The sequence below is a fragment of the Thermobacillus xylanilyticus genome, assembly GCF_907165215.1.
Lineage (GTDB): Bacteria > Bacillota > Bacilli > Paenibacillales > Paenibacillaceae > Thermobacillus > Thermobacillus xylanilyticus.
On record NZ_CAJRAY010000048.1, the window covers coordinates 1 to 56,778 of the forward strand.

Sequence of the window (56,778 nt, forward strand, 5' to 3'; positions counted from 1 at the left end):
TTTGGGGTTCGCGTTCCAAGCATCTTAAATGACTGCCCACGCTAGCTTGACACTGACTAAGACCGGTTTCGGGTTGACGAGGACTTCAGGATTCGGTATAGTGAAGATATTCTCCGCGCAGCCGGAGGGCTGGCGCGGACGAAGACGAGACGAGCAGAGCATTGGATGAGATGAGACGAGACGAGGGCGAACTTGCGGCCGCTGCGCATGCAGCAGGTCTTTGTGCGGCATGTCCCGGGGACTGCCCGGTTGGCTGCTGTCATATCGTCTGTCAACGCATTCCAGGCTCCTGCCGTCGGCAGGAGCTTTTTTGATGCCCGCCGTGTCCGTCAGGCTCGCGCACAGCTCTGCCGGCGGAATCGGTGCAGCCGATTGCTCTGCATGAGGAGGAGTAAGCATGTCCCGCGAACTTCAGGAAGTCATCCGCCTGGCGTCAACGTACAATCTCATTCCGATCGTCCGCAGCGTCATGGCCGACACGGAGACGCCGATCCGGCTGTTCCAGCATTTCGCAGGCGAAAAGCGCGCGTTTCTGCTGGAGAGCGTGGAAGGCGGCATCAAATGGGCGCGCTATTCGTACATCGGCACCGATCCGTTCATGGTCATCCGCGGCAAAAACGGCCGCATGACGATCGAGAAGAACGGAAAGATCGAAGTTCACGAGGGCAAGCCGCTCGAACTGCTCAAGGCGCACCTCCGTACGTACCGAAGTCCGGCGTTGCCCGAACTGCCGTCGTTCACCGGCGGAGCGATCGGATTTTTCGGCTATGATCTGCTTCAATATTACGAACGGCTGCCCGCGCACCAGGTCGACGATCTGCAAATGGACGACCTTCAGTTCATGTTCTGCGACCAGCTCATCGTGTTCGATCATTTCAAGCAGCAGATTCAGATCGTTGCGAACGTGCATGTGCAGGACGGTGCGACCGACCGGGACATCGAGGCGGCGTACAAAGAGACAAACCGGAAGATCGACGCGCTCATCGAACGGCTGCGGCAGCCGCTGCCGAAGCCGATTCTGGCCGGTGTGACGCCGCCGGAGAGTCCCGAGCTCGGCGAGATCCGCTCCAATGTGACGAAAGAGGCGTTCATGGCGAACGTGGAGCGGGCGAAGGAATACATCCGGGCGGGCGACATTTTCCAGGTCGTGCTGTCCCAGCGGTTCAGCATCGAAACCGACGTCGATCCGCTGCACGTCTACCGGGTGCTGCGCACGATGAACCCGTCGCCGTATCTGTACTATCTGAAGCTGGACGACGAGACCATCGTCGGCGCGTCGCCGGAAGCGCTGGTGAAGGTGGATGGCCGCAAGGTCGAGACGCGGCCGATCGCCGGCACGCGGCCGCGCGGCAAGACGCCGGAAGAAGATCTGGCGCTTGAGCGCGAACTGCTCGCCGACGAGAAGGAGCGGGCGGAGCATCTGATGCTGGTCGACCTCGGCCGCAACGACATCGGCCGCGTCGCCGAATTCGGCACGGTCAAGGTTGACGCGTATATGGAGATCGAGCGGTATTCGCATGTCATGCACATCGTCTCGAATGTGTCCGGCATGCTTAGGGAAGATAAAGATTTCTTCGACGCGTTCGTCTCCTGCATGCCGGCGGGCACCGTCTCCGGCGCGCCGAAGCTCAGGGCGATGGAGATCATCGCCGAGCTCGAGCGCGAAGCGCGGGGCGCCTACGCGGGAGCGATCGGTTATCTCGGCTTCGCGGGCAGCCTGAACACGTGCATCACGATCCGGACGATCGTGTTCAAGCACGGCAAAGCATATGTGCAGGCCGGCGCCGGCATCGTCTGGGACTCGGTGCCGGAGAACGAATACCAGGAGACGGTGAACAAGGCGATGGCGCTGCTGAAGGCGATCCGCACGGCGGAAGCCGCGTTCCCGGCGAAGGGACCGGCCGGGGCGGTTGCGGTTGCGCCGAATCTCGATTACGCGTGATGACGGGCATGGAAGGGAGAGGTTGAACATGGAACAGGCGGTTACGGGAATGACGATGCAGGAGGCGCTCGCGCATCTGATCGCGGGCAACGATCTGACGCGCGAGCAGGCGGAAGACGTGATGAACCGGATCATGGACGGCGAAGCGACCCCGGCCCAGATCGCGGGCGTGCTGACGGCGCTCCGGATGAAAGGCGAGACGGTTGACGAGATCGCCGGTTTTGCGAAAATTATGCGTGAGAAATCGAACCGGGTGCAGACGGCCCAGGACGGGCTGCTCGACACGTGCGGCACCGGCGGGTCGGGCATCCACAAGTTCAATGTGTCGACGTCGTCCGCGATCATCGCGGCGGCGGCAGGCGTTCGCGTGGCGAAGCACGGCAACCGGGCGATGTCCGGCAAAGCGGGCAGCGCCGACGTGCTGGAAGCGCTCGGCGTCAACATTCGTCTGACGCCCGAACAGGCGGCGGAATGTCTGGCCGAGACGGGCATCTGTTTCATGTTCGCGCAGTTGTTCCACCCGTCCATGAAACATGCGGCGGGACCGCGCCGGGAGCTCGGCGTCCGTACAATCTTCAACATGCTCGGCCCGCTGACGAACCCGGCGGGCGCAGACCGGCAGCTGCTCGGGCTGTACGATCGGACGAAGACGGAGACGATCGCCGAAGTGCTGCGTCAGCTCGGGATCAGGCGGGCGCTCGTCGTCGGCAGTTTCGAAGGACTGGACGAGATCAGCATTTCGCAGGATACGCAGGTGTCGGAGCTGAAGGACGGCGTAATCCGGACTTACGTGCTGACGCCGGAAGCGCTCGGCCTCATGCGCCGCCCGCTCAGCGAAGTCGTCGGCGGCTCGCCGGAGGAGAATGCGGCGATCGTCCGCCGCATCTTCGCGGGCGAGGAGCGCGGCGCCTATCGGGACATCGTGCTGGCGAACGCCGGAGCCTGCATCTACCTCGGCGGCAAAGCGGAGACGCTCCAGGCGGGCGTCGAAACGGCCGCTGCCGTCATCGACTCGGGCGCGGCCGAGTCGAAGCTGCACGAACTGATCCGGAAGACGGGGGAATTCGCACATGTATCTTGATCGCATCGTCGCCGTGAAGCGCGGCGAGGTTGAGGAATTGAAGGCGCAGCTGAATCCGGCCGAAGCGGAGCGTCGCATCGCGGCGCTGCCGCCTTGCCGCGGCTTCAGGCGCGCGCTTGCGGAAGGCCGGCGGCGGGAAATCGGCCTGATCGCGGAAGTGAAGAAAGCATCGCCGTCGAAGGGGCTGATCCGCGAAGATTTCCATCCGGTCGGGCTCGCCCGCAGCTACGAGGCGGCGGGCGCGGATTGTCTGTCCGTTCTGACGGACCGCCAATTCTTCCAGGGGGCGAACGACTATCTGACCCGGATCCGCGATTCCGTCAGCCTGCCGCTGCTGCGCAAAGATTTCACCATCGATCCGCTGCAGATCTACGAAGCGCGGCTGATCGGCGCGGACGCCATCCTGCTCATCGCGGCGATCCTGACGCCGGACGAGCTCAAGACTTATTACCGGCTTGCGAAGGACCTCGGCATGGATGCGCTGGTGGAAGTTCACGACCGGCGGGAGATGGAAACGGTACTGGACCTCGGCATCGCGGAGCTCGTCGGCATCAACAACCGCGATCTGCGCACGTTCGTGACGGATCTGAAGACGACGGAAGAGCTGGCCCGGCTCGTGCCGGATGACGCGACGCTCGTCAGCGAGAGCGGCATTTCGTCGCCGGACGACATCCGGCGGGTGCGGGAAGCGGGGGCGCGCGCCGTGCTGATCGGCGAGCATTTCATGCGCCAGCCGGATGTCGGCGAAGCGGTCCTCGCGCTGATGGAGCCGATCGCGCGATGAGCACGCGGATCAAAATCTGCGGACTTCGGGACGCGGAGACGATCCGCGCCATGGACGGTCTGCCGATCCACGAGATCGGCTTCGTGTTCGCGAAGAGCCGGCGCCAGGTCACGGCGGAAGCGGCGGCGGAACTGATCCGCGCGGCGCGTTCGCTGCGCTGCGCGGATGGCATGCCGCCGCGGACGGTCGGCGTCTTCGTCGACCCCGAGCCGGAGGCGCTGCGCGATGTGCTGCGGGCGGCGCCGCTCGACATCGTGCAGCTCCACGGCTCGGAGACGCCGGAATATTGCCGGCGGATCCGCTCGGAGCTCGGCGTCCGCGTATGGAAAGTGTTCGCCATCCGCGGCGGAGACGCCCCCGCGGCCGAGCGGATCGCGCCCTACGCGGGCGCCATCGACGCCGCCTTGATCGACACCGCCGGCGGCGGCACCGGGTCGGTGTTCGACTGGCGGCTCGTCACCGATTACAAGACGGCGGCCCGGGCCATCGGGGTGCCGCTCTACGTCGCGGGCGGTCTGAACGAGTACAATGTCAGGGAATTGGTCGACGCCCACGAACCGGACGGCGTCGACGTGTCAAGCGGCGTCGAGACGGACGGCGTGAAAGACCCGGTCAAAATACGAAGCTTTGTCGGAAGGGTGGCAGAAGGATGAATCAGGTGCCGGACCAGCACGGCCGCTTCGGCCGTTTCGGCGGCCGCTATGTGCCGGAGACATTGATGAACGCGTTGTTCGAGCTCGAAGACGCGTATTTGAAATTTTCGAAAGATCCCGTGTTTCTAGCCGAACTGGACGGGCTGCTCAGGCAATATTCGGGCAGGCCGACGCCGCTCTACTACGCCGGCCGGCTGACGGAGCGCCTCGGCGGAGCGAAGATCTATCTGAAACGCGAAGACCTGAACCATACGGGAGCGCACAAAATCAACAACGCGCTCGGGCAGGGGCTGCTCGCGAAGCGGATGGGCAAGACGAAGATCATCGCCGAGACGGGCGCCGGCCAGCACGGCGTGGCGTCGGCGACGGTCGCCGCGCTGCTCGGCCTCGAGTGCAAGGTGTTCATGGGCGAAGAAGACATGAAGCGGCAGGAGCTGAACGTCTTCCGGATGCGCCTGCTCGGGGCGGAAGTGGTGCCGGTCACGAGCGGCACGCGGACGCTGAAGGACGCGTGCAACGAGACGCTGCGCTACTGGGTCAGCCATGTCGAAGATACCTATTATATTCTTGGCTCCGCGACCGGTCCGCATCCGTACCCGATGATGGTGCGCGACTTCCAGCGCGTGATCGGTGTCGAGGCGCGGGAGCAGATTCTCGCGGCGGAAGGCCGGCTGCCGGATGTTATCGTGGCGGCCGTCGGCGGCGGCAGCAATGCCATCGGCATTTTCCATCCGTTCCTGGAGGATTGGGACGTGAAGCTGATCGGCGTGGAAGCGGGCGGACGCGGCATTGATACGGACGAGCATGCGGCGACGTTGACGAAGGGCCGTCAGGGCGTGTTCCAGGGCTCACTCAGCTACGTCCTGCAGGATGAATACGGCCAGGTGCTGCCGGCGCATTCGATCTCGGCCGGCCTCGACTATCCCGGAATCGGTCCGGAACATTCATATTTGAAAGATTCCGGACGGGCCGAGTACGTGCCGATTACCGACGCCGAAGCGCTTGAAGCGCTGCAGGTGCTGTCGGCTTCGGAAGGCATCATTCCCGCGCTCGAATCGGCGCATGCGGTCGCGCAAGCCATCAAGCTGGCGCCGACGCTTCCGAAGGACGCGATCGTGGTCGTCAATCTGTCCGGCCGGGGAGACAAGGACGTGGAATCGATCATGTCGTATCTGGAGGGGGAAAACCGGTGAACCGCATTGACGCGACATTCGAGAGACTGCGCCGGGAAGGGAAGTCGGCGCTCATTCCGTTCTTGACGATCGGCGACCCGGATCTGGCCGCATCCGCGGAACTGATCGCCGCGTGCGCGGCGGCCGGGGCGGACATGATCGAGCTCGGCGTGCCGTATTCCGATCCGCTCGCGGACGGCCCGGTCATTCAGCGGGCATCCGAGCGCGCGCTGCAAAACCGCGTGACGCTGGAGGACGTCGTCCGCACCGCCGCGGAAGCGCGCAGGCTGGGGGCGGATATACCTTATATTTTGTTTTCCTATTATAATCCGGTGCTCCAGTACGGGCTCGACCGCTTCTTCAAGCTGCTTGAAGAACATGACATCAGCGGACTTATCGTGCCGGACCTGCCGCTGGAGGAAGACGGGGAATTGCGCGACCGGGCGGAAGCGGCGGGCATCCACCTCATACCGCTTGTCGCGCCGACGTCTCACGAGCGGATTGCCCGGATCACCGCCAGGGCACGCGGATTCGTCTACTGCGTCTCTTCGCTCGGCGTAACGGGCATGCGGTCCGAATTTCATGCATCCATTGACGATTTTCTCGCCTCCGTGCGGAGCGCTTCGCCGGTGCCGATCTGCGTCGGGTTCGGCATTTCGAACCGGGAACAGGTGCTCAGGTTCGAAGGGAAGACGGACGGCGTCATCGTCGGCAGCGCGATCGTGCGCAAGATTGAAGAGGCGCTGCCGCTCCTTGGAGATTCCGGGAAGCGGGCCGAGGGCGTGCGGCAGGTGGAACAATTCATCCGTTCCCTGCGCGTGTGATCACTTGCCGATTGCCGGCGGATGTGCGACAATTTGTTCTATGACAAGCGTGCGAAACGGCCGGGCCGGGAGTCGTGGCGAAGCACCGATTCGGCGGAACAGTGCCGGCCGTTTTGAATAACCCCGATGATGAGGTGAACCGCTGTGCAGCCCAAAAGCAATATCGTTCATCTGCCGGTCTATCAGCCGGGCAAGCCGATTGAAGAAGTGAAGCGGGAGCTCGGCCTGACGGAAGTGATCAAGCTTGCGTCGAACGAGAACCCGTTCGGTTGTTCCGAGGCGGCGAAACAAGCCATCATGAATGAATTGGCCAACACAAGCCTGTATCCCGACGGCGCTGCCGTCGCCCTGACGGAGGCGCTGGCCGGGCATCTCGGCGTCGGCAAGGATCAGATCATCTTCGGGGCGGGTTCGGACGAAGTGATCCTGATGATCGCCCGCGCGTTCCTCGTGCCGGGCGACGAGACGATCATGGCCGACGAGACGTTCCCGCAATACAGGCACAACGTGGAGATCGAAGGCGCAAAGATCATCGAAGTGCCGCTGAAGGACGGCCGTCACGACCTGCCCGCCATGCTGGAGAAGGTGACGGACAAGACGAAGATCGTCTGGATCTGCAATCCGAACAATCCGACGGGCACCATTGTGACGAAGGACGAGTTGGATGCGTTCATGGCGAAGGTGCCGGCGCATGTGCTCGTCGTGCTGGACGAAGCGTACTGCGAATATATCGACGATCCGGCTTATCCGAACGGTATCGAATATGTGAAGCGTTATCCGAACGTGATTTCGCTCCGCACGTTCTCGAAGATTTACGGACTCGCTTCGCTCCGGATCGGATACGGCATCGGCACGCCGGAAATTATCCGTTACATCAATCAGGTGCGCGAACCGTTCAATACGACGCGCTACGCCCAGGCCGCGGCGAAGGCCGCCCTCGAAGACACGGCGTTCATCGCGGAATGCAGGCGGCGGAACGCCGAAGGGCTCGCCTATCTGAAGGCCGAGTTCGACCGGCTCGATCTGCGCTATTTCGAACCATACGGCAACTTCGTCATGTTCGATACGGGCATACCGTCGCAGAAGGTATTCGATGCGCTGCTCCGCAAAGGAATCATTTCGCGCGCGCGCTGGACGCATTACCCGACGCATATCCGCATCACGGTGGGCAGCGCTGAACAGAACCGCAAGTTCATCGAGGCGTTGGAACAAGTGTTGCAGGAATTGGCGGTGCAAATCTGACTCCATGACCAAGATCGCGATTTTCGGCGTCGGACTCATCGGCGGTTCGCTTGCGCTTTGCTTCAAGGGGAAACCCGGCCTGCACGTCATCGGGCATTCCCATCGTCAATCCTCGATTGAACGTTACCTCGCCCGAGGCGTCGTCGATGCGGCGACGACGTCGATGGAAGAGGCGGCGGCTGACGCGGATTTCATTTTTCTGTGCGTGCCGGTCGGCAACCTGGAAGACTATCTCCGCCGGCTGGCCGCCATGAAGCTGAAACCCGGCTGCATCATCACGGATGTCGGCAGCACGAAATCGTCGGTCGCCGCCTGCGCGCGATCGCTGGATTTCGGCGACGCGGTGTTCATCGGCGGTCATCCGATGGCGGGCAAGGAGAAATCCGGCGTCGAAGCGGCTACCTCGCTGCTGTTCGAGAACGCCTATTACGTGTTGACGCCGGAGCCCGACACGCCGCAGGAAGCGGTCGACCGGCTGGCCGGTCTGATCCGCCATACGAAAGCCAACATCGTGTTCGTCGATCCCGACCAGCACGACACGATTGTCGGCGCGATCAGCCATCTGCCGCATGTCATTGCCGTGCAGCTCGTGAATCAGATCCGGGCGTACAATGAAACCAATCCGCTGTATTCCGCGCTGGCCGCCGGCGGGTTCCGCGACATTACGCGGATCGCATCGAGTGATCCCGTCATCTGGCGCGATATTCTCATCAACAATCGCAGCGTTTTGATCCGGCTGCTGAAAGAGTGGCAGGAGGGCGTGAGCGGATTTATCGAAATGCTGGAGCGGATGGATGAACGGATGGTGGAGGAAGCGTTCCGTACGGCCGGCGAGTTCCGCAGCAGTCTGCCGGAACGGCGCCGGGGCGTCATCGACCCGCTGTACGAATGTTACATCGACGTGCCGGACCATCCGGGCATCATCGGCAAAATCGCGACGGAGCTCGGCAACGAGCGGATCAACATCAGCAACCTGCAAATCATCGAGAGCCGGGAGGACGTGCCGGGCATCTTGCGGCTGTCGTTCCGGACACAGCCGGATTTCGACCGCGCGGTTCAACTGCTCGCCTCGATGGGATTCGAAGTCAACATGTAAGCGCAAGGCCGAGTCGGAACCGGGCGGGGTTCCCGCGCTCGGCTTGCCGGCCGCCTGTAGGACGCAAAAATGTTGTAAACGCATACTTGACATTTTGAAAACGGATACATATACTGAAGATACAGTATGGTTTCTCTCCACTCCTATCCAAATTCTTGCACCCATCGTGCAGCCACCCGGAAGGGTGGTCTTTTTTTTGTTTAAAAAATCCTCATCTATGCCACCAATCGCTTGTTTCAATCGTCTATAACATTGCGTCATGCTGCGGCCGGAAAAAACTTGAACTCCCCAAATCACAAATCTGTGATACAATGTCTGTATGTGCTCTGTAAAATACTGGGGTCCCCGTGCGGCCCGGTACATAATGCAGGATTTCACCATTCCGACTCGAATTGATCTAGTCAAGGCCGAGTGCTTCCTGCGCCGGAGGCGCGGACATCGGCCGGCGGGAAATCGCCATATTGCAAAAGCCTGGCGAAATGATGCGGCCGGGCGGCGCAACTTTTGCCTTCCGGATCGGTACAATGTAGTGACGGATCCGGGAGGGCGATCACCGCAGCCCAAGGAGGGGCACAGCCCATGACCGACTCCCAATTGATCCGTGAAATCAAGGACGGCAACGTCCAGGCATATTCGGAATTGATGCGGCGTTATCAACGCAAAATACTGGCCTTCATCTACCATATGCTGAAAGGCGCGGGGCTCGACCTGATGGCCGAGGATCTGTGCTCGGAGACGTTCTACAAAGCATATCGCAGTCTGCATTCCTTCCGCGAAGGCGACGCATCGTTCTCCACCTGGCTCTATACGATCGCACGCAATACGGTGCTGAGCGAACTGCGCAAGCAGAGAGGCGGCAATGTCTCGCTCGACGAATCCGGCGTCGTGCCGCTTGCGCCGCCTGAGGCGGCGCCGGAACAGCGCCTGCTGCAGCGGGAGCGGATGAACCTCGTACGCGAAGCGATCAACCGATTGCCGGAGAAACAGCGTTCGGCGCTGATCTTGCGCGAGTACGACCAGCTGGACTATCAGGAGATTGCAACGATTCTCGGACAGTCCGTCAGCGCGGTCAAATCGCTGTTGTTCCGCGCCCGGGCCAGTGTGAAATCGCAGCTGGAGCCGTATTTTGATTCGTCTTACGTGGAATACGAGGAGATGAAAGCACGATGAATTGCGAGCAAGCGCAGCAATGGTTCGGTCTCGTCTGGGACCTGCCGGAAGACGATCCGGATCGTTTGAGATTTGAGGCCCATCTTGCGGATTGCGACAGCTGCGCGGAAGAATTCCGGATCTGGGAAGAGAGCGAATCGATGCTCCGCCGGCTGCAGATTGCGGACGCCGAACAGGATCCGGATGAACGCATCAACCGCGCCGTCATGGAGCGGATATACCAGGAAGACTTCTGGCTGCTGCCGGTCAAGGACCGGACGTACCGTTGGTCCGAATCGTTCCGCCGCGGCGTGGCGGCCGCGATGGCTTGCTGCTTCGCCATGTTCGTCAGCGCCTTCATCTATATGGCGATCGGTGCTCCCGAGAAGGATGCAGCCGATGCGCAAATTGCCAGGCTTACAGGGATGATCGATACGATCAGCTCGGTGGACGGCGCAGAACCGATCAGCATCGAGTTCTATCAGGATGTGCCCGTTGCAAGCATCAGCGGTCCGGTCGTGCTGACTGTCGTGCCGACTTATCCGCAGTACTGGATCGCGCTGTCGATACTCGGCATGATCATGACGCTGCTGACGATCAACTGGTTCACGCGCACGAGGCATTGACGGCGATCGCTTATCGGGAGGTATGTCGTTGATCATCGGACTCATTCGGCATGGCGAGACGGAATGGAATGCCGTCGGCCGCATTCAGGGCCAGACCGATATTTCGCTGAACGAAGCGGGCATCCGGCAAGCGCGTGCGCTTGCGGCCCGGCTGAAGGCGGAAGATCGGGTATGGGACGCGGTCGTCTCGAGCGATCTCAAGCGCGCAAGGGAGACAGCGCGCATATTGGCCGATGCGCTCGGCATTCCGCTTCTGCCGCCCGACCCGAGAATAAGGGAACGATCCTTCGGGCTCGCCGAGGGAACGACCGAAGAGGAGCGGCTTCGGCGTTGGGGAGCGGATTGGCGTTCCCGGGACGTCGGACAGGAAAGCGATGACAGCGTTCAGAAGCGCGGGCTGGCGTTCATAGCCGACTGGCAGGCCCGCAGCCCGGAAATCCGGCTGCTGGTCGTATCCCACGGCAGCATCCTCGCCGTTTTGCTCCGGGCATTATGCAGCGATCTGGAAGATCGGCGCATCGGCAACATGTCGCTTTCCATCCTTGAATCGGCCGGCTCGGACTGGCGGGTACTTCTGCACAACTGTTCGAAACATCTGGATACGTTGGAAACACGGAGCTGACCCGGAGCAAGTTCGGGGCGGCTCTTTTTTTGCGCGTTCGGGCGAATATCCTGCAAAATCACGGTAATGGCGGGCGGCTTGCATCACGTTTTATTTTTTTTCGTTCTTCCCATAATGGGAATAGACCCAAGGAACGGAGGGGATGGCATGCTGCTGGCCGAAATGTTGGGCTATGCGGACATCGCGCAGCTGATGCGGATCGCGGAAATGTACCGCCTGGAATGCGACGGGCATTCGAAGCATGAGCTGATGCAGACGATTATGGCTGCCGCCCTGGAGAAGAATCGGTTTGAGGCGCTGCTCGACGGGCTGTCCCTCGAGGACGAACGGTTCCTCCACTCGCTGCTCTTCGATGACCGCGATGCGTTCAGCCTGGAAGAATTGCTCGCGCGCGTGCGCAGCAGCCGGTTCGATGCGGAGGCCAAACCGGGTTCGCCCGAGGAGGTGGCGGCCGTGCGGCTCGAATTCGATCCGGTCGTCCCATCCCCGGAAAGGCGGACGAAGCGGAAGCGGAAATCGGCGGCGCCAAAGGACGAACCCGCGCAAGGCGGCGGCTCATCCGCATCCGGATTGCGCGAGACGATCTCGCGATTCAAACAATACGGTTGGCTGTTCAACGGCACGAACGGCACGAACCGTTATCTGTTTCGCGTACCGGAAGATTTGAAGGAGCGGTTCCGCGATGTGCTGGCGGAGCGTCTGGCCAGGCGGCTTGTCTATGCGGGGGAGCCGCTCGCGTATCGTGACGAGCAGGAGCTCATGGCGGACGACGTGCTCGTCTTGCTGGATTATGCTGCGCGCCACGTGGTGCCGCTGACCCAGGACGGCGTGATGTACAAGCGGAATCTGCTCCAGCTGCTCGAAGCGCTGGCCGTCCGTGAAGAACCGCCGGCCCGGGGGAGCTGGCGTTTCGGCTATGGCAGACGGTTCAAAGACTATCCGGACCGGCTGGCCCTTCTGTACGATTACTGCCACTACAAAGGGTATCTGTCTGAGAAAGACGGCCAGCTTCGGCTGACCGAAGCCGGCGCAAGCAGACTGGCGAGCCGCGCAATCGAAGAACCCGAGGAACTGTACCGGTTCTGGGTCCGGCTCTACCGCGCGGCGATTCCGAATCTGCCCGCGATCGTCCGGCTCATCGAGCGGCTGGCGGACCGCTGGGTGACGGCAGACTCGCTGCGCGGCGCGCTTCAGCCTTTTGTCCGGCCGTTCTACTACGATGATCCGGCGTCCGTGCTCGACAAGCGCATTTTCGCGATGATGGTGCATCTGGGATTGCTCAGAATCGGGGAAGACGAGAACGGCCGCACGGTGCTCAGGCTGACGAGAGCCGGCAAGCAGGCGATAGGCGGTTCCGGAACCCGGGACTTCGAACCGATCCTGTCCGGCAGATAGCCGGATGGGTAACGGTACATTCAGCCGGCACGGGGACATTCGTCCGCTACAGGGCGGCCGCTCATGAATATGCTTGAGTAAGACGTCGGCAGGAAGGACAGACATCCGGTGGAACGATCACCGCTATTCCAGGAGGTGTGTCCTGTGGACAGAATGAAATCTTATGAGGCGATGCTTTCGCTGGCTGCGGAAATGGTGCTGGACGAAGCGCTGCGCATCTATCGCAAGGAAAGAATTTATGCCGAGATCGACAAAGCGCTGGACAACGGCGATGTGGACGGATTCCGCAGGCTTGCGGAGGAGCTGCGAACGATCTGAACGATGGCCCGCCCCTTGGCCAGGGGGCGGGTTTTTTTGCTGCTGTCGGTTTTCGGCCGGCAGCGGGATATGGTAAGATGTCCGGGAAGAACAACCTGTCTGAAATCGGAGGATCATGAAGCTCATGAAATTCAGTGAATTCAGCGGCGAACGATGGGCGGAATTGCAGCTTTATTTCGACACCGGCATCCTGCCGGTCACCGGCCTGACGGGCAGCGAATCGCCGGATGAAGCGGAGGCGGCTTTGACGCGGCTGCGCGATCTGCTCGACCTCGTCGAAATGCCGTTCAAGGGCCGGACCGTCACCTATCCCGCGCTGCACTATGCGGCGGAAGGGGCGCAGACGATCGAACGGGTTGCCTCCGGTCTCAAGGCTGGCGGTTTTCGACACGTCATCATTGTCTCGTTGAACCGTTCCTATCAGGCGGACTTGCCTTCGGTTGATCTGTGGATCGTCCCGGAGCCGGACGGGTCGCTGCCGGCAGCGCGGGCTGTGTCGGAAGCCGTCCAGGCGATGTGGCGGAACAGGCGGGAAGAGCCTGACCGCAGCGCTGAATAGAATGTCCGGGGCAAGGGAAAAATGTGCTGGGATGCGGCAATTGTGACAAATCTTCAACAAAATTCAGAACGATTTTAGGCGCTGTTTCATTTTCATTTCCGCGTTCTTGACGCTCAATAGGGCCTGGGATATTATTAGTTATGGTTTGGTTCGTCATGGTAGTTGTCGGCATGACAAGACCCGCATAACGATTGGCAAAGGGGGTAGAGCAGGAGATGAGCAACCACGAGCAGCATGAGCAGTCACACTCGTCCGTGATGAGAAAAACGATGTCCCGGCGCCAATTTTTGTCGTATACGCTCGGCGGTGCGGGCGCATTCATGGCAGGCGGTGTCGTGCTGCCGATGATCCGCTTTGCGGTCGACCCGATTCTTCAGAAGAAGACGGGCGGCACGTTCGTCAAAGTTGCCGAAGAAAGCGCGATTACGAGTGAACCGAAGGAATTCAAGTACCAGATCCACCAGGTTGACGGTTGGTACGAGAGCGATCCCGAGCGTTCCGCATGGATCGCGCGCGACCAGAACGGCACCATTTTCGCGTTGTCGCCGGTTTGCAAGCATCTCGGGTGCACGGTCAACTGGAACAGCCAGAACGACAATCAATATTTCTGCCCGTGCCACGAGGCGAAGTATTCGATTGACGGCAAGAACCTGAGAGTGGCTCCGGCGCCGCTTGACGAATACGAAGTGGAAGTGAGAGATGGCTGGGTGTACCTCGGACCGGTCAAACCGAACTCGCGAGTCTGATTAGGAGGCGTAATATCCGATGTTTAAAGCAATCTACAACTGGATTGACGAGCGTCTGGACATCACGCCGATGTGGAGAGACGTCGCGGATCACGAGGTCCCCGAACATGTCAACCCGGCGCATCACTTCTCCGCCTTCGTATATTGTTTCGGCGGTCTGACGTTTTTCATTACGGTCATCCAGATTCTGTCCGGCATGTTCCTGACGATGTACTATGTGCCGGATATCATCAACGCTTACGCGAGCGTCGACTATCTGCAGCATAAAGTTGCGTTCGGCGCAATCGTGCGCGGCATGCACCACTGGGGCGCGAGCCTGGTCATCGTCATGATGTTCCTGCATACGCTCCGCGTCTTCTTCACCGGCGCATACAAGGCGCCGCGCGAAATGAACTGGGTTGTCGGCATGCTCATCTTCTTCGTCATGCTCGGCCTCGGATTCACCGGCTACCTGCTGCCGTGGGACAACAAGGCTTACTTCGCGACGAAGGTCGGCATCCAGATTGCGGAATCGGTTCCGTACATCGGACCGTACATTGCGGAACTGCTGCAAGGCGGCGATGTCGTCGGAGCGCAGACGCTGACGCGTTTCTTCGCGATCCACGTCTTCTTCCTGCCCGGCGCGCTGCTCGCATTGCTGGCGGCTCACTTCATCATGATCCGCAGACAAGGCATCTCCGGACCACTATAATTGAAGGGAGTTTTCACCGATGGCCCATAACTCCAAGGACAGCCAGGAGAAAGTGGTATACGTCGGCGACTCCCGGGTCCGCAAGTCCGGGAGAATGCCGAACATACCGCCCGATTATTCGGCGTTTCCAGGCAAGTCGGAAGCGTTCATTCCGAATTTCCTGCTGAAAGAATGGATGGTCGGCGTCGTCGTGCTGGTCGGGTTCCTCGTCCTGACGATTTCCCATCCGGCGCCGCTCGGTTATCCGGCGGACCCGACCAATACGTCGTTCATACCGATGCCGGACTGGTATTTCCTGTTCTTGTACCAGTTCCTGAAGTATCCGTATGTGTCCGGCGATTACGTCGTGCTCGGAACGGTCGGCGTCCCGCTCATCATGTTCGGCGCCCTGCTGTGCGCGCCGTTCCTCGATCGGGGCAAGGAGCGCCGCTTCTACCGCCGTCCGATCGCTTCGACGCTGATGTTCCTGTCGCTGATTTCCTGCGTCTACCTGACCTATGTGGCATGGGATCACTATCAGCATCAGCTTGAAGTGAACGGCATTGTGCCGGAGCATATCAAGCGTGAAGAGGAAGCGCGCCTTGCGGCTGAGCGCGGGGAAGAGCGTCCGAATCCCGTCAAACGCGAGGACAAGAAGATCGCCGTCGTTGACGCGAACGATCCGATCACGTCGGTCATTCAGCAGAACTGCCTCTCCTGTCACGGCACGGACTACCAGGGTCAAAGCTCGATTCCGCCTCTGGCCGGCGTCGGCGACAAGTATTCGAAGGAAGAGCTGGCCGAGATCGTGACGAACGGCAAAGGCACCATGATGCCCCCGTTCGGCGGTCAACTCAGCGCTGAAGAGATCGATCAGATCGCAGAATGGCTGGCGAAACAGAAGAAAGCGGAATAAGACAGCAATCTGAATGCCGCGGCCGATCTGAGGCTTCAGGCTGCGGAAGCATCAGCGAACCTGACCGCCATCCGGCGGTCAGGTTTAGTTTTTGCGTCAAGAATGGACGGACAAGGAGGGCCGCACATGTCGCTCACATGGTTCACCAGCCGTGCGTTTCTGCTCGACCGCCGGCTGCTCTGGCTGCTGTTCATCTGCAACGCGCTCGGCACGGCGTATGGCTATGTCTGGTACGGGGAGCAGCTGCGCTGGACGCTCGATCACCATCCGTTATGGCGCATCGTGTTCGTCCCGGACAGTCCGACGGCAAGCCTGTTCTTCACGATTTGGCTGCTGCTCATCCTGATGCGTCCGGGCAAGGAAAGCGGCGTTTACCGGATCTTCCGAATCACGGTGGAAGCGCTTGCCGTCCTGACGCTGGTAAAGTACGGCGTCTGGGCGGTCGTCATGAACGCCGCGCAAGGGTTGCAGGGCGACCCGCTCGACTGGCAGAACTGGATGCTCATCGCATCGCATGCGGCGATGGCTGTCGAAGGGCTGCTCTATGCGCGGTTCATGCGGTTCGGCAAGTTGGCGGCGCTGCTTGCCCTCGGATGGATGCTGCTGAACGATACGATGGATTACGGCGTCGGCATCTATCCCTGGCTGCCGTCGGTGTTGGAAGACGATCTGACGGCTATTGCCGGATTCACCTTCGTGTTGTCGGTCGTCAGCTACTTTCTGACACTGATTGTGCTGCAATTCCGATCTTCCGGCGAAACCGGAGCTGGCGATCGCCGGTGAGCAGCAGATTCGGGCTGCGGTTCTGAACCGGGCAATCCGCTCATAGACTGATGTCTAGGAGGGATTGTCCATGTCCGTTCGCCTGAAGATACTGCTGGCGCTCATGCTTCTGCTGACCGCCGGCGGATTGCCATTGTCTGCGGATGCGCCGGCGGCGGCTGAAGACCGTTTGGACCGTCTCGAGGTTCTGACCCACAGTTTCTACCTCGCGTCCCTGGACGGTAATCGCCAACTGTCCTACGCCTATTTGTTGAAAATAGAAGAAACAGCTGCATCGGCCGAACTGCGCGCGATCGGTGAACCGGCCGGGTGGAGACGGATTGATGATTCGCTCGGCGCGGCACGCAAAGCGCTTGCCCGCGGCCGCAACCCGGACGGGTGGCGGGCGGAGGCATCCCGGCTGCTGCTCGCCGTCGACGCACTGACGCCCGGCCGCGAATCGCTGTGGCTCGAGTACGGGCGGCTCATCGGCGACGATCTCGACCGGATGCGCCGCGGCTGGCAGCGCGGCGGGACAGAGGGAGCCGCCGCGGCCGCCGTTTCGCTTCAGCTCCTGAAGGAGCGGGTCGAGCGTCTGGAGGCGGCGGCAGCTGTCGCCCGGCCGCAGCCGTCCGTTCAGCTGCTGCAGGAGCGGATCCGGTATGCGGAGAGGTTGCTGGCGGCTGCAGCGAAAGGGGAAGCGAACCGGGTCTGGATCGAGGAAGCGTTCGACGGCATCGAACAGGCTGCTGCGGATTTGTTCGGTTCGAAGGAAGTGTTGTCGCCGGCGCGAGCCGATGATCCGTCGCCGGCATGGATTGCGGCCATGACCGCCATCCTGTGTGCCGCTCTCGGGTACGCAGGGTACCGCAAGTACCGTCATGACCGATGGGGCATATCGTCTGTCAAGCGCCCGCTGTAGCCGCGGGCGCTTCGTCATCTTTCGCGGAAACCTTCGCCGACGACATCGTGCGCATCGCTGATCGCGAAGAACGCCTTCGGGTCGATCTCGTGTACAATCTCGCGCAGCGCCCGGGCTTCGGATCGGCCGACAATGCAGTAGACGACCTGCTTGGACGCGCCCGAATAGCCGCCGGTCGCCTGCAGAATCGTCACGCTCCGGTCGAGCTTGCGGGTAACGGCGTCGGCGATCGCCTGGCCTTTGTCCGTCACGATCGTGAACGCTTTGCCGACATAAGCCCCTTCCTGCACGAAATCGATGACTCTTGCGGCGATGAAGACGACGACCAGCGTGTAGAGCACGCGCTCGACGGGCACGAAGAACAGGGATGAGCCGATGACGGCGGCATCGATGCCGAGTATGGTCCGGCCCATGCTCCAGCCGTATTTTCGCACCAGAATGCGGGCGGCGATGTCCATGCCGCCGGTCGTCGCGCCGAACCGGAAGACGATGCCGAGACCGGCGCCAAGGGTCACGCCGGCATAGAGCGCGGCCAGAATCAGATCGCGCCCGCTTGCGAGCGGGACGATGAGCCGGGCATCGACCGCGCGTTCCATCAGCCACAGCGAGCAGGTCAGACAGAGCGTGCCATAAAGCGTCATCGTCATCGATTTCCAGCCGAGCAGTCTCCATCCCGCAAGAAACAGCGGCACGTTCAGGAGCAGTGTCGTGAAGGAAAGCGGCAGGCCGAATATGTAATAGAGCAGCAGTCCGACACCGGTAACGCCGCCTTCCATCAACGTGTTCGGCAGGACGAAGTAATGCAGGCCGAACGCATAGATCGCCGTTCCCGCCGCAACGGGGACGAGGACGCGCAGTCCGCCGGCTGCCCGTCGGGACATCCGTTTCAACCTCCTCGATATCGGGCTTCAACGCATCGAAGCCCGGGAAGGTGCAAGGATTGTGTTCCCCTGTGCTTTGCGCTAACATAAGGAAAGAATCGTCGGATAAGCAAAACGGCCGGCGCCGTGTCCGCGGGCGGACACAACCGTTCGGCGTAAAAGGATAAGTCGATATTAAGCTTATCAATTTTTATCTTTCATGGAAAGGATCGTGCTTAGTGTTGGGCAAAACACTCGCCGACATGCAGCGTGAAGTCGATGCATATATTTCACAGTTCAAGGAAGGCTACTTCAGTCCGCTCGCCTTGATGGCCCGGCTGACGGAAGAAGCCGGGGAACTGGCGCGTGAAGTGAACCATCACTACGGGCCCAAGCCGAAGAAGCCCGACGAGCCGGACAGTTCCATCGAGATGGAACTCGGGGACCTGCTTTTCATTCTCATTTGCTTTGCCAATTCGCTGGGGATCGATCTGACGGAAGCGCATGACAAGGTGATGGCGAAATTCTCGACGCGCGACAAGGACCGCTGGACGCGCATCGAGCAGCCGGCCGAATAGTGCGGCGGCTTGCCCGCCCATACCCGGCGCTTGCCTTGTGCATATGCTGATCGATAAGCATATGTGCGAGGGGGCGTGGAGGATGGCCGGGGAAGAGCATATCAGACAGGCTTATGCTTCGATCTTGTCGGGCGACTACGAACAGGCGATCCGGTCGTTCGAGCAGGCCATCGCTGCCGAGCCCGGCAATCCTGCATATCACCACAAATGCTCGATTACCTGCATGCGCAGCGCCCTGTGGACGAAGGCGCTCCGGCACGCGGAGGAAGCGGTCAGGCTGGCGCCGGATCAGACGGATTACCGCTACCATCTCGCTTCGGTTCAGGCGCGAATTGCGGCCGAGGAAGCCAAAAATGAGCTGGCGGCAGCCGATCCCGACTATGCATCCGTCATCGGCCGGCTGAAGCTTGCGCTGGAATTGGATCCGTTGCTCGATGAAGCCTGGCTGCTCATGGCGGCGGCATACGGGGCGCTCGGACGGTTCGATGAAGCGGCTCAGGCGGCAAGGGAAGCGCTCAGGCTGAATCCCGCGCATGGAGAAGCCAAGCGGCTGTTTGCCGACTATCGCCGGCGTCATCGGAGAAAGCAAAAACGCACGCTGCATTGAACTAATTCATTACTCAAGTGGGAACAGGAGTTGGAAGGCATGACGGACAAGATTCGCGTCGCGGTTGCGGGCGCAAGCGGCAAAATGGGACGTGAAGTCGTCAAAATGGTGCTGGAAGAACCGGCTTTTGAACTGGCGGCCGCCGTCGGACGCACGTCGGCCGGTCAGGATGCGGGCGCCGCTGCGGGATTGCCCGCCTGCGGCGTCACGATCACCGGCGACCTTGAGGAAGCGCTGCGCGGCGGCGCAGTCGACGTATTGGTTGATTTTACGGTGCCGCAGTCGGCTTACGACAACACGAAGACGGCGATTACATACGGTGTGCGTCCCGTTGTCGGCACGACCGGCTTCACGCCGGAACAGATTGACGAACTGGACAAGCTGTGCAGAAGCCGCGGTATCGGCGGCCTGATCGCGCCCAACTTCTCGATCGGCGCCATTCTGATGATGCGGTTCGCCGCGGAAGCGGTGCGCTACTTCCCGCATCTGGAGATTATCGAGTATCACGGGGACCGGAAGCTGGATGCGCCGTCCGGCACCTCCATCAAGACCGCGGAACTGATTTCCGAAGTGCGCGGTGAGCTCAAACAGGGGCATCCCGATGAGGAAGAGAAACTGGAAGGCGCGCGCGGCGGATATTACAACGGATTCCGCATCCACAGCGTCCGGCTGCCCGGCGTATTCGCCCAGCAGGAAGTGATCTTCGGCGCTTTCGGACAGACACTGCGCATCCGGCATGATTCGTATGACCGCGCCGGCTACATGCCGGGGGTCAAGACCGCGGTGCAGAAAGTGATGACTTATACCGGCCTCGTCTACGGATTCGAGCATCTGATGGACGGCGGAGAGGAGAAACGTTCATGACGGCGCGGATGCAGGTTGCGTTCATTGCGCACGACCGGAAGAAAGACGAAATGGTCAATTTCGTCATCGCTTATGAGCATGTATTCCGCCATCACGATCTGTATGCCACCGGCACGACCGGCAAGCGGATCATGGAGCAGACCGGGCTTACGGTGCACCGGTTCATGTCGGGGCCGCTCGGCGGCGACCAGCAGATCGGCGCGCTGGTGGCGGAGAATGTCATGGATTTGATCATTTTCCTGCGTGATCCGCTGATGGCGCAACCCCATGAACCGGATATCAACGCGCTGCTGCGCCTCTGCGACGTGTACGGCATTCCCGTCGCCACGAACGTCGCCACGGCCGAACTGCTCGTCAAAGCGCTCGAGCGCGGCGAATTCGCGTGGCGGGAGCTTGTCCACAAATACAAGCCGGAGGACTGGCGGTCATGACGGTTGCCGTCGACATGCTGGCGTTCGGCGCCCACCCGGACGATGTCGAGATCGGCATGGCCGCGACGATCGCCAAGCATACGCAGGCCGGCATCCGCTTCGGCATCTGCGATCTGACCCGCGCGGAAATGTCGTCGAACGGGACGGTGGAACTGCGGCAGCGCGAGGCCGCGGAAGCCGCCGAGGCGATCGGGCTGGCGTATCGCTCCTGTCTCGGATTGCCTGACCGGGGGCTGACCGGTTCGCCGGATCAGATGGCGTCCATCGTGCGCGAAATCCGGAAACTTCGGCCGCGGATCGTGTTCGCGCCGTATTGGAACGACCGCCATCCCGACCATAACGCCGCGAGCCGCCTCGTGGAAGAGGCGGTTTTCAATGCGAAGCTGCGCCGGTACATGCCCGAACTCGAACCGGTCCAGGTGGAGCAAATGTATTTCTACTATATCAATGATGTGGCGGAAGTCGATCTGATCGTCAATGTTTCGGATTGGTACGACGCGAAGCGCCGCGCGCTGTCGGCCTATCGGTCGCAGTTCGAATCGGGGCCGGATACGGTAGCGACGCCGCTGAACCAACGCTACGTCGAAAATGTCGAAGCCCGCGACCGGCTGCTCGGCGGCCAGCGTCAGTGGGCATTTGCCGAAGGCTTCGCGGTGAAGCGCCCCTTTGAGGTGCATCTGTTCTGAGCGCACCGCGAAGCGAGAGGAGGAGCATCCATGGCCAGACCGCTCAAGATCGGCATTACCTGTTACCCGACGCTCGGCGGATCCGGTGTCGTCGCGACCGAACTCGGCAAGCTGCTCGCCGAGAAAGGGCATGAGATTCATTTCATTACGCACAGCATTCCGTTCCGGCTCGGCAAGTTCCAGCGCAACATCTATTACCATGAAGTCGAAGTGAACAATTATTATGTCTTCCGCTATCCGCCGTACGATCTGTCGCTGGCCAGCAAGATGGCGCAGGTCGCGCGGATGCAGAAACTGGATCTGCTGCACGTCCACTACGCCGTGCCGCATGCCATCTGCGCCTGGCTGGCGAAACAGATGCTGGACGGCGGCATCAAGACGGTAACGACGCTGCACGGCACCGATATCACGGTGCTGGCACAGGACGAATCGCTGCGCGATCTGATCCGGCTCGCGATCCATCAGAGCGATGCGGTGACGGCCGTCTCGCGGGATTTGATTCGGGAGACCCGCGAACGGCTTGATATCGAGACGCCGATCGATCTGACGTACAATTTCGTCGACAAGCGCGTCTACTACCCGCGGGAATGCCGTTCGCTGCGCAACGAATACGCCGCGCCGGGCGAGAAGGTGCTGATGCACATCTCCAACTTCCGGCCGGTGAAGCGGGTCGGCGACGTCGTTGACGTGTTCGCGCGCGTGAACGCGAAGCTGCCTTCGCGTCTGCTGCTCGTCGGGGAAGGTCCGGAACTGTCGAAAATACAATGGCAGGTCGAATCGCTCGGCCTGGAGGACCGCGTCACCTTCCTCGGCAAGCAGGACGACGTGGCGCAGGTCATTTCCGTCGCGGACCTGCTGCTGCTGCCGTCCGAGAAAGAAAGCTTCGGCCTCGTCGCCCTCGAAGCGATGGCCTGCGGCGTGCCGACGATCGGCTCACTCGCCGGCGGCATTCCGGAGCTTGTCGCGCACGGCACGACCGGCTTCCTCGCGCCGGTCGGCGATACGGAGCGGATGGCCGAATACGCGGTTCAGCTGCTGAGCGACGAATCGACGTACGCACGGTTCCGGGAAGCATGCCTGGAACGGGCCCGCACGACGTTCTGCAATGACCGGATTACCGCGGAATACGAGCGCATCTATTATCGCGTGCTCGGGATCGAGGCCGATATTCCGATACCGGTGTGCGAATAAGCGCGAGAGGTGGTGCGCCGCCATGGACGGAAAGCTGAAAGACGCGATGCCGGTGATCGAACGATTGAGCGCCGCCGGCCACCAAGCGTATTTCGTCGGCGGCTGCGTCCGCGACGCCTTGCTCGGCCGGCCGATCGGCGATGTCGACATCGCGACGTCCGCGCGGCCGGAAGCGGTCATGGCGATCTTTCCGAAGCATGTCCCGACCGGCATCCGGCACGGCACGGTAACCGTGTTCGTGAAAGGCCGGTCGTATGAAGTGACGACGTTCCGCACGGAATCGGACTATGACGACCATCGCCGACCGTCGGATGTCGCATTCGTCGACGACATCCGGACCGATCTCAAGCGCAGGGATTTCACGGTCAACGCCATGGCGATGGACGCGGACGGCCGGGTAATCGATCCGTTCGGCGGGATGTCCGACCTTGAACGCGGTGTCATCCGCTGCGTCGGCAGTCCGGACGAACGATTCCGTGAAGACGCCCTGCGCATGGTCCGGGCCGTCCGGTTCGCGGCGGAGCTTGGCTTCCGCATCGCGCCGTCGACATGGCGCGCGCTCAGGCGGAACGCCGGGCTGTTGCGTCATATCGCGCTGGAACGCGTCGGTGCCGAACTGGACAAGATGGTCCGCGGCGCCGATCCGGACCGGGCGGCCGCTTTGTTCATCCGCTCCTGTCTATGGCGGACGACGAAGACGCCGCTGGAGACAAACGGTCTTCCGGCATGCGCGGGGAAGGTGAAGCTGTCCGGCCTGGAGGCGGGCGACCTCAGGTGGATCGCGCTTTGGGCGGCGTCGAACGTTTCGCCGGAGGCGGCTCACCATTGGATGTCGCAGTTCGCGTTCGGCAAGAAGCGGATGCGCGCGATCTTCGCGCCGCTGGAACTGCATGCCGCCGCGGCGAGCATTCCCGATACCCGCGAAGCATGGGCTGCGCTTGCGCTGCGCCACGGGCGCCAGGCTGCGGCAGACTGGCTGGACGTCATGCGCGCGCTTCCCGGCATCAGTCCCGTCCCGGCGGATCGACTGGCCCGATGGTCGGCATGGCTGGCGGACATCCCGGCGTTTGCGGCGGCGGAGCTGGCGCTCGACGGGACGGAATTGGCGGAAGCGGCTGGCAGGAAAGGCGGCCCGTGGATCAAGCGGACGATGGATCGGCTGCTGCTGGAGACGGCCGCCGGCCGCCTGCCCAACGAACGTCGGGCATTGCTCGAGAGGGCGCTGCGCATTCTGGACAATGAACCGGACGGGAAGGACGAACCATGAGAGAACGACTGCTGGAAATGTTGACGGAACGCGAAGGCGAGTACATTTCGGGCGAAGAGGCGAGCCGCCGGCTCGGCATCAGCCGGACGGCGGTCTGGAAACATATCCGCAGGCTGACGGAGGAAGGCTACGCGATCGAAGCGAGCCGCAACCGGGGATATCGGCTGGCGGGAACGCCGGACCGGCTGACGGCGACCGGGCTCATGTCGCGCCTCAAGACGAAGTCGCTCGGCCGGTCGCTTCACTTGTACGACGAGATCGGCTCGACCCAGGATGCCGCGAAGCGGCTCGCCGAAGAAGGGGCGCCCGAAGGCACGCTTGTCATCGCGGAGCAGCAGACGAGCGGACGGGGCAGGATGGGGCGGAGCTGGCTGTCGCCGAAGTACAAGGGACTGTGGATGAGCCTCGTGCTCCGGCCGAACGTTCCGGTCCTTTGCACGCCGCAGCTGACGCTGCTGACCGCCGCCGCCCTCTGCCGGTCGCTGCGACGACAGACAGGCCTTGAGATCGGCATCAAATGGCCCAACGATCTGCTGATTGACGGCCGCAAGATCAGCGGCATCCTGCTCGAATCGAGCGCGGAAGAGGAGCGGCTGCGCCATGTCGTCGCCGGCATCGGCATCAGCGTCAACCTCGAGCCGGAGGATTACCCTCCCGAGCTGAGGTCGAAAGCCGTTTCGCTCCGGATGGCCGCCGGCAGGCCGCTTGACCGGACGGAAACGGCGGCGCAGTTTCTCGAATCGCTCGAAGAACTGTACGACATTTACCGCAATGACGGATTCGGCCCGATCCGGCTGCTCTGGGAAGCGTGGTCCGTCTCGCTCGGCAAGCCGGCCGTCCTGAAGACGCCGCAAGGAACCGTGGAAGGCGTGCCGCTCGGCCTCTCCGACAACGGCGCGCTGCGCGTCCGGACGGCGGACGGATTGGTGCGGGAAGTGTTTTCGGCGGAATTCGAATGACGCGCCGGACGGCGGACGAACGAATGTCCGCCGCTTTCTTTTCGGGCCCCGCCGTGCTATACTTGTCGGCAAGAGGCGGTATCGCATTTTTCGCGAATCGCACTCGGGACTTATGGATTTGAATTTCATCTTGCGCGGAACGTTCATCCGGGTTGGCGCATTCTGCTCAGAGCCGCGAGGGACCGAGACAGAAGGAAGCACGCTTGACCGTGATGTTTCCTGTTGTCGTCTGAGGACCTACGGCGTTGCTGCCGGAAGGTTTTTTGCTTTTTCCGGAAAAATGAGGGCGCACCGGTGCGGAACGTTCGGCGGCGAATGGGAGGGACCATGCGGCATGCAGGCACTTACCGTGACGAAATGGCTGCAAATGAAAAAGGACGGAATCCCGATCTCCATGGTGACCGCGTACGACTATCCTTCGGCACGGCTGGCCGAGGAAGCGGGCGTGGACGCCATTCTCGTCGGCGATTCGCTCGGCAATGTCGTGCTCGGCTACGACACGACGCTGCCGGTGACATTGGATGACATCATCTATCACGCCCGCGCCGCAAGGCGCGGCGCACCCGATACATTCATCGTGGCCGATCTGCCGTTTATGACCTACCGGCTCGGCGCGGAGTCGACGCTCCGCAATGCGGGCAGACTGATGCAGGAGACCGGCGTGCAGGCGGTCAAGCTGGAAGGCGGCGCGGACATCGCCCATGAAGTATCCGCCCTGACGGCGGCCGGCATTCCGGTCATGGGCCATATCGGACTTCTGCCGCAGTCGATTCACCAAATCGGCGGGTACAAAGTCCAGGGCAAGCTGGAGGCGGACATCCGCCGTCTGATCGATGACGCGAAGGCGCTCGAAGAAGCCGGCGCGTTCGCCATCGTGCTCGAACTGGTGACTGACGGCGCGGCTGAAGCGGTGACGCGCGCCCTCAAGATTCCGACGATCGGCATCGGGGCCGGCGCCGCCTGCGACGGCCAGGTGCTCGTCTATCACGACATGATCCGGTACGCCTCTCCGTATCGAAGCAAGAAGTTCGTGAAAACCTACGCCGATGTCGGCACGACCATCCGCGACGCCATCGGCGCCTACGTGCGCGATGTGAAGGCCAGAACGTTCCCCGGAGCCGAGCACAGTTTTCCGGGCGCGTCGGAAATCGCCGCGCAGCTGTACGGCGGCGGGGAGGCGAAACAAGATGCGGGTCATTGAGACGATCGCCGAACTTCGCGCCGCCATCGCCGAATGGCGCAGGCAGAACCCCGCTGGCACGGTCGGATTCGTGCCGACGATGGGCTATCTGCACGAAGGCCACGCCAGCCTGATCCGCCGCTCGGCGGCGGAGAACGGGCTCACCATCGTCAGCGTCTTCGTCAATCCGCTGCAGTTCGGCCCGAATGAAGATTTCGAGCGGTACCCGCGCGATGCCGGGCGGGACAGGCAGGTGTCCGAAGCGGCGGGGGCCGATCTGTTGTTCATGCCGTCCGTGGCCGAAATGTATCCGCGCCCGACCGCGACGCGCGTCATGATCGCCGGTCTTACGGACCGGCTGTGCGGGGCGTCGAGACCCGGCCATTTCGACGGCGTCGGCACCGTCGTCAGCAAACTCTTTCATATTGTCATGCCGGATAAAGCCTATTTCGGCCTGAAAGACGCGCAGCAGGTTGCCGTTATCGAGCGGATGGTCGAAGATTTGAACTTCCCCGTCCGCATCGTGCCGTGCGAGACGGTGCGGGAACCGGACGGACTCGCGCTCAGTTCGCGAAATGTCTATCTGAACGCGGAAGAGAGGGGCCAGGCCGTCATTCTGTACGAAACGCTCGAGTTGGCGGAGCAGAAGTTCCGCGAACCCGGCATGACGCCCGGCGAGCTTAAAGCGGCGATGCATGCGCACATCAAGCGCGCGCCGCTTGCCGAGACGGATTATGCGGAACTGCTCACCTGGCCGAATCTGGAGCCTCCGGCGGACATCCCGTTCGATCAGATGCCGCCGGGCAGCCGGTTCATCGCAGCGCTGGCCGTCAAATTCGGCCGGACGCGGCTCATCGACAACCGGCTGCTTGCAACGGGGCCGGCGGGAAAGGAGTGAGGATACCATGATGCGGAACATGATGAAGTCGAAAATCCACCGCGCGACCGTAACGGAAGCGAACCTGAACTATGTGGGCAGCATCACGATCGATGAAGATCTGATGGAGGCGGCCGACCTGTGGGAGAACGAAAAGGTTCAGGTGGTCAATATCAACAACGGCGCCCGGCTGGAGACGTATGTCATTCCCGGTCCGCGCGGTTCGGGCGTCATCTGCCTGAACGGCGCCGCCGCCCGCCATGCCCAGCCAGGCGACAAAGTCATCATTATCTCTTATGCGCTGATGACCGAAGAGGAAGCCCGTGAATATCGTCCGCGGATCGTCCTCATGGACGAAGGGAATCGTCCGGCCGGCATGACGGGCAAGGAAGAGCACGCAACGATCCTGTAATACTGCAATCCGCCAGCCCGGCCGTAATCCGGCTTCAGTTGCGGGATGTAACTTGAGTCCCGCAGTATAGTTCCCCCTCGCTTCGGCGCAGAATGAGCATACCGGCGGAGCGCGCCGGAAGGCCCAAGGCGAAGGGGGCGGCGAGGGTGGTCAGGCAATGGTTCAAAGTCATGAACGACATGCTTGACGAAATGCTGACGCGATATCCTGCCGCGGATGCGGCGCAGCGCGGGTTGATCGAAGCGCAGCTGAGCAAGATCCAGGACATGAGCGACATGATCGTCGACGGCTGGCTGCAGGTGGAAGAGAAGCTGGCGAGGCTGCGGGAGATGACGTCATTCGGCGAAGCGGACGGCGGCAAGCAAACGCTGGCCGCAGCGGCGCCGATACTCGGGGAGATCGGACATGCCGCGCCGGCGGCATCGGCGGAAGCCGGTCACGTGCTCGGAACGGCCGAACCGTCCCCGTCGGCATCAGCGGAAACCGGTCCGTCGCAAGCGGCGAGGGAAGAAGCGGAACGCCATCTCACCGCCGGCCAGGGTTACTACGATCTGGCCATGTACAAAGACGCGGCCGCGTCGTTCAGCCGGGCGGTAGAGCTCTGTCCCGAATCGCTGGCGGCACGAATGTTCCTGGCGATGTCCTACATGCATCTCCGCGAATGGGAGAACGCCGAGCGCCACTTCCTGTTCATCGTCCGCACGGCGTCGCAGCCGAAGCTGAAGGCGCTCGGCCTGAACGCGCTCGGCTGCATTCAGGCCGTCACGGCGAATCTGGAGCAGGCGGTTCAATATTTCAAACAAGCCTGCGAAGCGGATCCCGCCTTCACCGGCGCCGCGCGCAATCTGGCAAACTGCAGATCGAACGCCGGACCTTTGACGCTGTATTTCGGCAATTCCGAGTTCGGCTGCACGTGAGGAGAACGTACCGGATGAAATTTGCTGTCCTCGATCTGGAAACAACCGGCAATCATAGCAACGAAGATGATATCATTCAAATCGGCATCGTGCTGCTCGATGATGAATGCGGCGTGACCGGGAGTTATACGTCCTATGTGCGCCCGAGAGTCCCGGTCCCCGCAATTATCACCGAGCTTACGGGCATTACGGATGAAGACGTGCGCGAAGCGCCCGAACCGGAAGATGTGCTGCTCGAGGTCATTCCGCTGCTGAGTGACGCGGTGCTGGTGGCGCACAACGCCGGATTTGACGTCAGCTTCCTCAATCAGGCGCTGGACCGGTGCGGCTACATGCCGTTCACGGGCCGGGTGCTGGACACGCTGCAGCTGCTGCGCATCCTGTATCCGACCCAGCCGTCCTACCAGCTGGGCGCCGTATCCGAAGTGTTCGGCATCGAGCACGAACGCCATCATCAGGCCGACAGCGACGCCATGGCGACCGCCCTTCTCTTCAAGGCCTGCATGGACAAACTGCGCAATTTGCCGCTGCTGACGCTGGAGCGGCTGGCCTCGCAGCTCGGCGACGGCGACGATCTCGGCTGGATCGTTCACGACGCGCTGCAGCGAAGGCAGCGTCTGGCCGCCGCCGATCCGGACGGCTACCGCTACTATCGCCAGTTCGCGCTCAAGGTCGGTGAATGGACGGACGAAGAACCGCCGCGCCACGATGATCCGGAATCGGCCGAACGGCTGCGCGAACTGGATTTTGAGATGTTTTTGGAAGAGACGCTCGCCCGGCTGAAGGAACATGTTCCGGGGTACGAACCGCGCGAGTCGCAGGTGCGCATGTTCCGCGAGGTGTACGACGCGCTGGAATCCGGGCGCCATCTGATGATCGAGGCCGGCACGGGCACGGGCAAGTCGCTCGGCTACCTTATTCCGGCTCTCTTCTATGGTATCCGCCAAGATGAGAAAATAGTCGTGAGCACCCATACGATCAATCTCCAGGAACAGATCCGCGAGCGGGATGTGCCGCTGCTTGCCAAGGTGCTGCCGCTGCCGTTCAAGGCGTCCGTCTTCAAGGGCCGCGGCAACTACCTGTGCCTGCGCAAGTTCGAGAGCAAGATCGCGGCGCGCGATTATACCGCGCCCGCGGATGACCGGCTGACGACGGCTCAGATGCTGGTCTGGCTCGGCGAGACCGAGCACGGCGACCAGGAGGAGCTGAACTTCGGCGGGCGGGGGGCCGAATATTGGCATACCGTCGCCAGCGACGCCGATTCGTGCCTGAACCGCTCCTGTCCCTGGTTCAAGCTTTGTTTCTATCACCGGGCGAAACAGGAAGCCGTTCATGCGGATCTGGTCATCACGAACCATTCGCTGCTGTTCACCGACATCCGCGCCGAATACCGGCTGCTGCCCGCATACGACCACCTCATCGTCGACGAGGCCCATCATCTGGATGACGCTGCCGGCAAACATCTCGGCATGCAGCTCTCTTACAACAGCGGTATGCATCCGCTGACGCGGCTTTGCAAGGACGCCCGCACGGGACTCATCTTCCAGCTCAAACAGAAGATCGCATCCACCGGCCATGTGCGCGCTGAAAGCTGGACCGCAACGATCGAGAAGGCCGTTCCGGTGTTCGGCGAACTGCGCATCCATTGGGACGAGCTGTTCGAACTGCTGTATCGGCTGGCGCAGCCGGAGCCCGACGCCGACGGCGGGCAGGGCGTCATGCGGCTCAAGACCGACAAGCCACCGGCCGAATGGGAAGCGGTGCGGACAGCCGAAGCGAACGTGTTCGCTTCCTTGAACGAGATCATCCGCACGTTCGAGAAGCTGCTCGCGGAGCTCAAGGAACATTGCGACGACGCCGAAGTCGAAGCGGTGGCGGTCGACACCGCGGGCCGGGTGAAAGACCTGGCGCGCGTCCGCGACGACCTGCACGGCTTCGTCAAGCTGGACGAAGGCGGGACCGTCTACTGGCTGGAGGCAAACGCGTTCTACAAGTCGCGGTCGGTGCATCTGTACGCCGTGCCCGCCGATGTCAGCGGACTGCTCAAGCAATATTTCTTCGATGCGAAGCGGAGTGTCATCCTGACCTCGGCCACGCTCAGCGTGCACAAGTCGTTCGAGTATGCGACCGAACAGCTCGGGCTGTCCGGATTCGAAGCGGACGGCCGGCTCGCGACCGTGCAGCTGCCGTCGCCGTTCAATTATCGCGATCAGGCGCTGGTCGTCATTCCGCGCAACCTGCCGCCGATCAAGGGGGCGTCGGCGGATCCGGCGTTCCTTGCCGCGCTCGTCGAATCGCTGGCCGACGTGGCGCGCGAGACATCGGGCAGGATGCTCGTCCTGTTCACGTCCTACCGGATGCTGAAGCAGGTGTATGAGCCGCTGAAAGAGCGGCTTGCCGAAGCGGGAATCGCCGTCATCGGCCAGGGCATCGACGGCGGCGGCAGGACGAAGCTTGTCCGCCGGTTCCGGCAGCAGCAGGCCTCGGTGCTGCTCGGCACGAGCAGTTTCTGGGAAGGCGTCGATCTGCCGGGCGACGCGCTGACATGTCTCGCCATCGTGCGGCTGCCGTTTACCCCGCCGAACCATCCGCTGCTTGAAGCGAAATCGGAACAGCTGGCGGCGGAGAAGAAGAACCCGTTCATGAAACTGTCGATTCCGCAGGCGGTCATCCGCTTCAAGCAAGGCTTCGGCCGCCTCGTCCGCACGGCGAAGGACAAGGGAATCGTCATCCTGTACGACACGCGCGTCATTGACACGAGCTACGGCAAATATTTTCTGTACTCGCTGCCGGGCCCCAAGATCGAGACGATGCACATCGAACAGATTGTGCCGCGCATTCGGGAGTGGCTGAGTGAAACCGGGACGACGCAGGGAGGATCCGCGTGATGAAGCAGCAGACGAAAATATCCGAGGCGGTCGTGCGCAGACTGCCGCTCTATCTTCAGGCGCTCAACGAGCTTTCGCGCGGCGAGGTGCAGACCGTCTCGTCGCAGGCGCTCGGACGCAAGCTCGACCTCAACCCCGCGCAGATCCGCAAGGATCTGGCGTACTTCGGCGAATTCGGCCGCAAGGGCATCGGCTACGACGTCTCCTACCTGATCAGCAAGATCCGGCACATCCTGAAACTGGACAGGGGAATCAATGTCGCGCTGGTCGGCGCGGGCAATCTCGGCCAGGCGCTCTGCAACTACAACCGGTACAGCCGCGACAACATGAAGATCGTCGCGGTGTTCGACGATCATCCCGACAAGATCGGGATGCATATCAACACGATGCGCGTGCAGCCGATGGAGGAGCTGAAGGCGACGGTCGAAGCGCTGCAAATCCGGATCGGCATCATCACCGTGCCGGCCGCGGCGGCGCAGAAAGTGGCGGATCAGCTGGCGGACGCCGGCATCGAAGGCATTCTGAATTTCGCGCCGGCCATTCTGAAAGTGCCGCCGTCCGTGCGGGTGCATCACGCCGATTTCACGACCGAACTGCTCAGCCTTGCTTATTATTTGGAAAAGGATGCGGATCACGATGACGACAAAGTGGTGGATTGAGGGCGGCACGTTTCTGACCATGGACGACGGCCAGCCGATTGTAAACGGCCATCTGGTCGTGGAAGGCAGCCGGATCGTCTACCTTGCCGAAGCGCATCCCGGCGCGCTGGCCGACGGGGCGGAAAGGATCAGCGGCAGCGGGCTGCTCTTCATGCCGGGGCTGATCAACACGCACGGCCACGCAGCCATGACACTGCTTCGCGGGTATGCCGACGACATGGTGCTGCAGGACTGGCTGCAGAATAAAATCTGGCCGCTCGAGGCGCGCTTCACGGCGGAAGATGTGCGCGCCGGCGCGGCGCTTGCGGCCGTCGAGATGCTGAAGCGCGGGACGACGGCGTTCGTCGACATGTACGATCATATGGATGAAGTGGCGCAGGTTGTCGAGCAGGCGGGCCTCCGGGGCGTGCTGGCCCGGGGCGTCATCGGCCTGTGCTCCGAGGCGGAGCAGCGCGCCAAGCTCGAGGACGCGATTCGGTTCGCGCGGGATTGGCACGGCAAGGCGGACGGCCGCATCCGCGTCATGATGTCGCCTCACGCGCCCTACACTTGTCCGCCGGCGTTCATCGAGCAATTCGTGCAGGCCGCGCACGATCTCGATCTGCCGATGCACACCCATATGTCGGAGACGGCCGCGGAGGTGGAGCAGAACGTGCGCGATTACGGCGTCCGGCCGGTCGAGCATCTTGACCGGCTCGGCATGTTCAGCCGGCCGACGCTTGTGGCGCATGCCGTCCATCTGAACGATGACGAGATCGCGCTGCTCGCCGAACGGGGCGTTGCCGTCTCCCACAACCCGGCGAGCAATCTGAAGCTTGCCAGCGGCGTCGCGCGGGTGCCGGACATGCTCCGCGCGGGCGTGACCGTGTCGCTCGGCACGGACGGCGCGGCGAGCAACAACAACCTTGACGTTTTCGACGAAATACGGCTCACGGCGCTCATTCACAAGGGCGTATCCGGCGATCCGACGGCGGTGCCCGCTTATGAAGCGCTCAAGCTCGGAACGGTGTACGGGGCGAAGGCCATCTGGCAGTCGGACGAGATCGGGAGCCTCAAGCCCGGCATGCGGGCGGACATTGTGGCCCTCGACATCGACCAGCCGCACTATTATCCGCGGACCGATCTGATCTCCCATCTGGTCTACGCGGGCAACGGCAGAGATGTGAAACACGTCTGGGTCGACGGCGTGCAAGTCGTGAGGAATCGGACCTGCACGCGGCTGGACGAAGAACGGATCGCCGCGGAAGCGGCCGCCCGCTTCGAAAGGCTGAGCTCGGCGACATGAGGCGCCGGCAATCCGATATCCGCTTCATGACGCCGAAGCGTTGGGCTGTCATCATCCTGCTCGGGATCGGTCTGGTGCTGATGCTGCTCAATCTGTATTTTCAGTGGGCCCGAAGCGACTATGTTCGGGAAGAGCGCGAAGCGATCCGGCGGGTGAAGGCGGAAGCCGGCCTGACGAAAGTCGAATCGGCGGTCAAATTCGTATGGGACGACATCGTCTGGATTATCCGCGGCGAGCGGGAAGACGGGGAAGATCTTTATGTGTGGGCGTTCGCGGACAGGATCGAGAGTGTCCATGCGGAAGAGGCCTACGATGTCGGCCGGCTGCGGCAAGACGTGCGCCGCGCGGTTCCGGATGCGTCCATCATCCGCATCCGTCCGGGGTACGCCGAAGGCCGACGGATCTGGGAAGTTTATTACAGCAGGGAAGAAAGTGACGTCAAGCGTCACTACTATGGATTTTATGCCTTTGAAGACGGCCGTCCGATCGAGACCTACCGGCTGCCCGCGCGTTCATCCGGTTGACCTCCGGGGAGCGTCCGCCGCGCCTGAACTGGCGCAGGCGGGCGCTCCTTGCCTGTTATTGCCGCCCCATTCGATGTTCCGCGTATGTTATACTCTATTACATACGGCATCGCATGGGAAGGAGGCAACTGAGATGACGCACATACGCATTGTCCCTGTGTTGCTGACGGCGCTGCTGACAGGCGCCGTGTTGTTCGGCGGCTGGTTCGGCTACCGCCATTTCGCGGTCGAACAACCGCTGGCCGTGACGTTCGCCGGCATCGAAGGCGTGACGGCTTATGATCCGATTGTGACTGACGATCGCGTGACGGTGGAAATCACGCTTGACGGAACGGTTAATCTTGCGGAAGTCTATCGGAACATCCGGGAGCAGGCGGGAAGCTCCCTCGGCGGACGCGAGCTCGATCTGGTCATCCGCCAGGAGCGGAACGAGAAGCTGGAGAAGATCTGGTCATCGGCGCTTTTCACGATCGCGCAGGCGATGGAAAACCGCCGATACGCCGACATTCCGGAAGCCGCCCGCAAGCTTGAAGCCGCACACTCCGGGCTTTCCGTAGAGACGGAGATGGACGAATATAATGTTTATCTTACGCTGAAGCTGGACGGCGCGGTCAAGTATGTCGTGCTTCCCCGCCAGCCTGCCGTGCTGGGGGTGTGGCCGAATGCTTAAATACTGGAAAGAGATGCTGATCGGCTTCACGCCGGTTCTGCTGCTGTTTCTGTACTTCATCGGCGTCAATGTCGTGCCGATCTTGCTGGCGGCGGCCGTCATCGGCGTTCTGTTCTATGTCGCCCGGTCGCGCGGCCAGCTGACCGCGCTGAGCGGCGGAAGGCAGGCCGCGAGGAAACGGCCGTCCATGCTGTCGTTCGATGAAATCGGCGGCCAGGAACGGGCCAAGCAGGAGCTGATGGAGGCGCTCGAATTCCTGATTCGGCCGGATGAGATCGCGCGCTTCGGCATTCGTCCGCTGAAAGGCATTCTGCTCACCGGCCCTCCGGGCACCGGCAAGACGCTGCTCGCCAAGGCGGCGGCCCACCACACGGATTCGGTCTTCGTCGCGGCTTCGGGCAGCGAATTCGTCGAGATGTACGTCGGCGTCGGCGCGAGCCGGATCCGCGATCTGTTCCGCGAAGCGCGCCAGAAGGCGCAGAAGACGGGCAAGAACAGCGCCGTCATTTTTATCGACGAGATCGATGTCATCGGCGGCAGGCGCGACGGCGGACAGCATCGCGAATACGACCAGACGCTCAATCAGCTGCTGACCGAGATGGACGGCATCCAGACGAACGAGTCCCCCCGCATTCTGTTGATCGCCGCTACGAACCGCAAGGACACGCTCGACAGCGCGCTGCTGCGCCCGGGACGATTCGACCGGCACATCGCGGTCGATCTTCCGGACAAGAAAGGACGCAAGCATATTCTGTCCATCCATGCCGCCGGCAAGCCGCTCGGCAAGACGGCCGACCTGGACAAAGTCGCCGAAGAGACGTTCGGCTTCTCGGGCGCCCAGCTCGAGAGCGTCCTGAACGAAGCGGCCATTTACGCGATGCGCGAAGAATCCGAGTGTATTGAGATGCATCATCTGACGATGGCGATCGACAAGGTGATGATGGGCGAGAAGACGGACCGCGAGGCGACGAAGGAAGAGCGGGAGCGGGTGGCGCTCCACGAACTGGGCCATGCGATCATGGCCGAGATCGTCCGTCCGGGCAGCGTCTCGACGGTCGCGCTGTCGCCGCGCGGGCAGGCGCTCGGCTACGTGCGCCACAATCCGCAGCAGGACCGCTACCTGTACACGACGGAATATCTCGAAGGCCAGATCATGGTTGCGCTCGCAGGCGCGGCCGCGGAAGAACTGTTCTACGGCGGCCGCAGCACCGGGTCGCGCGGCGATTTCGAGCAGGCGATGAATATCGTGCGCACGATGGCCGAGTCGGGACTGACCGAACTGGGCATCGTCGATCCCGGCATGATGACGCCCGAGACGTTCTCCCGTGTGGCGCGGGATCTGCTGGACCGTCTCATGGAGAAGACGAAGGCGCTCCTCGCGGAGCGGCGGGATGTGTTCGAGCGTTCGCTCGAGCTGCTCATGCGCGAAGAATCACTGAGCGGGGACGTGTTCCGCGAATTTCTGCACGGTTCCATGCGCGCAGGCGCGTGACGTGTGAGATCGAAATCTGCGGGATTCTGACGGTTGTGTGAACGATGGAAGGCGTCCGTCCGGACGCCTTCTTTTTTGTGATCGGCATCGGTATAATGGTAGAGAAGTCGCACTACCAGATAAAGCAGGTGATCGGCTTGACGATTCGCAAAGTCGGCGTTGTCGGCGCCGGAACGATGGGACAGGGCATCTCGGAGATGCTGGCGTTCAAGGGATTGGACGTGCTGCTGACCGACCGGTCGGAGCAGCATCTGAACCACGGTCTGCGCCAGATTGAACAAAGTTTGGACAAGCAGATTGAGAAATGGGCCTTGACGAAGGCTGAGAAGAAACTGATTCTCGGGCGGATCCGCCCGGTCGGATCGCTCGAAGAGATGGCCGATTGCGACATGGTCATCGAGACGATCTCGGAAGATCTGAATCTGAAGAAGCAGGTGTTCACGGAACTCGACCGGGTGTGCGGACCGGACATCATCCTCGCGAGCAATACGTCGACGCTCAGTTTGACGGAACTTGCCGGCGCGACGGCTTATCCGGAACGCGTCATCGGCCTGCACTTCATTTACCCCGCCTTCAAGGTGGACGTCGTCGAACTGATCCGCGGCCTGAAAACGTCCGATGAGACGTTCGAGACGGTGAGACGGTTCGTCGAAAATACGCTGAACAAACAGGGGATCATGGTTTACGAGTCCCCGGGATTCGTCACGTCCCGCCTCATCTGTCTGTTCATCAACGAGGCGGCGAATCTTCTCCAGGAAGGCGTCGCGACGGCGGAGGATATCGACCGCGCGATGCGGATCGGCTATTCGTTCAAGCACGGCCCGTTCGAGATGGCGGACCGTTTCGGCCTCGATTCGGTCGTGGCGGCGCTGGAACAGATGTTCAGGGAATACGGCGAGCTGAAATATCGCCCGTCCGTCGTGCTGAAGAAGATGGTCCGCGCCGGGCAGCTCGGTGTGAAGACGGGTGAAGGATTCTTCAAGTACGATGAGGACGGGGATCGGATATGAAAATATTGGTCATCAACGCGGGCAGTTCGTCGATCAAATATCAGCTCTACAATATGAAGGACGAGTCGGTGCTGGCGAGCGGCCGCGTCGAGCGGATCGGCACGGAGTCGGCGATTGTGACCCACGAGCCGGCCGCGGGGCCCGGCGTCCGCGAAGTCAGCGGAATTCTTGACCATGTGACGGCCGTCCGGCGCGTCCTGGATCTGCTTCTGCACCGGGAGCACGGCGTCGTTGCCTCGATCGCGGAGATCGAGGCGGTCGGCCACCGGGTCGTGCACGGCGGGGAGACGTTCAAGGCGTCGGTGCTCGTCGACGACGAAGTAAAGCGCAGCATCCGCGATCTGTTCGACCTGGCGCCGCTGCACAATCCGGCCGCGCTGATGGGCATCAACGCCGTCGAGCAGAACATGCCGAACATGCCGCAGGCGGTCGTATTCGATACGGCGTTCCATCAGACGATGCCGCGCCACGCGTATCTGTATCCGATCCCGATGGCGCTGTACAGACGGCACAAGATTCGCCGCTACGGTTTCCACGGCACATCGCATTTCTATGTGAGCGAACGGGCGGCCGAGATGATCGGCAGGCCGATCGCGGAACTGAAAATGATCACCTGCCACATCGGCAACGGCGCGAGCTGCACCGCGATCCAGGGCGGGAAATCGATCGATACGAGCATGGGGCTTACGCCGCTTGAAGGGCTGATGATGGGCACGAGAAGCGGCGACATCGACCCGGCGGTCGTGCCGTTCGTCATGAGCAAGGAAGAATTGACGCTCGGCGAAGTGAATTCCATGCTGAACAAGCATTCCGGGATGCTGGCGATCTCCGGCTTCAGCGGGGATATGCGCGAAATCGTCGAGGCGATGGAAGACGGAGACCGGAATGCGAAGCTCGCGTTCGACATGTTCTGCTATCGTTTGCGCAAGTATGTCGGTGCTTACGCCGCGGCGATGAACGGGCTGGACGTGCTCGTCTTCACGGCCGGCATCGGCGAGAATTCGGCGCACGTCCGCAAGGCGGTGTGCGAGGGCCTGACATTCCTGGGCGTGCAGCTCGACGAAACGGCGAATCAGCGGCATTCGAAGGATGCGCGCTTCATCTCGGCGCCGGATTCGCGCGTGAAAGTGCTCGTCGTGCCGACGAACGAGGAATTGATTATTGCGCGCGACACGTTCCGCCTCGTGTCGGAGCGCAAAGCAGCCGGCGATTCGCCGGTCTCCCGCGGACAATAAGTCCGGGCGGCGGCAGGAAGGGGGATGCGGATGACGGATTTCGGGCGGGACGCGCAAGCGGGAAGCGCCGCCGAACTGCTGGCGGAAGGCGGCATATTTGTACCGCAATTTGTGCTTCGCACTTACCGTGCGCTCGGACTCTCAGACGCGGAATTCATGCTGCTGCTGCAGATTGCCGGTTTCCGGCATGCGGAGGGCAACGCGTTCCCGACGCCGGACGAGATCGGCGAACGGATGGGGATCGGCGAAGGGAAAGTCGCCGAACTGATCGGCGGTCTGATCCGCCGCGGGTTCCTGGAGATCGACGAACGGATCGATCCGGAGACGGGCGTCATTTCGGAGGCGTACCGCTGGACCGGCTGGTACGAACGGGCCGCGGCTTCGGCCGTGAAGGATCGCGCCGCGCCGGCGGCCGGGGGTACCGGCCCCGCCGTTTCGCGTCCTCCCGCTGATCGAAGGGGAGAGGCGCCCGAACAGCCCCCGAGTCTGTTCGCCGTGTTTGAGCGGGAATTCGGGCGGCCGCTGTCGCCGATGGAGCTGGAGACGATCTCGGCCTGGCTGGACCAGGACCGCTATCCCGAAGAGCTGATCCGCGTCGCGTTGAAGGAGGCGGTGTTCGCGGGGAAGCTGAGTTTCCGCTACATCGACCGCATTTTGCTGGAATGGAGCCGGAACCGGATCACAAGCGCGGAGGAAGCGCGGCTGCGCGCGCGGCAGTTCCGCGGACGAACGCAAGGGTGAAACGCAACAAAGCCCGGATATCACATGGTTGTGATGTCCGGGCTTTGCATTTATCGCCGGCTGCCCTGGAGCAGTTCCCAGCGATAAACGTACTCGAACAGAAATTCGAATGCTTCGAGATGTTTCTTCGCTTCCTGCACATCCCGCCCCCAGGCATAAATGCCGTGCTTGCGCAGCAGGATGCCGGGGATGCGCGGATCAAGCCGCTCCGTAACCTCGGGCACGATGCGCGGGATGTCGGCGTAGTTCGGCACGATCGGGATGTCGATCGACGCTTCTTCTTCCCAGATATTGAACGCTTTGATCAGTTCGACGCCGTGGACCGGCACCGCGCGCCGTTCCCAGAACCATTCCGAGACGACGTTGTTGTACACGGTATGGACGTGGGCGATGGCGCCGCAGCCCGTCAGCCGGTAAATTTCGCAATGGATGAGCGTCTCGGCGGACGGCTTGAGCGCCGTGGACTCGGCCGGCTTGCCGTCCTGGTCGACGAACAGGAAATCTTCCGGCGTCGAGCGGGACTTGTCCTTGCCGCTGGCCGTGATCGCAAAGTGGAACTGTTCCGGCCGGTACTCGCCGACGCGCACGGACAGGTTGCCGCTTGTGCCCGCGAACAGGCCGCGGGAGGCGAGCGTCGCCTTCAGTTCCCCGAGTTCGGAGAGGGCGCGCTGCTTCTCTTCGGTTGTGAGGCTCAAGAATGCGTTGCCGCTCATGATTCCACCCTTTCTTCGAGCGCGTCAATGACGTCGTAGAACGTTTCGAACGGCGTGAAGGGCACGCCGAGCGCTTTGCATTTTTCCGTCAGATGCGACCTCGCGAACACGACGTCGGCCAGTTTCGCCGCCTCGAAATCGGTCACGCTGTCGCCGATCACGATCCGCTCGCATCGCTCGGGCGGGAAGCGGCGCATGATCGTCGTCTTGCACATGCCGCAGTCGTTCGTGCACGGCGGCTCGCACGGATGCGGCCACGTAATTTCGACGCGCTCGCCCGAGAAATCGCTGCCGTTGCAGAAGATACGGTCGCGCGGGATGTCGAATCGGGCAAGGATCGGGTAGACGAAAAAGTCGATGCCGCCGCTCGTCACATAGAAATCGATGCCCTCGTACCTGCAGAAGCGGATCAGCTCCGCGAAGCCTTCGCGGATGACCGCATTGTTGACCGCATAATCGATGATCTCGTCCTTCTTCGATGTCGGCAGCAGCCGGAACATTTCGCCGACGCCCTTGCGGATCGATTTTCGCTCGGCGATGACGTCGTCCACAATCTGCTGCCAGCCGGGCGGGTCGAAATGGCGGATGATTGCGACGATGTTGTCGTTCATCGTGATGGTCCCGTCGAAGTCGCAGAAAATGATCCGTTCTTTCGCCTGCGTCATTCCTTGATCCCCCATGCCTCGATTGCCGCCCGCAGTTCGTCGTGCCGCTTAGCGGCCTCGCGCAGAGGTTCGCCGGCCAGCACGGCGTCGATTGCCTGCCGGAAGGCGCGGCCGCCGGCGGCCGTGCCGAGCGGATGGCCGTGAATGCCGCCCCCCGCGTTGACGACGACGTCGAGGCCGAAGTCCCGGTGAATGAGCGGCACGAGGCCGGGGTGAATGCCGGCCGACGGGACCGGGAAGCTCTTCCGGAGCGGCAGCCCGTCGCTTGTCAGCGCGTCTTTGAGCGCCATGTTCTCCTCCTTCGGCATGACGACCGAGCCGTAGGGGGAGGGGAACAGGACAAGGTCGGCGCCGGCGAGCCGCATCAGCTTGCCAAGCAGAAGCGGCGCGGCGATGCCGTAATGCGGCGACGGATAGATCGCGCCGGAAACCGCGGGATGCGCGGCGATCGGCACGTGGATCTCCGGATCGCGGGCCAGCTCGGCGAGCGCGTCGAAACCGTAGGCGAGCACGTTGAAGAGCAGTGCGTTCGCGCCGGCTCTGATCGCCCGCTTGGCGTTCTCCGCGAGTTTGAACGTCGGACCGGTCAGGTTCACGGCGTACAGCAGCTCCTGGCCGGTTTCGCGTTTCGCTTCGGCCGCCGCGGCCATGCACGCCTCGACGCGCTTCTCAAGCGGCGTCAGCGGGTTTTCGAACAGAATCTCGTCGTCCTTGATCAGGTCGACGCCGCCGAGTGCCTGCCGGAAGAATTGTTCCCGCAGATTCGGGAGGTCGTGGCCGATGACCGATTTGAAGATGCTCATGAGAAGCGGACGGTTCTCGACCCCGAGCTGTTTCCGCACGCCCTCGATGCCGAACTTCGGCCCCGGGAAGGCGGACAGAAAGTCTTCCGAGAAATCGAGATCGATCAGCTTGATCCGTCCGTCCATCGACAGTTTGCCGAACACGGTGACGAGCAGCGCCGGGATGTCGCGGCTGAAGTTGATGTCCGGATAATCGATGACGATGTCGGCGTACCGTTCGCCGGTGGGCGACTCCGCCGCCGGCACCTCGGTGACGGAGACGACTTTGCCGAGGTGCTTCTCCATCTCCGCCTTGCGCGCTTCGGGCAGGTCGGTCCAGCTGCCGACGGTCAGCCCGACGGCGATGCCCTGCGCTTTCTTGCCGAAATCGGCTTTCTCATCGTAGCAACGATAGGTTGCACGGCAATATCCGCTCATTTATGTGATGCTCCTTTCCAGTTCGGCGCCCATTTCGCCGGCCCGTTCCGCCGCGCGGCGCATCGCTTGTCCGACCGCGCCGCGGAAATCAAGCCGCTCGAACGTCTCGATGGCCGCCTGCGTCGTGCCGCCGGGCGACGTTACCTTGCGGCGCAGCTCGGCCGGCTCCTCGCCGGTTTCGAGCACCATGCGCGCCGCGCCGAGCACGGTCTGCACGGTCAACGCCCGCGCCGTGTCTTCGGCGAGTCCGAGCGAGACGGCCGTATCGATCATCGCTTCCATCATGTAGTACAGGTAAGCGGGGCCGCTGCCCGACACTGCCGTTACGGCGTTGATCAGCGATTCGTCGACGACGCGCGCGATGCCGATTGCTCGGAACATGTTCAGCACAAGCTCCCGCTGCGCGTCTGATGCCGCATCGTTGAAACTGATGCCGGTTGCGCCGAGGCCGATCGTGCTCGACGTGTTCGGCATCGTGCGCGCGATCGGCAGCCGGCGTCCGATGAGCTGTTCGATGGCGGCGATGGACAGCCCGGCGATGACGGAGATCAGCAGCTGTCCGTCCCGAAGGACGGGGGAGAGGCGGCGCAGCGCATCCGCCGCGTCCTTCGGCTTCATGCACAGGAAGATGACGTCCGCTTCGCGGAGCGCCTGCTCCCGCGCCTTGTCGTCCGCCGCGATACGCACGCTGTACCGGTCGCGAAGTTCGTTGAGCCGGGCCGCGTTCGCCCGATTGAACATGACAATGTCGGCAGGTTCCGCCAGACCGGCGGAGATGAGTCCCCGCACGATCGCTTCGGCCATCGAACCGGCGCCGTAGAAGCAAAGTTTGCGTCTGATCAAGCCGTCTGCGGCTCCTTCCGCCTGATGATTCCGTGTCATCGTCAACTGCTCCTTCGTCAGCCCCGGATTTGACCGTTGCCGCGGATTCGGTATTTCGTCGACGTCAGCGCCGGAAGTCCCATCGGACCGCGGGCATGCAGTTTCTGGGTGCTGATGCCGATCTCGGCGCCGAAACCGAATTCGAAGCCGTCCGTGAAACGGGTGGACGCGTTGTGATAGACGGCCGCGGCGTCCACTTCCTGGAGGAACCGCTCGGCGTTCCGATGGTCTTCGGTCACGATGCATTCGGAATGGCGCGTGCCAAATTTCCCGATATGGGCCAGCGCTTCATCCAGGCCGCCGACAATCCGCACGTTCAGGATGTAGTCGTTGTATTCCGTCGCGTAATCATCCTCCGTCGCCGGCCGCACGGCGGGGAAGAGGCGGCGCGTCTCCTCGCAGCCGCGCAGCTCGACATTGGCTTCGGCCAGCGGCTGAAGCAGACGTTCAAGATGCTTGGCCGCAAAATTGCGGTGGACAAGCAGCGTTTCCATCGCGTTGCACACCGACGGGCGCTGCACCTTCGCGTTGAAGGCGATGCGCGCAGCCATCTCCGGATCTGCGCTTTCGTCCACGAACGTGTGGCAGATGCCGGCGCCCGTCTCGATGACCGGCACGGTCGCGTTCTCGACGACGTTGCGAATGAGCGAGGCGCCGCCGCGCGGAATGATGACGTCAAGCAGGCCGTTCAGCTTGAGCATCGCGTCGACCGAACGGCGGTCGGAGTCCTCGATCAGCTGCAGCGCGTCCGGCGGCATGTCGGTGCCGGCGAGCGCGCGGCGCAGCACGTCAACGATCCGCCGGTTCGACTCGATCGCCGCCGAACCGCCGCGCAGCACGATGGCGTTGCCGGTCTTGAGGCAGAGCCCGGCCGCGTCGACGGTGACGTTCGGCCGCGCTTCGTAGATCATGCCGATGACGCCGAGCGGCACGCGCACCTGCTCGATATGGAGCCCGTTCGGACGCTCGAATGTCTCGAGCACCTCGCCGACCGGATCGGGCAGCTCGACGATTTGCCGGAGCCCTTCGGCGATGCCGGCAATCCGGTTCTCATCGAGCTTCAGTCTGTCAAGCAGGGAAGCGGAGGTGCCGCTCACCTTTCCACGCTCCAGGTCTTCCTTGTTCGCGGCAATGATCGCGTCCTGCTCGCGCACGAGCGCGTCGGCCATGGCGAGCAGCGCCACATTCTTCTGCGCTGTCGTCAGCCGGTTCATCGCCGGCAGCGCGGCGCGGGCCGCCTGCGCCTTCGCTTTCACTTCGTGAATCGTCGTTTGCTGGGTCATGGCTTATCCCTCCATTGGACAATCTTGGATCCAACTTTCGTGCTAGCGCGGGAACGATACCCATTCGTCCCGATGTATGACTTCCATGCGGACGACGTCGACCCGTTTGCGCACTTCATCGGTGCTGAGGCCGGCAGCCGCCTGCACCTGCCACGAGGCGTAATTCACGACGCCGCGGCCGATCGGCAAGCCGTCCGTGTCGACGACTTCGACGACGTCGCCCGGATGGAACTCGCCTTCAGCCCCGACGATGCCGGCGGGGAGCAGACTGCGGCCTTCGCTGACGAGCGCCCTTGCCGCGCCGGCGTCGACGGTGATGCGGCCGTTCGGGGTCGAGTGAAAACCGATCCACTGTTTCTTCATGGACAAATTGTGCGAGTCGGTGTCGAAATACGTGCCCCGGCCCCTTCCTTCGACCGCCGCGAGGAGATCGCCGGGCTCGCTCGCTTTGCCGACGAACGCCTGGACGCCGCCGCGCATCGCGACGCGCGCCGCTTCGATCTTCGACCGCATGCCGCCGGTGCCGACGGAGCTGCCGGCTCCGCCCGCGATGGCCATGATCCGCTCGGAGATCTCGGTGACGCGTTCGATGCGCTCGGCCTCGGGGTTGCGGCGCGGGTCATCGGTGTACAGGCCGTCCGTGTCGGTCAGAATAATCAGCTGTTTCGCCCGGACGAGGTTGGCGACGAGCGCCGACAGGTTGTCATTGTCGCCGAATTTCAGTCCTTCCACCGTAACGGTGTCGTTCTCGTTGATGATCGGAATGACGCCCCGGCGCATCAGCTCTTCGAGCGCCATCAGCGCGTTGTGGATGCGCTGCCGGTTCGAGAAATCGTGCCGTGTGAGCAAAATTTGCGCAGCGACAATGCCGCTTTCGCCGAACGCTTCCTGGTAGGCCTGCATGAGCAGCGCCTGACCGACGGCCGCCGCCGCCTGTTTCTCGTGCAGCTGCTTCGGCCGGGCGGGGTAGCCGATCTTCCGGAATCCGGCGGCCACGGCGCCCGACGTGACGAGAAGCACTTGCCGCCCGGTGCGGTGCAGCGCAGCGAGTTCGCCGGCGAAGAAGTCGACGCGGGCCCGGTTCAGGCCGCCTTCATCGGATGTCAGGGAGCTTGAGCCGATCTTGACGACGATGCGTTCGCTCATCTCGATCCTTCCTTACGTGTTGTGCTGTCAGGCTCTCAAAAAGAAAAGACCTTCGCCCGTAAAGGACGAAAGTCTGCGCTTCCGCGGTACCACCTTTGTTGACGGCGCAAAGGTCGCCGTCCGACTCGAATCCTGATAACAGCAGGAAGCTGTCCGGCTCGTCGCCGGCCGTTCGGGGGTGGGTTCAGCACGGAGCGCGGCGGATTCTCGCAGCCAAGGCCCGCAGGCGGCATCCGCCCGCCGGAGCCTTCGATTCCGCTCTCTGAACGCGCCTGGAACATGCTTACTGGTCCCGTCATTACGCTTATCCTATCGGATTGTTTGCTATTACCTTATCACGAAAAGGCATCAGTGTAAAGTTGGCGCAACCGGGGCCGTTCGTCCCGTTATCAGCCGAACAGCCCGAGGCGGCCGATTCGCGCCGCGGCTTCCTCCAGCCGCGCTTCGTCGGCGAGCAGCCCGAGCCGCACGTAGCCTTCGCCGGACCGGCCGAATCCGACGCCGGGGGCGAGGACGACGTCCGCCTGTTCGAAGACGAGGTCGGCGAACGATTCGGAGGAGTGCCCGGCGGGCACGGGCAGCCAGCAGAAGAACGAACCGCCCGGCTTCGAGGCCTTCCAGCCGATCCTGTCCAGGGCGCGGAACAGCGTGTCGCGCCGCCGCTCGTACATCGCCGACAGCTCGCGGACGGAATCCTGCGGTCCGGTCAGCGCGTAGGCCGCCGCTTCCTGGATGGCGCCGAACAGGCTGCAATAGTAATGATCCTGAATCAGATTGATCAGGCGGATGACATCGGCGTTGCCCAGCGCGAATCCGACGCGCCAGCCGGCCATGTTGTAGCTCTTCGAAAGCGTATAGAACTCGACGCCGACTTCTTTCGCGCCCGGTGTTTCGAGAAAGCTGACCGGACGCTTGCCGTCGAAGCCGATTGCACCGTAGGCGAAGTCGCTGGCGACGACGATGCCGTGCCGCGCGGCGAACTCGACTGTCTCGGCGTAGAAGGCGGCATCGGCGACGGCGCCCGTCGGATTGTTCGGATAGTTGATGAACATCAGCTTGGCGCGATTCAGATCTTCGGGCTTCAAGGCGCCGTAGTCGGGCAGAAAACCGTTCGACTCGGCGAGCGGCATGAACACCATTCGCGCGCCGGCCAGCGCCACGCCCGACCAATAGTCCGGATAGCCGGGATCCGGCACGAGGCAGACGTCGCCCGGATTGAGCAGGCACTGGCTGATCTCGACCAGTCCGGTCTTGCCGCCGAACAGAATGGCGACCTCCGTGTCCGGATCGAGCTTGACGCCGTAATCTTCCTCATACCGCTTGGCAACGGCTTCTTTCAGGAAGCGGTAGCCGCTGAACGGCGGGTATTTGTGATACAGCGGATTGTCGGCCGCAGCTTTGAGCCGGTCGACGATCGGCTGCGGCGTCGGCTGGTCCGGGTTGCCCTGACCGAGATTGATGACGTCGTATCCTTCGGCCACGCGGGCCGCCGCCTTGGCGGACAATTTGGCGAAAAATTGCGTCGGCAGCTCCTGTATCCGCGCCGCCGGTTCGACGCGGATGCGGGCGATCTGTCGCTTCATCCATGACCACTCCCGCTCGCTTCCGCGCCCGCCGGCCGACTGAAGCGCCGGACGGGCGGCGGAAGGCATAATATCCTAATCTAGCACGGATTGACGGGGCTGTCGAGTGGTTGAGGATTATTTTTCTGTGTGAAACGGTCGGAATACCCCGGAATAATTATTTTATTCGGATGGTGAACAAGCTCGGCTAGTTAGAGGAAGCTTCTTCGCTTAGCTAAGATGGGCCGACTGAACGGGGCGATAAAGGATCGACTGAACGAGAGTGATGAAGCCAACCGCACGGTGAGACGGTCCGGCCGATGGCTTCTGCCGACCACAGGCGAACGGCTGACAGGCGGTCGAGCCGCCCGTCAGCCGGTTGACCGGTCCGCAACCGGCCCTGGAATATGCCGGAGTCCGCGGCATCCGGCAGCCTGTGCGCAATCCGGCTATTGCTGCGGAGCGCCCGGGGCGGCGATCTTGCGGAAGAACGGTCTCAAGTCGGCGTCGAAGTTCAGCAGGTACGGCCGGTTGCCCGAATCGAAAACGAGCAGCATCGGCTTCTCCCGTTCGCAATAGAACAGGAAGATGTCACGGACGGTGATCGATGTACCGCCGATCCGCACCACGCCGGGCTCGGCAAGCGGCACCCGGTAGACGTAGCTGCATTCCTCGCCGGGCTGCAGCTTCGGCGACAGGCCGGTCACCGATTGCAGCCATTCGCGCGCCATCCGCTGGAATTCCTCGTCGTTCGCCACGGAATGGACGACTTTGCCGGCTTTCACGTCAAAGATTTGCACCGGTCTTGCGGGCAAACGCTCTGTCTTCCCGGCCGCGTGCAATCCGGCGGACGGCAGCAGGACAGTCGCCAGCGCAATTAGTGCGGCCAGCAGGGATCTCGGCATGGGATCAGCTCCTTGTCAGGGGTTGGGATGGAGGTTGCCGTTAGTGTTGCCAACTTGACATGACGCCATGTCAGGGTAATATGAGAAGAACACGGCAAATCAGGAGGCGGAGCGATGGGACGGAAAATGCGGATTTCCCTCGTGCAGATGCACGTGGATGCGGGCAGCCCGGAGGCGAATTTCGGACGGGCGGCCGAACGGATGGAGCAGGCGGCGGCGGACAAGCCGGACTTGATCGTCCTGCCCGAAATGTGGAACACCGGCTATGCGCTGGAGGTAATCGGAACGATTGCCGATCCGGCAGGCGAGCGGACAAAGGCGTTCGCATCCGATTTCAGCCGCCGGCACGGCGTGAACGTGATTGCCGGTTCGATCGCGGAGCGCCGGGAGGACGGCGTCTACAACACGATCCGGATTTTCGGCAGGGACGGAGAGCCGGCCGGCGAATACGACAAAATCCATCTGTTCCGGCTGATGGACGAGGAGAAGCATCTGAGGCCCGGACAGCGGATCGGCCTTGCGGAAATCGACGGCGTGCGTGCGGGCGTCATGATCTGTTACGACATCCGCTTCCCCGAACTGGCGCGGACGCTTGCGCTTGCGGGCGCCAGACTGCTGGTCGTGCCGGCGGAATGGCCGCACCCCCGCCTGGAGCATTGGCGGACGCTGCTCCGGGCGCGGGCGATCGAAAATCAGATGTACGTCGCGGCTTGCAACCGGGTCGGGTCCAGCAACGGAACGGATTTCTTCGGCCATTCGATGATCATCGATCCGTGGGGTGAAATCGTCGCGGAAGCGGGTGAAGAGGAGACGATCCTGACGGCGGAAATCGACCTGGAACTGGTGGAGGACGTGCGCCGGCGCATTCCCGTTTTCGAAGACCGGAGGCCGGCGCTGTACAAACTCGATGCCGGGCAGCCGGTATAGGCGGCGAAGCCGCGCCAACAAGCCCTTTTCCTTGCCTGACCGGCGGGGAGAAGGGCTTTGAAATTCCCGTTGTGCGCGGACGGGGAGCTGTGCGATAATGATCGACGGATTTTCGCGAATCGGTGCGCATGGCCGGAAGGCTGCGCGTGTGGGGGACGTCGATTGGCCGCGGTTGCCTTGTCCATTTTCATTGTCACGATTGCGCTCATTATTTGGCAGCCCAGGGGACTTCCTGTCGGCTGGACCGCGTCGGGGGGCGCCTTGCTGGCGCTCGCCGCCGGGGTGGTCAACTTGGGGGATGTCGGCGACGTTGCCGGGATCGTCTGGAATGCGACGCTCGCCCTCGTGGCCGTCATGCTCATCTCGTCGGTGTTGGAGAAAGCCGGCTTCTTCGAATGGGCCGCGCTGCATATGGCGCGGCGGGCGCGCGGCGACGGGCTGCGCATGTTTCTGCTGATCATCGTGCTCGGCGCGGCCGTATCCGCGCTGTTCACGAACGACGGCGGCATTCTGATCATGACGCCGATCGTGCTTGCCATGGTCCGCGCGCTCGATTTCGACGCCCGGACGGTCGTGCCGTTCGTGATGGCGACCGGATTCATCGCGGACACGACTTCGCTGCCGCTCGTCATCAGCAATCTGGTCAACATCATTTCCGCCGACTTCTTCGGCATCGGGTTTGCCGCATACGCGAGCCGGATGATCGTGCCGAATCTGGTCTCCGCCGCCGCCAGCCTGCTCGTCCTGTATCTGTATTTCCGGAAGAGCATCCCGGCCGGCTATGACTTGTCCCGGCTGAAGCATCCGAAGGAAGCGATCCGGGATCCGCGGATGTTCCGGTGGGCGTGGGCGGTGCTCGGCATTATGCTGGTCTCCCTGTTCGCCGGCGAAGCGCTAGACATTCCCGTATCGGCCCTGGTCGGCGCCGCCGCTGTCCTGCTGCTCGCCATCGCGCGGCGAAGTCCGGTCATCAACACGAAGCAGATTGTCAGGGAAGCGCCCTGGAGCATCGTCGTGTTCTCGATCGGGATGTACGTTGTCGTGTACGGTCTTCGGAACGCCGGACTGACCGACCTGCTGAGCCGCTTCATCGAACATGCCGCCGGATGGGGATGGTACGCGGCGACGATCGCGATGGGCCTGCTGGCGGCCGTGCTGTCTTCCGGCATGAACAATCTGCCGGCGGTCATGATCGGCGCGCTGGCCGTCTCCGGCACGGAGACCGGAGGCTTCATCCGCGAAGCGCTCATCTACGCGAATGTGATCGGTTCGGATCTGGGACCGAAAATGACGCCGATCGGCTCGCTCGCCACGCTGCTGTGGCTGCACGTGCTGTCCGCGAAGCAGGTGAAGATCGGGTGGGGGGATTATGTCAAAGCCGGCTTAATCCTGACCGTGCCGACGCTGCTTGCGACGCTGTCCGGTCTGGCCGCATGGCTGTATGCGCTCCACGAACTCCGTTGGAACGCCTGGCTCGCGATCGCGCTCATCGCCGCGGCGTTCGCCGCCATTGCGCTGGTTCGCAGCGTCGTAAAAGCGGCGAAGCTGCATCGGCACAAGCGGGGGCCTGCCGTATCCGGCCGCTGAGATTTCCGGCCGGCCGGAAAGCCCGCGCATTGCCGGCCTTCCCCGCCGGTCAGCCGCCGCTCTTGCCGGGCGACGGCGTGGCCGCTCCCGGGGCGGTCTCCCGAAGCGTCTCGATGAACGCCCGCGCCGCTTTCGACAGGTAGCGGCCGCTGCGGCTGGCGATGACGAGGGTGCGCGTCGGAGCGGACGCAAGCCGCAGGTAGACGGGCGAGAACGGCGTGCCGGGCGCCCGCGCCACCATCTGCGGCACGAAGGCGATGCCCATGCCGGCCGCGACCAGCGACTGCACCGTCTCGATGTTGCCGCTCTCGAACACGATGCGCGGCTCGATGCCGGCTTCAAGGCACAGGTCGAGCGTAATTTTGCGGAACCCCTGGCCTTTCTTCAGCACGATGAACGGCTCGCCGGACAGCTCCGCCACTTCCACGCCGCCGGTTCGCCCGGCCAGCCGATGGCGGGGCGGCACGGCGAGGATGATTTCTTCCTCGATCAGCGGCTCCCAGGTCAGCGAAGGATCGCCGAGGGGAAGCGAGAGGAGCGACAGGTCGGTCTGTCCGCCGGCCGTGAGCTGCTCCAGACGCGATGTCGTATCTTCGACAAGCGTCACTTCGATCTCGGGATAGCGCGCCCGGAAGACGGGCAGAACATGCGGCAGCACATGCGCACCCGTAATCGGGAGGCTGCCGACGATCAGCCGCCCTTTGCGCATTTGCGCGAGGTCGTCCATCTCCTGGCGGAGCTGCTCGACGGCATCCAGAATGACCGCCGCCTTCTCGATGAAGACGGTGCCGGCGTGGGTCGGCTCCACACTGTTCGTCGTGCGGCTGAACAGCAGGACGCCGAGTTCGTTCTCGAGCTTCGACAGCTGCTGGCTGAGCGAAGGCTGGGCGATATGCAGTTTCTCGGCGGCGCGGGAGAAGTTCCGCTCCTTCGCGAGCTGCACGACGTATTGCATTTGTCGCAAATCCACGAATCTTGCACGCTCCTTCAGGCAAGAAACCGTTTTTCGAATCAGAAAGCCGATGGTGCTATAGGTGAAACCTATTGCCTATATAGTTATTATATCTTTGTTCAATCAATGAGAACATGATAAGATAGAACCAGCATAGGCGGGACGCCGCGCTCCCGCGCAACCGACAATGGGGTGATCGCATGGCGAAGACAATGTACGAGAAAATCTGGGATAACCACGTCATTCATTCGGAGCAGGGCAAACCGAGCATTCTTTACATTGACCTTCATCTGGTGCACGAAGTGACGTCGCCGCAGGCGTTTGAAGGGCTGCGCATGGCCGGCCGCAAGGTCCGCCGTCCGGATCTGACCTTCGCGACGATGGACCACAACGTGCCGACGAAGGACCGGTTCAACATCACCGACCCGATCTCGAAGCAGCAGATCGACACGCTGACGAAGAACTGCCGCGACTTCGGCATCCGGCTGTTCGACCTGAACGACATCGACCAGGGCGTCGTGCACGTCATGGGTCCTGAGCTCGGGCTGACGCAGCCGGGCAAGACGATCGTGTGCGGCGACAGCCATACGTCGACGCACGGGGCGTTCGGCGCGCTGGCGTTCGGCATCGGCACGAGCGAAGTCGAGCACGTGCTGGCGACGCAATGTCTGCAGCAGGCGAAGTCGAAAACGATGGAAGTGCGCTTCGTCGGCAAGCGCAAGCCGGGCGTCACGGCGAAGGACATGATCCTCGGCCTGATCGCGAAGTACGGCACCGACTTTGCAACCGGCTACGTCATCGAGTACACGGGTGAAGCGATCCGCGAGCTCTCGATGGAAGAGCGGATGACGATCTGCAACATGTCGATCGAGGCGGGCGCCCGCGCCGGCATGATCGCGCCGGACGAGAAGACGTTCGAATATCTGCGCGGCCGCGAGTACGCGCCGAAGGGCGAAGATTTCGACCGGGCGGTCGAGTATTGGAAGACGCTCCGCACCGATGAAGGCGCCGTCTTCGACAAGGTCGTCGAGTTCGACGTCGAATCGCTCGTTCCGCAAGTCACCTGGGGCACGAGCCCGGGCATGGGCACGGACATCACGTCCAGCGTCCCGGATCCGGACAGCTTCCCGACGGAGAACGAACGGAAGGCCGCAGCCAAGGCGCTTGAATACATGGGCCTTACGCCGGGCACGCCGATGACGGAGATCGAAATCGACTATGTATTCATCGGCTCCTGCACGAACGGCCGGATCGAAGACCTGCGCGCAGCCGCCGAGATCGCCCGCGGCTACAAGGTGCATCCGCGCGTGACGGCGATCGTCGTGCCGGGCTCCGGCCGCGTCAAGATGCAGGCGGAGAAGGAAGGGCTCGACAAGATCTTCAAGGAAGCGGGCTTCGAATGGCGCGACGCGGGCTGCTCGATGTGCCTGGCGATGAATCCGGACGTGCTGCAGCCGGGCCAACGCTGCGCGTCGACGTCCAACCGGAACTTCGAAGGACGCCAGGGCCGCGGCGGCCGGACGCATCTCGTCTCGCCGGCCATGGCGGCGGCTGCGGCGATCATGGGCCGCTTCACCGACGTGCGGGATTGGAAGATCAAGACCGAAGTGTCGGTCTGATTCGCAAAGTGAACGGAGAGGAGCATACACGATGGAACCTTTCATCCGACATACGGGCATCGTCGCGCCGGTTGACCGCGTGAACGTCGACACGGACGCGATCGTGCCGAAGCAATTTCTGAAACGGATCGAGCGGAGCGGCTTCGGCCAGTTCCTGTTCTATGAATGGCGGTTTGACGAAAGCGGCAACCCGAATCCGGACTTCGAACTGAACAAGCCGCGTTACCAGGGCGCTTCCATTCTCATCTCGCGCGCGAACTTCGGCTGCGGCTCGTCCCGCGAGCACGCGCCGTGGGCCATTCTCGACTACGGTTTCAAAGTCGTCATCGCGCCGTCGTTCGCCGACATTTTCTACAACAACTGTTTCAAAAACGGCATTCTTCCGGTCACGCTGAGCGAGGAGCAGGTCGACGAGCTGTTCCGCCGCACGGCCGAGCATGAAGGCTACCAGCTCACGGTCGATCTGGAAGCGAAGAAAATCACCGACGGCCGCGGACTCGAAATCGGATTCGACCTCGACGAGCATCGCCGCCAGTTCCTGCTGCTCGGGCTCGACGACATCGGCCTGACGCTGCAGCATGAAGACAAGATTGCGGCGTACGAGGCAAGACGCGCGGCACAGCCGTTCTGATCGCGGACGGATAAGAGCCGTTCCGGATTTTCCGGAACGGCTTTCGTGCGTCAGGCGGCCGAAAATGCGCGAAATCACGCACGATCGGGAGATTTCGGGCGGTTTAGTCGTTCGGTCTCATCTTTTTCGACATCTCGCAACTTTTCTCGGGTACAGGCGTCTAAACGTTCAGACAAGCGTTCGGCTACATCAGCTTCTACGTTTGCAGTATTTCCGCAGCCAGAGGTGGACCCATGAAGAGAATTGTTGCGTTGCTGTCTCTGTTGTTCGCGCTCATTGCGCTGTATCCGGCCGAATCGCATGCCGCCGAGCCGCCGAGCCTGTACATGAACGGCGAACGGATCGCGGAAGGCGCGAGCCCGCGCGTCGTGAACAACTTCACGATGGTTCCCATCCGCGTCATCGCCGAAGATATCGGCTACACCGTCGACTGGACCGCCGGTACGGATCAGGTCCGCATCTCGAACGGCGGTTCGCTTATCGAACTGACCTTTGACAAGGATACCGCGCTGGTCGACGGCCGGGAACTCAAGCTCGGGGCCGCCGCGTTTGTCGACAAGGGCGTCACCTATGTGCCGCTCAGGTTTGTCGGAGAGCAGCTCGGTCTCCAGGTCTATTGGGATTCGTATTCGAAATCGGTTTTCCTGTACAATCCGCAATCGGCCAACCCGGATGAAGGTGATGCGGACGGCGATGAAGGAATTGGGACGGAAGATGGAGAAGTAAAGGAACCGGGCGGTGAAATGCCGGCCGTGCCGGAAGATGCGCTCGCCGTCGTGAAAGAGATCCAATTCGACGGCGCCCGACGCGTCACGGTGCTTTTCGAGGGTTCCATGACGCCGAACGAGCCGTTCTGGTCAGGCACGAAACTTGTCATCGACATGCCTTACGCCTCGCTTTCGCCGGAAATCATGGCGGACCTTGCAGCCCGGAAGGCGTCGCAGGCGGAACTGATCACCGACACGAGGGCGCTCGAACGCGTCCGCTATTCGTACTACAGCAGCCACCCTTCGACGGTTCGGGTCGTATTCGATCTGAAGGTGAGACAGGACTACGAGATCACGCTTGAAGAAGGCGCGCTTCATGTCGATTTCGTGCTGGAAGAATTGCCTGCGGCGGATCCGAACAAGAAGTACAAGGTCGTCATCGACGCGGGGCACGGCGGAGAAGATCCCGGCGCGCCGAGCGTGACCGGCGATTGGGAGAAGACGTTCAATCTGGCGGTCGCGCGCAAGGTGTACAAGCTGCTGGAGCAGGACAGCCAGATTACGCCTTACATGACGCGGAGCGACGACACGTACATCGGTTTGTACGAGCGGGCCGGCTACGCCAACGATCTCGGCGCGGACCTGTTCATCTCGATCCACGCCAACCGCTACACGTCGTCGGTCAGCGGCGTCGAGACCTACTACAACCGCGCGGAAAGTCTCAAGCTGGCGGAGGTGCTGCACAGGCATCTCGTCAAGGCGACCGGATTGCCGGACCGAAACGTGCGCAAGGCGAGTTTCGTCGTCATCCGGGAGACGAAGATGCCGGCCGTTCTGCTCGAATGCGGATACCTGTCGAACGAGAAGGACGCGAAGCTGCTGTTCACGGAATCGGTGCAGGACCGGATCGCCGAGGAGATCGTCGCCGGCATCAAGGAGTACCTGACAGCTTACGGAGGGAAGTGATCGCGTGCGGAAAATGTCGGGATTGACGGCGCTGCTCGTCGCCATGCTGCTGATCGCATCCTGCGGGAAAGGAACGGAACCGGCATTGCCCGGAAACGGGGCTGACACGAACACCCCGGCCGCGGGACAGAACGACGAGCCGGAGACGAAGCCGGAATCGGTGACGGTGAAGTACTATGTCTCGGACGAAGAGATGAACAGCCTGATCGAGAAACAGACGACGATTGAACCGGCGGAACCGGGGGAGGTTTACCGGCTGGCCATCGAGGCGCTCAAGCAGGAGGACGAGGCGGCCGGCGAATTTTCGCTGTGGAAAAACGCGATCTTCCGTCAGGTCGAACTGGACGGCGGCGTGCTGACGGTCGACATCTCGCTGCCCGGCGAAGCGCGCCTCGGTTCGATGGGCGAATCGCTGGCCCTCGAAGCGATTGCCCGGTCGGCGTTCCAGTTTGATGAAGTCGAAGCGCTCGAAATTCTGGTGGACGGCGAACAGGTCGAAAGTCTGATGGGGCATGAGGAGCTCCTCCATCCGATCGAGCGGGGAGCCTATCCGGACGACCTGAACTTCCGGACTGCGCAAGCCATGCAAGACGAGCCGTAATTGCAATAGCGAACCGGCGGATGCCGGTGAACTTGATGGGAGGGGAACGAACATTCATGGCAGTACATAATTGGAAGAAATGGCTGTCTGCCGCGCTTGTCTGTTCGATGCTGGCAGGCGGCGGCGCGGCCTATGCGGAGTCCGACGACGACGCGGCACAAACGGGGACGGAGGCGGAATCGCCGGACACCGGCGCGGATTCCGGAACGGACGGGGTTTCGGGCGGCGGAGACGAGGCTCCGCTGCCGGTATCGGGCGCCGGGTTCTCCGATGTTCCGAACAACCACTGGGCAAGAAAGCATATTACGAAGCTGAACCTTCAAGGCATTGTCCAGGGCTATGACGGCAAATTCAATCCCGCCGCGAGCGTCTCGCAGCAGGATGCGGTGCTCATGGCGCTTCGCTTCACCGGCGCGGCGGAGAAGGTCGATCCGGATACGCAGGTGCTGTTCCCGGATTCGTTCATTGTATCGGGCTACGCCAAGCCGTACGTCATGCAAGCGATCTATGAAGGGCTGATTGAGGAGAAGGAAGAGTTCCGCCTCGCGGAATCCGAACCGGACAAGGCATGGGGAACGAAACCGGCAACCCGGGAATGGGTGACGAAGCTGATCATCCGGGCGATCGGCGAGACGGCCAAGGCGGAAGCGATGGCCCGGGATCTGCCCGCGTTCGCGGATGCTTCGCTGATTTCCGACATGTACGTCGGCTATGTGAACGCCGCGGTCGAACTGGGCATTGTGAAAGGCATCTCGGCCGACCGGTTTGCCCCGAAAAATACGGTTTCCCGCGCCGAGCTGGCGACGATGCTGAGCCGCGCGCAATATCTGTATCCCGTCGAATACAAGCGGCAGCACAGCGGCATCCTGACTTCGCTGAGCGGCACGCAGCTGACGCTTGCGCATGAGGACGGCACGACGCAGACGTTCACAATCGATTCGGATACGGCCGTGTACCGTTTTGATTCCGAGAGCGCATCCTCGCTTGCGAATCTGAAACTCTATACGCAGGCGGCCGTCATCGCGGACGGCCGGCGGGCGCTCTACGTCGAACAGATGGACAATGAGGAGCGGCTGGAGAAGACGACCGGCGTCATCGTCAGCATCGATTCTTCCGAGCGGCTGCTGTATGTGAAAGTCGGCACGCCCGTCGTGACCATTCCATACGAGAGCGACCTGGCCGTCCTGGACCGCGCAGGAAGCAATCTCGGGCTGTCTGCGCTGGCCGAGAACAGCGAAGTCGACATCTTCCGCGAGACGTTCAGCGAGTCGAAGCGGGCGGTGCGGATCGAGCTGAAGTCCGCGCCGGTCAACAAGCAGGGACGGGGCAAAATCGTCAGCATCCAGCCCGGCGTAATCGAAATTGCCGACGACGGCGCCGAAGCGGCGGAAACCTGGGATATCGCGGCCGCGGCGGTCATTTCGAGACAGGGATCGCCGGCCACGCTGTCCGATCTCCGCAGCGGCGATGTCGTCTCGTACACGGTGAAGAACGGCGCGATCACGCAAATTGCGGTCGAATCCGGCGCTTCGCGGACGGTGACCGGCCTGTTCGACGGATTCAGCGCCGACCGCAGTTCGATCATCTATACCGTGAACAA

The 56,778-nt window shown here is 62.3% G+C and carries 57 protein-coding genes (1 of these 57 only partly in view); 47 read left to right on the plus strand and 10 right to left on the minus strand.

Translation table 11 applies throughout. The features are described 5' to 3' along the window. Positions 1 to 397: 397 nt before the first annotated feature. The 19 genes from trpE to KJQ12_RS10185 all read left to right on the plus strand — a co-directional run bounded on the left by trpE (position 398) and on the right by KJQ12_RS10185 (position 17,479). Complete coding sequence (gene trpE, locus KJQ12_RS10095) at positions 398 to 1,942, plus strand: anthranilate synthase component I (protein WP_213484575.1); 1,545 nt, start codon at positions 398 to 400, stop codon at positions 1,940 to 1,942. Positions 1,943 to 1,970: 28 nt separating this feature from the next. After that, positions 1,971 to 3,023: an anthranilate phosphoribosyltransferase gene (gene trpD, locus KJQ12_RS10100; RefSeq protein WP_015254726.1), complete on the plus strand. Its 1,053-nt coding sequence runs from the start codon at positions 1,971 to 1,973 to the stop codon at positions 3,021 to 3,023. Next, positions 3,013 to 3,807 (plus strand): indole-3-glycerol phosphate synthase TrpC, encoded by a 795-nt coding sequence (gene trpC, locus KJQ12_RS10105; protein WP_213484576.1) that lies wholly within the window; start codon positions 3,013 to 3,015, stop codon positions 3,805 to 3,807. The genes trpD and trpC overlap by 11 nt, the downstream gene beginning before the upstream one ends. After that, positions 3,804 to 4,460 carry a phosphoribosylanthranilate isomerase gene (locus KJQ12_RS10110; protein WP_213484577.1) on the plus strand — a complete coding sequence of 219 codons (657 nt, stop codon included), beginning with the start codon at positions 3,804 to 3,806 and terminating at the stop codon, positions 4,458 to 4,460. The genes trpC and KJQ12_RS10110 overlap by 4 nt, the downstream gene beginning before the upstream one ends. Continuing rightward, a complete protein-coding gene (trpB, locus tag KJQ12_RS10115) occupies positions 4,457 to 5,653 on the plus strand; it encodes a tryptophan synthase subunit beta (protein ID WP_213484578.1) in 1,197 nt (398 codons plus the stop codon). Before KJQ12_RS10110 ends, trpB begins: the two co-directional genes overlap by 4 nt. Continuing rightward, entirely contained in the window at positions 5,650 to 6,456 is an 807-nt protein-coding gene (gene trpA, locus KJQ12_RS10120) for a tryptophan synthase subunit alpha (protein WP_015254722.1), read from the plus strand. Before trpB ends, trpA begins: the two co-directional genes overlap by 4 nt. A gap of 144 nt (positions 6,457 to 6,600) precedes the next feature. Beyond that, the gene (gene hisC / locus KJQ12_RS10125) at positions 6,601 to 7,698 is read left to right on the plus strand and encodes a histidinol-phosphate transaminase (protein ID WP_015254721.1); all 1,098 of its coding nucleotides are present in this window, start codon (positions 6,601 to 6,603) and stop codon (positions 7,696 to 7,698) included. A 4-nt stretch (positions 7,699 to 7,702) separates the two neighbouring features. After that, positions 7,703 to 8,794 carry a prephenate dehydrogenase gene (locus KJQ12_RS10130; protein ID WP_015254720.1) on the plus strand — a complete coding sequence of 364 codons (1,092 nt, stop codon included), beginning with the start codon at positions 7,703 to 7,705 and terminating at the stop codon, positions 8,792 to 8,794. Between the two features lie 579 nt (positions 8,795 to 9,373). After that, the gene (locus tag KJQ12_RS10135) at positions 9,374 to 9,964 is read left to right on the plus strand and encodes an RNA polymerase sigma factor (RefSeq protein WP_213484579.1); all 591 of its coding nucleotides are present in this window, start codon (positions 9,374 to 9,376) and stop codon (positions 9,962 to 9,964) included. Beyond that, entirely contained in the window at positions 9,961 to 10,569 is a 609-nt protein-coding gene (locus KJQ12_RS10140) for an anti-sigma factor family protein (protein ID WP_015254718.1), read from the plus strand. Before KJQ12_RS10135 ends, KJQ12_RS10140 begins: the two co-directional genes overlap by 4 nt. A 28-nt stretch (positions 10,570 to 10,597) precedes the next feature. Then, positions 10,598 to 11,191 carry a histidine phosphatase family protein gene (locus KJQ12_RS10145; RefSeq protein WP_015254717.1) on the plus strand — a complete coding sequence of 198 codons (594 nt, stop codon included), beginning with the start codon at positions 10,598 to 10,600 and terminating at the stop codon, positions 11,189 to 11,191. Positions 11,192 to 11,338: 147 nt separating this feature from the next. Continuing rightward, positions 11,339 to 12,586 carry a hypothetical protein gene (locus KJQ12_RS10150; protein WP_213484580.1) on the plus strand — a complete coding sequence of 416 codons (1,248 nt, stop codon included), beginning with the start codon at positions 11,339 to 11,341 and terminating at the stop codon, positions 12,584 to 12,586. Between the two features lie 144 nt (positions 12,587 to 12,730). Beyond that, positions 12,731 to 12,904, plus strand: coding sequence for an IDEAL domain-containing protein (locus KJQ12_RS10155; protein ID WP_015254715.1), 174 nt, complete (start codon positions 12,731 to 12,733; stop codon positions 12,902 to 12,904). A 124-nt stretch (positions 12,905 to 13,028) separates the two neighbouring features. Further along, complete coding sequence (locus tag KJQ12_RS10160; RefSeq protein WP_213484581.1) at positions 13,029 to 13,463, plus strand: DUF2487 family protein; 435 nt, start codon at positions 13,029 to 13,031, stop codon at positions 13,461 to 13,463. 215 nt (positions 13,464 to 13,678) lie between these two features. Beyond that, complete coding sequence (locus KJQ12_RS10165; protein ID WP_015254713.1) at positions 13,679 to 14,209, plus strand: Rieske (2Fe-2S) protein; 531 nt, start codon at positions 13,679 to 13,681, stop codon at positions 14,207 to 14,209. A 19-nt stretch (positions 14,210 to 14,228) separates the two neighbouring features. Next, entirely contained in the window at positions 14,229 to 14,900 is a 672-nt protein-coding gene (gene qcrB, locus KJQ12_RS10170; protein WP_015254712.1) for a menaquinol-cytochrome c reductase cytochrome b subunit, read from the plus strand. 19 nt (positions 14,901 to 14,919) lie between these two features. Then, positions 14,920 to 15,795, plus strand: coding sequence for a menaquinol-cytochrome c reductase cytochrome b/c subunit (locus KJQ12_RS10175; protein WP_015254711.1), 876 nt, complete (start codon positions 14,920 to 14,922; stop codon positions 15,793 to 15,795). Positions 15,796 to 15,921: 126 nt separating this feature from the next. Then, positions 15,922 to 16,578 (plus strand): DUF1405 domain-containing protein, encoded by a 657-nt coding sequence (locus KJQ12_RS10180; protein WP_213484582.1) that lies wholly within the window; start codon positions 15,922 to 15,924, stop codon positions 16,576 to 16,578. Between the two features lie 70 nt (positions 16,579 to 16,648). Then, on the plus strand, positions 16,649 to 17,479 hold the full coding sequence (locus tag KJQ12_RS10185; protein WP_213484583.1) for a sporulation protein YpjB: 831 nt from the start codon (positions 16,649 to 16,651) through the stop codon (positions 17,477 to 17,479). A gap of 14 nt (positions 17,480 to 17,493) precedes the next feature. Here the strand turns inward: KJQ12_RS10185 and KJQ12_RS10190 are convergent, their stop codons facing one another. Further along, complete coding sequence (locus KJQ12_RS10190; protein ID WP_213484584.1) at positions 17,494 to 18,360, minus strand: YitT family protein; 867 nt, start codon at positions 18,358 to 18,360, stop codon at positions 17,494 to 17,496. A gap of 242 nt (positions 18,361 to 18,602) precedes the next feature. On the opposite strand from KJQ12_RS10190, the gene KJQ12_RS10195 reads away from it, so the two are divergent. The 21 genes from KJQ12_RS10195 (at position 18,603) to KJQ12_RS10295 (ending at position 38,812) form a co-directional block, all read left to right on the plus strand. Next, positions 18,603 to 18,917, plus strand: coding sequence for a nucleotide pyrophosphohydrolase (locus KJQ12_RS10195; protein WP_244860553.1), 315 nt, complete (start codon positions 18,603 to 18,605; stop codon positions 18,915 to 18,917). 82 nt (positions 18,918 to 18,999) lie between these two features. Further along, positions 19,000 to 19,524 carry a tetratricopeptide repeat protein gene (locus KJQ12_RS10200; protein ID WP_213484585.1) on the plus strand — a complete coding sequence of 175 codons (525 nt, stop codon included), beginning with the start codon at positions 19,000 to 19,002 and terminating at the stop codon, positions 19,522 to 19,524. 39 nt (positions 19,525 to 19,563) lie between these two features. Next, positions 19,564 to 20,388, plus strand: coding sequence for a 4-hydroxy-tetrahydrodipicolinate reductase (dapB, locus tag KJQ12_RS10205; RefSeq protein WP_213484586.1), 825 nt, complete (start codon positions 19,564 to 19,566; stop codon positions 20,386 to 20,388). 8 nt (positions 20,389 to 20,396) lie between these two features. Next, positions 20,397 to 20,819, plus strand: coding sequence for a methylglyoxal synthase (gene mgsA / locus KJQ12_RS10210; protein ID WP_213484615.1), 423 nt, complete (start codon positions 20,397 to 20,399; stop codon positions 20,817 to 20,819). After that, positions 20,816 to 21,505: a bacillithiol biosynthesis deacetylase BshB1 gene (bshB1, locus tag KJQ12_RS10215; protein WP_213484587.1), complete on the plus strand. Its 690-nt coding sequence runs from the start codon at positions 20,816 to 20,818 to the stop codon at positions 21,503 to 21,505. Before mgsA ends, bshB1 begins: the two co-directional genes overlap by 4 nt. A 30-nt stretch (positions 21,506 to 21,535) precedes the next feature. After that, positions 21,536 to 22,696, plus strand: a complete 1,161-nt coding sequence (bshA, locus tag KJQ12_RS10220) for an N-acetyl-alpha-D-glucosaminyl L-malate synthase BshA (RefSeq protein ID WP_213484588.1) — start codon at positions 21,536 to 21,538, stop codon at positions 22,694 to 22,696. A gap of 22 nt (positions 22,697 to 22,718) precedes the next feature. Then, entirely contained in the window at positions 22,719 to 23,963 is a 1,245-nt protein-coding gene (locus KJQ12_RS10225; RefSeq protein WP_213484589.1) for a CCA tRNA nucleotidyltransferase, read from the plus strand. Continuing rightward, on the plus strand, positions 23,960 to 24,922 hold the full coding sequence (locus KJQ12_RS10230) for a biotin--[acetyl-CoA-carboxylase] ligase (RefSeq protein WP_213484590.1): 963 nt from the start codon (positions 23,960 to 23,962) through the stop codon (positions 24,920 to 24,922). Before KJQ12_RS10225 ends, KJQ12_RS10230 begins: the two co-directional genes overlap by 4 nt. A gap of 334 nt (positions 24,923 to 25,256) precedes the next feature. Continuing rightward, the gene (gene panB, locus KJQ12_RS10235) at positions 25,257 to 26,123 is read left to right on the plus strand and encodes a 3-methyl-2-oxobutanoate hydroxymethyltransferase (protein ID WP_213484591.1); all 867 of its coding nucleotides are present in this window, start codon (positions 25,257 to 25,259) and stop codon (positions 26,121 to 26,123) included. Beyond that, positions 26,110 to 27,000: a pantoate--beta-alanine ligase gene (gene panC, locus KJQ12_RS10240; protein ID WP_213484592.1), complete on the plus strand. Its 891-nt coding sequence runs from the start codon at positions 26,110 to 26,112 to the stop codon at positions 26,998 to 27,000. Before panB ends, panC begins: the two co-directional genes overlap by 14 nt. Before the next feature lie 7 nt (positions 27,001 to 27,007). After that, positions 27,008 to 27,391, plus strand: a complete 384-nt coding sequence (panD, locus tag KJQ12_RS10245) for an aspartate 1-decarboxylase (RefSeq protein WP_213484593.1) — start codon at positions 27,008 to 27,010, stop codon at positions 27,389 to 27,391. Between the two features lie 146 nt (positions 27,392 to 27,537). After that, positions 27,538 to 28,308, plus strand: coding sequence for a tetratricopeptide repeat protein (locus tag KJQ12_RS10250; RefSeq protein WP_213484594.1), 771 nt, complete (start codon positions 27,538 to 27,540; stop codon positions 28,306 to 28,308). 14 nt (positions 28,309 to 28,322) lie between these two features. After that, complete coding sequence (gene dinG / locus KJQ12_RS10255) at positions 28,323 to 31,196, plus strand: ATP-dependent DNA helicase DinG (protein ID WP_213484595.1); 2,874 nt, start codon at positions 28,323 to 28,325, stop codon at positions 31,194 to 31,196. Then, positions 31,196 to 31,855, plus strand: coding sequence for a redox-sensing transcriptional repressor Rex (locus KJQ12_RS10260; protein ID WP_213484596.1), 660 nt, complete (start codon positions 31,196 to 31,198; stop codon positions 31,853 to 31,855). Before dinG ends, KJQ12_RS10260 begins: the two co-directional genes overlap by 1 nt. Next, on the plus strand, positions 31,833 to 33,140 hold the full coding sequence (locus KJQ12_RS10265; RefSeq protein ID WP_213484597.1) for an amidohydrolase: 1,308 nt from the start codon (positions 31,833 to 31,835) through the stop codon (positions 33,138 to 33,140). Before KJQ12_RS10260 ends, KJQ12_RS10265 begins: the two co-directional genes overlap by 23 nt. Next, the gene (locus tag KJQ12_RS10270; protein ID WP_213484598.1) at positions 33,137 to 33,664 is read left to right on the plus strand and encodes a cell wall elongation regulator TseB-like domain-containing protein; all 528 of its coding nucleotides are present in this window, start codon (positions 33,137 to 33,139) and stop codon (positions 33,662 to 33,664) included. Before KJQ12_RS10265 ends, KJQ12_RS10270 begins: the two co-directional genes overlap by 4 nt. Before the next feature lie 133 nt (positions 33,665 to 33,797). Next, positions 33,798 to 34,334, plus strand: a complete 537-nt coding sequence (locus KJQ12_RS10275; RefSeq protein WP_015254691.1) for a hypothetical protein — start codon at positions 33,798 to 33,800, stop codon at positions 34,332 to 34,334. Continuing rightward, positions 34,327 to 35,826, plus strand: coding sequence for an AAA family ATPase (locus tag KJQ12_RS10280; protein ID WP_213484599.1), 1,500 nt, complete (start codon positions 34,327 to 34,329; stop codon positions 35,824 to 35,826). Before KJQ12_RS10275 ends, KJQ12_RS10280 begins: the two co-directional genes overlap by 8 nt. 95 nt (positions 35,827 to 35,921) lie before the next feature. Continuing rightward, positions 35,922 to 36,836: a 3-hydroxyacyl-CoA dehydrogenase family protein gene (locus KJQ12_RS10285; RefSeq protein WP_425315974.1), complete on the plus strand. Its 915-nt coding sequence runs from the start codon at positions 35,922 to 35,924 to the stop codon at positions 36,834 to 36,836. Then, entirely contained in the window at positions 36,833 to 38,071 is a 1,239-nt protein-coding gene (locus KJQ12_RS10290; RefSeq protein ID WP_213484600.1) for an acetate/propionate family kinase, read from the plus strand. The genes KJQ12_RS10285 and KJQ12_RS10290 overlap by 4 nt, the downstream gene beginning before the upstream one ends. Positions 38,072 to 38,101: 30 nt before the next feature. Beyond that, the gene (locus KJQ12_RS10295; protein WP_213484601.1) at positions 38,102 to 38,812 is read left to right on the plus strand and encodes a DnaD domain-containing protein; all 711 of its coding nucleotides are present in this window, start codon (positions 38,102 to 38,104) and stop codon (positions 38,810 to 38,812) included. A 50-nt stretch (positions 38,813 to 38,862) separates the two neighbouring features. Here the strand turns inward: KJQ12_RS10295 and mtnB are convergent, their stop codons facing one another. The 8 genes from mtnB to KJQ12_RS10335 form a co-directional block, all read right to left on the minus strand. Continuing rightward, the gene (gene mtnB, locus KJQ12_RS10300; RefSeq protein ID WP_015254686.1) at positions 38,863 to 39,525 is read right to left on the minus strand and encodes a methylthioribulose 1-phosphate dehydratase; all 663 of its coding nucleotides are present in this window, start codon (positions 39,523 to 39,525) and stop codon (positions 38,863 to 38,865) included. Next, the gene (locus KJQ12_RS10305) at positions 39,522 to 40,190 is read right to left on the minus strand and encodes a 2-hydroxy-3-keto-5-methylthiopentenyl-1-phosphate phosphatase (RefSeq protein WP_015254685.1); all 669 of its coding nucleotides are present in this window, start codon (positions 40,188 to 40,190) and stop codon (positions 39,522 to 39,524) included. Before KJQ12_RS10305 ends, mtnB begins: the two co-directional genes overlap by 4 nt. Continuing rightward, on the minus strand, positions 40,187 to 41,410 hold the full coding sequence (locus KJQ12_RS10310; RefSeq protein ID WP_015254684.1) for a 2,3-diketo-5-methylthiopentyl-1-phosphate enolase: 1,224 nt from the start codon (positions 41,408 to 41,410) through the stop codon (positions 40,187 to 40,189). Before KJQ12_RS10310 ends, KJQ12_RS10305 begins: the two co-directional genes overlap by 4 nt. Beyond that, positions 41,411 to 42,292 carry a pyrroline-5-carboxylate reductase gene (gene proC, locus KJQ12_RS10315; RefSeq protein WP_213484602.1) on the minus strand — a complete coding sequence of 294 codons (882 nt, stop codon included), beginning with the start codon at positions 42,290 to 42,292 and terminating at the stop codon, positions 41,411 to 41,413. Between the two features lie 17 nt (positions 42,293 to 42,309). Further along, positions 42,310 to 43,575 carry a glutamate-5-semialdehyde dehydrogenase gene (locus KJQ12_RS10320; RefSeq protein WP_015254682.1) on the minus strand — a complete coding sequence of 422 codons (1,266 nt, stop codon included), beginning with the start codon at positions 43,573 to 43,575 and terminating at the stop codon, positions 42,310 to 42,312. 42 nt (positions 43,576 to 43,617) lie between these two features. Next, positions 43,618 to 44,721 carry a glutamate 5-kinase gene (gene proB, locus KJQ12_RS10325; protein ID WP_213484603.1) on the minus strand — a complete coding sequence of 368 codons (1,104 nt, stop codon included), beginning with the start codon at positions 44,719 to 44,721 and terminating at the stop codon, positions 43,618 to 43,620. Between the two features lie 389 nt (positions 44,722 to 45,110). Beyond that, positions 45,111 to 46,304, minus strand: a complete 1,194-nt coding sequence (locus KJQ12_RS10330) for a pyridoxal phosphate-dependent aminotransferase (protein ID WP_280529258.1) — start codon at positions 46,302 to 46,304, stop codon at positions 45,111 to 45,113. Positions 46,305 to 46,732: 428 nt separating this feature from the next. Then, positions 46,733 to 47,188, minus strand: a complete 456-nt coding sequence (locus tag KJQ12_RS10335) for a hypothetical protein (RefSeq protein ID WP_213484604.1) — start codon at positions 47,186 to 47,188, stop codon at positions 46,733 to 46,735. A 114-nt stretch (positions 47,189 to 47,302) separates the two neighbouring features. On the opposite strand from KJQ12_RS10335, the gene KJQ12_RS10340 reads away from it, so the two are divergent. Then, positions 47,303 to 48,115, plus strand: a complete 813-nt coding sequence (locus KJQ12_RS10340; RefSeq protein ID WP_213484605.1) for a carbon-nitrogen family hydrolase — start codon at positions 47,303 to 47,305, stop codon at positions 48,113 to 48,115. Positions 48,116 to 48,277: 162 nt separating this feature from the next. After that, entirely contained in the window at positions 48,278 to 49,702 is a 1,425-nt protein-coding gene (locus KJQ12_RS10345) for an arsenic transporter (protein ID WP_213484606.1), read from the plus strand. A 49-nt stretch (positions 49,703 to 49,751) separates the two neighbouring features. Here the strand turns inward: KJQ12_RS10345 and KJQ12_RS10350 are convergent, their stop codons facing one another. After that, positions 49,752 to 50,672 (minus strand): LysR family transcriptional regulator, encoded by a 921-nt coding sequence (locus tag KJQ12_RS10350; protein WP_213484607.1) that lies wholly within the window; start codon positions 50,670 to 50,672, stop codon positions 49,752 to 49,754. 182 nt (positions 50,673 to 50,854) lie between these two features. Here KJQ12_RS10350 and leuC point away from each other — a divergent pair, with 182 nt between their 5' ends. The 5 genes from leuC to KJQ12_RS10375 all read left to right on the plus strand — a co-directional run. Next, entirely contained in the window at positions 50,855 to 52,273 is a 1,419-nt protein-coding gene (leuC, locus tag KJQ12_RS10355; RefSeq protein WP_213484608.1) for a 3-isopropylmalate dehydratase large subunit, read from the plus strand. A gap of 31 nt (positions 52,274 to 52,304) precedes the next feature. Next, entirely contained in the window at positions 52,305 to 52,904 is a 600-nt protein-coding gene (gene leuD, locus KJQ12_RS10360; RefSeq protein WP_213484609.1) for a 3-isopropylmalate dehydratase small subunit, read from the plus strand. Between the two features lie 233 nt (positions 52,905 to 53,137). Further along, a complete protein-coding gene (locus KJQ12_RS10365) occupies positions 53,138 to 54,577 on the plus strand; it encodes an N-acetylmuramoyl-L-alanine amidase (RefSeq protein ID WP_213484610.1) in 1,440 nt (479 codons plus the stop codon). A gap of 13 nt (positions 54,578 to 54,590) precedes the next feature. Next, positions 54,591 to 55,178, plus strand: a complete 588-nt coding sequence (locus KJQ12_RS10370) for a GerMN domain-containing protein (RefSeq protein ID WP_244860556.1) — start codon at positions 54,591 to 54,593, stop codon at positions 55,176 to 55,178. A 56-nt stretch (positions 55,179 to 55,234) separates the two neighbouring features. Further along, positions 55,235 to 56,778, plus strand: partial view of an S-layer homology domain-containing protein gene (locus KJQ12_RS10375; protein ID WP_213484612.1) — the 5' portion only. 1,231 nt of this gene lie beyond the right edge of the window; 1,544 of the gene's 2,775 nt are visible here — the first part of the coding sequence; the start codon lies at positions 55,235 to 55,237; its stop codon lies off the right edge, out of view.

Bases quoted from the DNA above. Each gene is read 5' to 3' on its own strand.
- trpE (WP_213484575.1), top strand. From the start codon at position 398: ATGTCCCGCGAACTTCAGGAAGTCATCCGCCTGGCGTCAACGTACAAT.
- trpD (WP_015254726.1), top strand. From the start codon at position 1,971: ATGGAACAGGCGGTTACGGGAATGACGATGCAGGAGGCGCTCGCGCAT.
- trpC (WP_213484576.1), top strand. From the start codon at position 3,013: ATGTATCTTGATCGCATCGTCGCCGTGAAGCGCGGCGAGGTTGAGGAA.
- KJQ12_RS10110 (WP_213484577.1), top strand. From the start codon at position 3,804: ATGAGCACGCGGATCAAAATCTGCGGACTTCGGGACGCGGAGACGATC.
- trpB (WP_213484578.1), top strand. From the start codon at position 4,457: ATGAATCAGGTGCCGGACCAGCACGGCCGCTTCGGCCGTTTCGGCGGC.
- KJQ12_RS10130 (WP_015254720.1), top strand. From the start codon at position 7,703: ATGACCAAGATCGCGATTTTCGGCGTCGGACTCATCGGCGGTTCGCTT.
- KJQ12_RS10135 (WP_213484579.1), top strand. From the start codon at position 9,374: ATGACCGACTCCCAATTGATCCGTGAAATCAAGGACGGCAACGTCCAG.
- KJQ12_RS10140 (WP_015254718.1), top strand. From the start codon at position 9,961: ATGAATTGCGAGCAAGCGCAGCAATGGTTCGGTCTCGTCTGGGACCTG.
- KJQ12_RS10150 (WP_213484580.1), top strand. From the start codon at position 11,339: ATGCTGCTGGCCGAAATGTTGGGCTATGCGGACATCGCGCAGCTGATG.
- KJQ12_RS10160 (WP_213484581.1), top strand. From the start codon at position 13,029: ATGAAATTCAGTGAATTCAGCGGCGAACGATGGGCGGAATTGCAGCTT.
- KJQ12_RS10165 (WP_015254713.1), top strand. From the start codon at position 13,679: ATGAGCAACCACGAGCAGCATGAGCAGTCACACTCGTCCGTGATGAGA.
- qcrB (WP_015254712.1), top strand. From the start codon at position 14,229: ATGTTTAAAGCAATCTACAACTGGATTGACGAGCGTCTGGACATCACG.
- KJQ12_RS10175 (WP_015254711.1), top strand. From the start codon at position 14,920: ATGGCCCATAACTCCAAGGACAGCCAGGAGAAAGTGGTATACGTCGGC.
- KJQ12_RS10180 (WP_213484582.1), top strand. From the start codon at position 15,922: ATGTCGCTCACATGGTTCACCAGCCGTGCGTTTCTGCTCGACCGCCGG.
- KJQ12_RS10185 (WP_213484583.1), top strand. From the start codon at position 16,649: ATGTCCGTTCGCCTGAAGATACTGCTGGCGCTCATGCTTCTGCTGACC.
- KJQ12_RS10190 (WP_213484584.1), bottom strand. From the start codon at position 18,360: ATGTCCCGACGGGCAGCCGGCGGACTGCGCGTCCTCGTCCCCGTTGCG.
- KJQ12_RS10195 (WP_244860553.1), top strand. From the start codon at position 18,603: ATGCAGCGTGAAGTCGATGCATATATTTCACAGTTCAAGGAAGGCTAC.
- KJQ12_RS10200 (WP_213484585.1), top strand. From the start codon at position 19,000: ATGGCCGGGGAAGAGCATATCAGACAGGCTTATGCTTCGATCTTGTCG.
- dapB (WP_213484586.1), top strand. From the start codon at position 19,564: ATGACGGACAAGATTCGCGTCGCGGTTGCGGGCGCAAGCGGCAAAATG.
- mgsA (WP_213484615.1), top strand. From the start codon at position 20,397: ATGCAGGTTGCGTTCATTGCGCACGACCGGAAGAAAGACGAAATGGTC.
- bshB1 (WP_213484587.1), top strand. From the start codon at position 20,816: ATGACGGTTGCCGTCGACATGCTGGCGTTCGGCGCCCACCCGGACGAT.
- bshA (WP_213484588.1), top strand. From the start codon at position 21,536: ATGGCCAGACCGCTCAAGATCGGCATTACCTGTTACCCGACGCTCGGC.
- KJQ12_RS10225 (WP_213484589.1), top strand. From the start codon at position 22,719: ATGGACGGAAAGCTGAAAGACGCGATGCCGGTGATCGAACGATTGAGC.
- KJQ12_RS10230 (WP_213484590.1), top strand. From the start codon at position 23,960: ATGAGAGAACGACTGCTGGAAATGTTGACGGAACGCGAAGGCGAGTAC.
- panB (WP_213484591.1), top strand. From the start codon at position 25,257: ATGCAGGCACTTACCGTGACGAAATGGCTGCAAATGAAAAAGGACGGA.
- panC (WP_213484592.1), top strand. From the start codon at position 26,110: ATGCGGGTCATTGAGACGATCGCCGAACTTCGCGCCGCCATCGCCGAA.
- panD (WP_213484593.1), top strand. From the start codon at position 27,008: ATGATGCGGAACATGATGAAGTCGAAAATCCACCGCGCGACCGTAACG.
- dinG (WP_213484595.1), top strand. From the start codon at position 28,323: ATGAAATTTGCTGTCCTCGATCTGGAAACAACCGGCAATCATAGCAAC.
- KJQ12_RS10260 (WP_213484596.1), top strand. From the start codon at position 31,196: ATGAAGCAGCAGACGAAAATATCCGAGGCGGTCGTGCGCAGACTGCCG.
- KJQ12_RS10265 (WP_213484597.1), top strand. From the start codon at position 31,833: ATGACGACAAAGTGGTGGATTGAGGGCGGCACGTTTCTGACCATGGAC.
- KJQ12_RS10270 (WP_213484598.1), top strand. From the start codon at position 33,137: ATGAGGCGCCGGCAATCCGATATCCGCTTCATGACGCCGAAGCGTTGG.
- KJQ12_RS10275 (WP_015254691.1), top strand. From the start codon at position 33,798: ATGACGCACATACGCATTGTCCCTGTGTTGCTGACGGCGCTGCTGACA.
- KJQ12_RS10280 (WP_213484599.1), top strand. From the start codon at position 34,327: ATGCTTAAATACTGGAAAGAGATGCTGATCGGCTTCACGCCGGTTCTG.
- KJQ12_RS10285 (WP_425315974.1), top strand. From the start codon at position 35,922: ATGGTAGAGAAGTCGCACTACCAGATAAAGCAGGTGATCGGCTTGACG.
- KJQ12_RS10290 (WP_213484600.1), top strand. From the start codon at position 36,833: ATGAAAATATTGGTCATCAACGCGGGCAGTTCGTCGATCAAATATCAG.
- KJQ12_RS10295 (WP_213484601.1), top strand. From the start codon at position 38,102: ATGACGGATTTCGGGCGGGACGCGCAAGCGGGAAGCGCCGCCGAACTG.
- mtnB (WP_015254686.1), bottom strand. From the start codon at position 39,525: ATGAGCGGCAACGCATTCTTGAGCCTCACAACCGAAGAGAAGCAGCGC.
- KJQ12_RS10305 (WP_015254685.1), bottom strand. From the start codon at position 40,190: ATGACGCAGGCGAAAGAACGGATCATTTTCTGCGACTTCGACGGGACC.
- KJQ12_RS10310 (WP_015254684.1), bottom strand. From the start codon at position 41,410: ATGAGCGGATATTGCCGTGCAACCTATCGTTGCTACGATGAGAAAGCC.
- proC (WP_213484602.1), bottom strand. From the start codon at position 42,292: ATGACACGGAATCATCAGGCGGAAGGAGCCGCAGACGGCTTGATCAGA.
- KJQ12_RS10320 (WP_015254682.1), bottom strand. From the start codon at position 43,575: ATGACCCAGCAAACGACGATTCACGAAGTGAAAGCGAAGGCGCAGGCG.
- proB (WP_213484603.1), bottom strand. From the start codon at position 44,721: ATGAGCGAACGCATCGTCGTCAAGATCGGCTCAAGCTCCCTGACATCC.
- KJQ12_RS10330 (WP_280529258.1), bottom strand. From the start codon at position 46,304: ATGAAGCGACAGATCGCCCGCATCCGCGTCGAACCGGCGGCGCGGATA.
- KJQ12_RS10335 (WP_213484604.1), bottom strand. From the start codon at position 47,188: ATGCCGAGATCCCTGCTGGCCGCACTAATTGCGCTGGCGACTGTCCTG.
- KJQ12_RS10340 (WP_213484605.1), top strand. From the start codon at position 47,303: ATGGGACGGAAAATGCGGATTTCCCTCGTGCAGATGCACGTGGATGCG.
- leuC (WP_213484608.1), top strand. From the start codon at position 50,855: ATGGCGAAGACAATGTACGAGAAAATCTGGGATAACCACGTCATTCAT.
- leuD (WP_213484609.1), top strand. From the start codon at position 52,305: ATGGAACCTTTCATCCGACATACGGGCATCGTCGCGCCGGTTGACCGC.
- KJQ12_RS10365 (WP_213484610.1), top strand. From the start codon at position 53,138: ATGAAGAGAATTGTTGCGTTGCTGTCTCTGTTGTTCGCGCTCATTGCG.
- KJQ12_RS10370 (WP_244860556.1), top strand. From the start codon at position 54,591: ATGTCGGGATTGACGGCGCTGCTCGTCGCCATGCTGCTGATCGCATCC.